The 57,671-nt window shown below is 40.3% G+C and carries 46 protein-coding genes, 1 tRNA gene, 1 rRNA gene and 1 other annotated feature (1 of these 49 running past the window's edge); of the genes, 24 read left to right on the top strand and 24 right to left on the bottom strand.

The window, feature by feature from the left end; genetic code table 11:
- Positions 1 to 223: 223 nt before the first annotated feature.
- The 9 genes from rrf (at position 224) to Q4574_RS08145 (ending at position 10,594) form a co-directional block, all read left to right on the top strand.
- A 5S ribosomal RNA gene (rrf, locus tag Q4574_RS08105) occupies positions 224 to 339 on the top strand.
- 1,294 nt (positions 340 to 1,633) lie between these two features.
- Positions 1,634 to 2,170 (top strand): adenine phosphoribosyltransferase, encoded by a 537-nt coding sequence (apt, locus tag Q4574_RS08110; protein WP_303473386.1) that lies wholly within the window; start codon positions 1,634 to 1,636, stop codon positions 2,168 to 2,170.
- 6 nt (positions 2,171 to 2,176) lie between these two features.
- Positions 2,177 to 4,819, top strand: coding sequence for a DNA polymerase III subunit gamma/tau (gene dnaX, locus Q4574_RS08115; protein WP_303473388.1), 2,643 nt, complete (start codon positions 2,177 to 2,179; stop codon positions 4,817 to 4,819).
- A gap of 28 nt (positions 4,820 to 4,847) precedes the next feature.
- Positions 4,848 to 5,174, top strand: coding sequence for a YbaB/EbfC family nucleoid-associated protein (locus Q4574_RS08120; RefSeq protein ID WP_303473391.1), 327 nt, complete (start codon positions 4,848 to 4,850; stop codon positions 5,172 to 5,174).
- Positions 5,175 to 5,184: 10 nt separating this feature from the next.
- Complete coding sequence (gene recR, locus Q4574_RS08125; protein ID WP_303473393.1) at positions 5,185 to 5,784, top strand: recombination mediator RecR; 600 nt, start codon at positions 5,185 to 5,187, stop codon at positions 5,782 to 5,784.
- 199 nt (positions 5,785 to 5,983) lie between these two features.
- Positions 5,984 to 7,906 (top strand): molecular chaperone HtpG, encoded by a 1,923-nt coding sequence (gene htpG, locus Q4574_RS08130; RefSeq protein WP_303473395.1) that lies wholly within the window; start codon positions 5,984 to 5,986, stop codon positions 7,904 to 7,906.
- Positions 7,907 to 8,156: 250 nt separating this feature from the next.
- On the top strand, positions 8,157 to 9,317 hold the full coding sequence (locus Q4574_RS08135; protein ID WP_303473397.1) for an AI-2E family transporter: 1,161 nt from the start codon (positions 8,157 to 8,159) through the stop codon (positions 9,315 to 9,317).
- Positions 9,318 to 9,483: 166 nt separating this feature from the next.
- On the top strand, positions 9,484 to 10,128 hold the full coding sequence (gene adk, locus Q4574_RS08140; RefSeq protein ID WP_303473399.1) for an adenylate kinase: 645 nt from the start codon (positions 9,484 to 9,486) through the stop codon (positions 10,126 to 10,128).
- A 79-nt stretch (positions 10,129 to 10,207) separates the two neighbouring features.
- Positions 10,208 to 10,594, top strand: a complete 387-nt coding sequence (locus tag Q4574_RS08145) for an MAPEG family protein (RefSeq protein ID WP_303473401.1) — start codon at positions 10,208 to 10,210, stop codon at positions 10,592 to 10,594.
- Positions 10,595 to 10,679: 85 nt separating this feature from the next.
- On the opposite strand, the gene Q4574_RS08150 is transcribed toward Q4574_RS08145, so the two are convergent.
- From Q4574_RS08150 to hisG, 12 genes are all read right to left on the bottom strand, one after another.
- A complete protein-coding gene (locus Q4574_RS08150; RefSeq protein ID WP_303473404.1) occupies positions 10,680 to 11,132 on the bottom strand; it encodes an Hsp20 family protein in 453 nt (150 codons plus the stop codon).
- A gap of 178 nt (positions 11,133 to 11,310) precedes the next feature.
- On the bottom strand, positions 11,311 to 11,955 hold the full coding sequence (gene lepB, locus Q4574_RS08155; RefSeq protein WP_303473406.1) for a signal peptidase I: 645 nt from the start codon (positions 11,953 to 11,955) through the stop codon (positions 11,311 to 11,313).
- A gap of 101 nt (positions 11,956 to 12,056) precedes the next feature.
- A complete protein-coding gene (locus Q4574_RS08160) occupies positions 12,057 to 12,764 on the bottom strand; it encodes an aspartate/glutamate racemase family protein (protein ID WP_303473408.1) in 708 nt (235 codons plus the stop codon).
- A gap of 9 nt (positions 12,765 to 12,773) precedes the next feature.
- Positions 12,774 to 13,487: an SIMPL domain-containing protein gene (locus tag Q4574_RS08165; protein WP_303473410.1), complete on the bottom strand. Its 714-nt coding sequence runs from the start codon at positions 13,485 to 13,487 to the stop codon at positions 12,774 to 12,776.
- Positions 13,488 to 13,678: 191 nt separating this feature from the next.
- Positions 13,679 to 14,302 carry a bifunctional phosphoribosyl-AMP cyclohydrolase/phosphoribosyl-ATP diphosphatase HisIE gene (hisIE, locus tag Q4574_RS08170; protein WP_303473412.1) on the bottom strand — a complete coding sequence of 208 codons (624 nt, stop codon included), beginning with the start codon at positions 14,300 to 14,302 and terminating at the stop codon, positions 13,679 to 13,681.
- Positions 14,303 to 14,330: 28 nt separating this feature from the next.
- Positions 14,331 to 15,125, bottom strand: coding sequence for an imidazole glycerol phosphate synthase subunit HisF (gene hisF / locus Q4574_RS08175; protein WP_303473414.1), 795 nt, complete (start codon positions 15,123 to 15,125; stop codon positions 14,331 to 14,333).
- Positions 15,107 to 15,844: a 1-(5-phosphoribosyl)-5-[(5-phosphoribosylamino)methylideneamino]imidazole-4-carboxamide isomerase gene (hisA, locus tag Q4574_RS08180; RefSeq protein WP_303473416.1), complete on the bottom strand. Its 738-nt coding sequence runs from the start codon at positions 15,842 to 15,844 to the stop codon at positions 15,107 to 15,109. The genes hisF and hisA overlap by 19 nt, the downstream gene beginning before the upstream one ends.
- The gene (gene hisH, locus Q4574_RS08185) at positions 15,841 to 16,470 is read right to left on the bottom strand and encodes an imidazole glycerol phosphate synthase subunit HisH (protein ID WP_303473418.1); all 630 of its coding nucleotides are present in this window, start codon (positions 16,468 to 16,470) and stop codon (positions 15,841 to 15,843) included. The genes hisA and hisH overlap by 4 nt, the downstream gene beginning before the upstream one ends.
- 2 nt (positions 16,471 to 16,472) lie before the next feature.
- Positions 16,473 to 17,543, bottom strand: a complete 1,071-nt coding sequence (gene hisB / locus Q4574_RS08190; RefSeq protein WP_303473420.1) for a bifunctional histidinol-phosphatase/imidazoleglycerol-phosphate dehydratase HisB — start codon at positions 17,541 to 17,543, stop codon at positions 16,473 to 16,475.
- Complete coding sequence (hisC, locus tag Q4574_RS08195) at positions 17,540 to 18,640, bottom strand: histidinol-phosphate transaminase (protein ID WP_303473422.1); 1,101 nt, start codon at positions 18,638 to 18,640, stop codon at positions 17,540 to 17,542. Before hisC ends, hisB begins: the two co-directional genes overlap by 4 nt.
- Positions 18,637 to 19,932, bottom strand: coding sequence for a histidinol dehydrogenase (gene hisD, locus Q4574_RS08200; RefSeq protein ID WP_303473792.1), 1,296 nt, complete (start codon positions 19,930 to 19,932; stop codon positions 18,637 to 18,639). The genes hisC and hisD overlap by 4 nt, the downstream gene beginning before the upstream one ends.
- A 16-nt stretch (positions 19,933 to 19,948) precedes the next feature.
- The gene (gene hisG / locus Q4574_RS08205) at positions 19,949 to 20,848 is read right to left on the bottom strand and encodes an ATP phosphoribosyltransferase (RefSeq protein WP_303473424.1); all 900 of its coding nucleotides are present in this window, start codon (positions 20,846 to 20,848) and stop codon (positions 19,949 to 19,951) included.
- Positions 20,849 to 20,896: 48 nt separating this feature from the next.
- Positions 20,897 to 21,010, bottom strand: a sequence feature (His leader region).
- Positions 21,011 to 21,325: 315 nt separating this feature from the next.
- Between hisG and Q4574_RS08210 the strand changes: the two genes are divergently transcribed.
- Complete coding sequence (locus Q4574_RS08210) at positions 21,326 to 21,649, top strand: hypothetical protein (protein WP_303473426.1); 324 nt, start codon at positions 21,326 to 21,328, stop codon at positions 21,647 to 21,649.
- Positions 21,650 to 21,679: 30 nt separating this feature from the next.
- On the opposite strand, the gene Q4574_RS08215 is transcribed toward Q4574_RS08210, so the two are convergent.
- Entirely contained in the window at positions 21,680 to 21,994 is a 315-nt protein-coding gene (locus Q4574_RS08215; protein ID WP_303473428.1) for a hypothetical protein, read from the bottom strand.
- Between the two features lie 127 nt (positions 21,995 to 22,121).
- Between Q4574_RS08215 and Q4574_RS08220 the strand changes: the two genes are divergently transcribed.
- The 3 genes from Q4574_RS08220 (at position 22,122) to Q4574_RS08230 (ending at position 25,333) form a co-directional block, all read left to right on the top strand.
- Positions 22,122 to 23,036 carry a LysR substrate-binding domain-containing protein gene (locus Q4574_RS08220; protein WP_303473429.1) on the top strand — a complete coding sequence of 305 codons (915 nt, stop codon included), beginning with the start codon at positions 22,122 to 22,124 and terminating at the stop codon, positions 23,034 to 23,036.
- 137 nt (positions 23,037 to 23,173) lie between these two features.
- Entirely contained in the window at positions 23,174 to 24,274 is a 1,101-nt protein-coding gene (locus Q4574_RS08225; RefSeq protein WP_303473431.1) for a DUF2855 family protein, read from the top strand.
- Positions 24,275 to 24,526: 252 nt separating this feature from the next.
- Positions 24,527 to 25,333: a hypothetical protein gene (locus Q4574_RS08230; RefSeq protein ID WP_303473793.1), complete on the top strand. Its 807-nt coding sequence runs from the start codon at positions 24,527 to 24,529 to the stop codon at positions 25,331 to 25,333.
- An 82-nt stretch (positions 25,334 to 25,415) separates the two neighbouring features.
- Here Q4574_RS08230 and Q4574_RS08235 read toward each other — a convergent pair whose 3' ends face one another.
- The 6 genes from Q4574_RS08235 to Q4574_RS08260 all read right to left on the bottom strand — a co-directional run bounded on the left by Q4574_RS08235 (position 25,416) and on the right by Q4574_RS08260 (position 29,227).
- Positions 25,416 to 26,249, bottom strand: a complete 834-nt coding sequence (locus tag Q4574_RS08235; protein WP_303473433.1) for a formyltransferase family protein — start codon at positions 26,247 to 26,249, stop codon at positions 25,416 to 25,418.
- Between the two features lie 15 nt (positions 26,250 to 26,264).
- Complete coding sequence (locus tag Q4574_RS08240; protein WP_303473435.1) at positions 26,265 to 26,456, bottom strand: DUF2897 family protein; 192 nt, start codon at positions 26,454 to 26,456, stop codon at positions 26,265 to 26,267.
- The gene (locus Q4574_RS08245) at positions 26,453 to 27,142 is read right to left on the bottom strand and encodes a M15 family metallopeptidase (protein WP_303473437.1); all 690 of its coding nucleotides are present in this window, start codon (positions 27,140 to 27,142) and stop codon (positions 26,453 to 26,455) included. Before Q4574_RS08245 ends, Q4574_RS08240 begins: the two co-directional genes overlap by 4 nt.
- The gene (dapE, locus tag Q4574_RS08250; RefSeq protein ID WP_303473440.1) at positions 27,142 to 28,269 is read right to left on the bottom strand and encodes a succinyl-diaminopimelate desuccinylase; all 1,128 of its coding nucleotides are present in this window, start codon (positions 28,267 to 28,269) and stop codon (positions 27,142 to 27,144) included. The genes Q4574_RS08245 and dapE overlap by 1 nt, the downstream gene beginning before the upstream one ends.
- Positions 28,269 to 28,613 (bottom strand): ArsC family reductase, encoded by a 345-nt coding sequence (locus Q4574_RS08255; protein WP_303473442.1) that lies wholly within the window; start codon positions 28,611 to 28,613, stop codon positions 28,269 to 28,271. The genes dapE and Q4574_RS08255 overlap by 1 nt, the downstream gene beginning before the upstream one ends.
- A gap of 107 nt (positions 28,614 to 28,720) precedes the next feature.
- Positions 28,721 to 29,227 carry a PTS glucose transporter subunit IIA gene (locus tag Q4574_RS08260; protein WP_303473444.1) on the bottom strand — a complete coding sequence of 169 codons (507 nt, stop codon included), beginning with the start codon at positions 29,225 to 29,227 and terminating at the stop codon, positions 28,721 to 28,723.
- Positions 29,228 to 29,730: 503 nt separating this feature from the next.
- Between Q4574_RS08260 and Q4574_RS08265 the strand changes: the two genes are divergently transcribed.
- The 3 genes from Q4574_RS08265 to Q4574_RS08275 all read left to right on the top strand — a co-directional run bounded on the left by Q4574_RS08265 (position 29,731) and on the right by Q4574_RS08275 (position 31,485).
- Positions 29,731 to 30,114 (top strand): VOC family protein, encoded by a 384-nt coding sequence (locus Q4574_RS08265; protein ID WP_303473446.1) that lies wholly within the window; start codon positions 29,731 to 29,733, stop codon positions 30,112 to 30,114.
- A 106-nt stretch (positions 30,115 to 30,220) separates the two neighbouring features.
- The gene (locus tag Q4574_RS08270; protein ID WP_303473448.1) at positions 30,221 to 31,285 is read left to right on the top strand and encodes a patatin-like phospholipase family protein; all 1,065 of its coding nucleotides are present in this window, start codon (positions 30,221 to 30,223) and stop codon (positions 31,283 to 31,285) included.
- Positions 31,286 to 31,408: 123 nt separating this feature from the next.
- Positions 31,409 to 31,485, top strand: a tRNA-Val gene (locus tag Q4574_RS08275).
- Between the two features lie 344 nt (positions 31,486 to 31,829).
- Here the strand turns inward: Q4574_RS08275 and Q4574_RS08280 are convergent.
- Positions 31,830 to 33,623, bottom strand: coding sequence for a glycoside hydrolase 43 family protein (locus tag Q4574_RS08280; RefSeq protein ID WP_303473451.1), 1,794 nt, complete (start codon positions 33,621 to 33,623; stop codon positions 31,830 to 31,832).
- Between the two features lie 703 nt (positions 33,624 to 34,326).
- Between Q4574_RS08280 and Q4574_RS08285 the strand changes: the two genes are divergently transcribed.
- The 6 genes from Q4574_RS08285 to Q4574_RS08310 all read left to right on the top strand — a co-directional run bounded on the left by Q4574_RS08285 (position 34,327) and on the right by Q4574_RS08310 (position 43,863).
- Complete coding sequence (locus tag Q4574_RS08285) at positions 34,327 to 35,727, top strand: sugar porter family MFS transporter (RefSeq protein WP_303473453.1); 1,401 nt, start codon at positions 34,327 to 34,329, stop codon at positions 35,725 to 35,727.
- 77 nt (positions 35,728 to 35,804) lie between these two features.
- Positions 35,805 to 37,220: a glucuronate isomerase gene (gene uxaC, locus Q4574_RS08290; RefSeq protein ID WP_303473455.1), complete on the top strand. Its 1,416-nt coding sequence runs from the start codon at positions 35,805 to 35,807 to the stop codon at positions 37,218 to 37,220.
- Positions 37,221 to 37,705: 485 nt separating this feature from the next.
- Positions 37,706 to 39,898: a bifunctional rhamnulose-1-phosphate aldolase/short-chain dehydrogenase gene (locus Q4574_RS08295; protein WP_303473458.1), complete on the top strand. Its 2,193-nt coding sequence runs from the start codon at positions 37,706 to 37,708 to the stop codon at positions 39,896 to 39,898.
- Positions 39,899 to 39,922: 24 nt separating this feature from the next.
- A complete protein-coding gene (rhaI, locus tag Q4574_RS08300) occupies positions 39,923 to 41,215 on the top strand; it encodes an L-rhamnose catabolism isomerase (RefSeq protein ID WP_303473460.1) in 1,293 nt (430 codons plus the stop codon).
- Between the two features lie 134 nt (positions 41,216 to 41,349).
- The gene (locus tag Q4574_RS08305; RefSeq protein WP_303473462.1) at positions 41,350 to 43,005 is read left to right on the top strand and encodes a nucleoside transporter; all 1,656 of its coding nucleotides are present in this window, start codon (positions 41,350 to 41,352) and stop codon (positions 43,003 to 43,005) included.
- Between the two features lie 162 nt (positions 43,006 to 43,167).
- The gene (locus Q4574_RS08310) at positions 43,168 to 43,863 is read left to right on the top strand and encodes a DUF1080 domain-containing protein (protein ID WP_303473463.1); all 696 of its coding nucleotides are present in this window, start codon (positions 43,168 to 43,170) and stop codon (positions 43,861 to 43,863) included.
- A gap of 14 nt (positions 43,864 to 43,877) precedes the next feature.
- Here the strand turns inward: Q4574_RS08310 and Q4574_RS08315 are convergent, their stop codons facing one another.
- Entirely contained in the window at positions 43,878 to 45,299 is a 1,422-nt protein-coding gene (locus Q4574_RS08315; RefSeq protein ID WP_303473465.1) for an SEL1-like repeat protein, read from the bottom strand.
- Between the two features lie 598 nt (positions 45,300 to 45,897).
- Between Q4574_RS08315 and Q4574_RS08320 the strand changes: the two genes are divergently transcribed.
- Positions 45,898 to 47,316 (top strand): sulfatase-like hydrolase/transferase, encoded by a 1,419-nt coding sequence (locus tag Q4574_RS08320; protein ID WP_303473467.1) that lies wholly within the window; start codon positions 45,898 to 45,900, stop codon positions 47,314 to 47,316.
- A gap of 59 nt (positions 47,317 to 47,375) precedes the next feature.
- Complete coding sequence (locus Q4574_RS08325) at positions 47,376 to 48,590, top strand: glycoside hydrolase family 88 protein (protein WP_303473469.1); 1,215 nt, start codon at positions 47,376 to 47,378, stop codon at positions 48,588 to 48,590.
- 834 nt (positions 48,591 to 49,424) lie between these two features.
- Here the strand turns inward: Q4574_RS08325 and Q4574_RS08330 are convergent.
- The 3 genes from Q4574_RS08330 to Q4574_RS08340 all read right to left on the bottom strand — a co-directional run.
- Positions 49,425 to 52,571, bottom strand: a complete 3,147-nt coding sequence (locus Q4574_RS08330) for a TonB-dependent receptor (protein WP_303473471.1) — start codon at positions 52,569 to 52,571, stop codon at positions 49,425 to 49,427.
- A 426-nt stretch (positions 52,572 to 52,997) separates the two neighbouring features.
- On the bottom strand, positions 52,998 to 56,288 hold the full coding sequence (locus Q4574_RS08335) for a glycosyl hydrolase (protein WP_303473473.1): 3,291 nt from the start codon (positions 56,286 to 56,288) through the stop codon (positions 52,998 to 53,000).
- 68 nt (positions 56,289 to 56,356) lie between these two features.
- Positions 56,357 to 57,671, bottom strand: the 3' portion of a protein-coding gene (locus Q4574_RS08340) for an alpha-L-rhamnosidase N-terminal domain-containing protein (protein ID WP_303473475.1). The gene runs 1,055 nt beyond the window's last position; only the last 1,315 of its 2,370 coding nucleotides appear in the window; its start codon lies off the right edge, out of view; it ends in the stop codon at positions 56,357 to 56,359.

Below are 57,671 nucleotides of genomic sequence, written 5' to 3' on the forward strand. Positions count from 1 at the left end.
GTGGAAGCGTTGTGAGGCGTTAAGCTAACCTGTACTAATTGCCCGTGAGGCTTAACCATACAACACCCAAATGTCTTCGAAAGAAGCATGGTGTTGTAAGTGTGACAAGACAACATAAAATAGGCTCTGAATAAGAGCAAGAGTACGCAACTCGATTTGATTATGATATCGCTTTTCCGAATTTGTTAATGTTTTGCCCAAACGGCGAAACAACCAGTTAATGTCTGGCGACCTTAGCGACACGGTACCACCTGATCCCATCTCGAACTCAGAAGTGAAACGTGTTAGCGGCGATGGTAGTGTGGGGTTTCCCCATGTGAGAGTAGCACATCGCCAGACTCCCATTTAGAGAAAGGGCTATCCGAAAGGGTAGCCCTTTTTTGCATGTGTACACTTTAAAACTTAAGCGGATATCTCAATCACAGTTGGATAGCCCTTACTCTAAGCGCTGCCGCGCAACAACACCCCAAGAGAAACCATACCCATCAAGTGTTATGCAATACCTGACGATGTAATAAAACGCTAGGTGTTAACCGTCCCTGGTGCTTCGTCCAGCCTCGCATCCATGCGAGTCGTTCAGTCGGCTAACGTTGCTGCGCAACTAAGAACAGCCTCCTTCACCCCCATGCGAGAGTAAAGAAACGCGCAAAGCTGGGCGGAACGGGACTCCCATTTAGAGAAAGGGCTATCCGAAAGGGTAGCCCTTTTTTGCATGTGTACACTTTAAAACTTAAGCGGATATCTCAATCACAGTTGGATAGCCCTTACTCTAAGCGCTGCCGCGCAAGAACTATCCCGCAGAGAAACCTAACCCAGCGAGTGTTATGTAATAGCTGTTCATGTAATAGGCATCTAGGTGTCACACCTCCATGTGGCTACCTCCAGTGCAGCATCCCTGCTGCCCGTTCCGTCGCTTAACGCTTCTGCGAAGCTAAAAACAACCGACTCCACCCCCATGTGAGAGCACATATAATGGTGTAGCTCGGGCTTTAGCCCGTGGAATGGTATATGTCTTCGCGGTTTACCCTTATGAATATTGATATAGGTAGCCTTCCTTCTAAGCGCTGCCGCGCAAGTGCCATCAATCGGGGAACCTAACCCATCTGTGTGTTATGCAATACCTGTCCACGTAATAAGCCGCTAGGTGTCAACCTTCCCTGGTGCTACCTCCAGCCCGACATCCATGTCGGTCGTGCGCTCGGGCGGAACTGCGTTCCTAAAACATCCTCGCTTACCCCCATGTGAGAGCATATATAATGAATGTAGCTCGGGCTTCAGACCGTGGAAAACATAACGGAGATAATATAGTAATATACAAAGACGGTACTTCTAAAAACTACAGAGGGAGAGGGTTATCAATTAAGCGTTTGATTATGATTCAACAATTGCCGCTCTAAGTCGATTAGCCCTATTAATTTAGGCTAGTTTGCATTACTATTTAGCGCTTCTAAATTAGGATTAATTGGAGTTTATAAATGCAAGATCAAAGTTTTGAGAAAGACCCCTTTAGTTGGACATATTTATTGGTGGCGCTTGTTGTCCTACTGGCACTTCCTCTTTTACCTGCGATTGCTGGTTGGCTTACGTTTTACTTATAAATCCAAGAACTAAGCGAGCCACTAAGAGGAAGTTTGTGTCAGCTGAATATATAAAATCAATCGTAAAAACCGTCCCTGATTATCCTAAACCGGGGATATTATTTCGTGACGTAACATCAGTATTAGAAGATCACACTGCATTTTCCAGCAGTATTGCTTTGTTACTTGAAAAGTTCGCACCACTTAAGTTTGATAAAATTGCAGGAACTGAAGCCCGTGGTTTTTTGTTTGGAGCGCCACTAGCCATTGAAATGGGAATAGGTTTTATCCCTGTCCGCAAACCAAATAAATTACCGCGTGAAACTATTTCAGAATCATACGAATTGGAATATGGAATGGACATGCTTGAGATTCATTCTGATGCAATTAAACCAGGTGAAAAAGTTTTGATGATAGATGATCTGCTTGCTACTGGCGGTACCATGGTTGCAACAGCGAATTTGATTCGTAAACTCGGTGGAATCGTTGAACATGCCGGTTTTATTATTTCTCTTCCTGATTTGGGAGGCGAAGAAAAACTAAATGCCCATGGCGTTCAATGTCATTCTTTGTGTGATTTTGATGGTGAATAACGTCTAATGGCTTATCAAGTTCTTGCGCGTAAATGGCGACCTAATCGTTTTTCGGAATTAGTCGGACAAGAACATGTTGTCACAGCAATATCGAATGCCTTAGATAATAATAGACTCCATCACGCATATCTTTTTACCGGGACTCGTGGGGTCGGTAAAACCACAATAGCACGCATATTTTCTAAAAGTCTGAATTGTGAAACGGGATTAAGCGCTAACCCGTGCGGGGAATGCCATACTTGTTTGGACATTGAAAGTGGTCGTTACGTTGATTTGTTGGAAATCGACGCTGCATCTAGAACAAAAGTAGAAGATACGCGAGAGTTACTCGATAATGTTCAATATAAACCAACACGTGGGCAGTTTAAGGTATATTTAATCGATGAAGTGCATATGTTGTCTAAACATAGTTTCAATGCACTTTTAAAAACCCTAGAAGAGCCGCCTCCACACGTAAAGTTTTTACTCGCAACAACAGATCCGCAAAAGCTACCTGTAACTATACTGTCCCGCTGTTTACAATTTAATCTGAAAGCGTTATCTCGGGAGCAAATTACTCAACAGCTAAGTTATATACTTTCTGAAGAAGATATTGTTAGTGAACCACAAGCATTATCGCAATTGGCGCGAGCAGCACAAGGGAGCATGCGTGATGCGTTGAGTTTGACTGACCAAGCCATAGCGCAAGGAGATGGTAAGGTAACAAATACCATAGTGACTGATATGCTAGGTCTAATGGACAAGGGCCAGATTGTTAAACTTCTACATACGGTTTTTAACAATGAGCCAGCTCAAGTCATGGCGCAAGTCGAATCAATGTCACAGCAATCTGTTAATTATGAACAAGTGCTAGCAGAGTTAATGAGTTTGTTGCATCAAGTTGCGCTAACTCAGTTTGTGCCAGAGGCCTGTAAACTGGAAACGGTATCAGCGCGAGCAGTTTATCAGTTGGCAAAAATGTTACCTCCAGAACAGGTTCAACTAGCTTATCAAATTGCGTTGCAAGGAAAGAAAGATATTATACATGCAGCAGATGCGCGCATTGGTTTGGAAATGACTCTGTTACGGATGTTAGCATTTAATCCTGCACCAATTTCATTATCGATTGGAGAGACTAACAACCTAGCTACCCAGGAAAATTTAACATCTTTACCCGTGAATAGCGGCCTAGATGAAAAAAAAACGGTTGAAAATGCCGACTCTAACAATAAAGAGGTAGTGGAGGGGCTTTCAGCTCAACAAGTTGATATCATTCGCCAAGCTAATAGTTTAGGCGCACCGCAACCAGAGCATACAAAATGCCCAGATAGCGAGCATAGCAAACCAATAGGATCACCCCAGCAAGATTCTACCACTAGAGTAGTTGCAGAAGAGGCTATCAAGCAAAGAAGTAATACTGACCTAGAACATGACGACAAAGCTATAGATCCCGATACCCAATCAAGCCAATACCCCTATGAAAATTCAGATGTCTATCATCAAGAGTTTTTACAAGAACAAAGCAATTTAGCTGATTTTCATGAAGACAACAGCGCCCAACGTTTGTATGAAGGTGAGGTTAATAGTGTAGTCAATGCTGACACTGGTGCTTTGCAATCTGAAGCGCAAAACTCTAATGTTCCTTTATCTACCAATTCCTTATCAGCGACGGAAAACCTTATCGCCTTAAAGCAAAAGCTTTCTAAGTTAGAAGTGGCTTCACAGGAAGAGGAAAAAAAAGAAAATAAGTCGACAGAAGATTTTATACCCTCGCGGTTTAAACCTCAAACCAGCGAAACCGGCGCTGAAGCTCAAATTACCGATAAAAAACAAGAGACTTCTACACCGCAAGTCACAGAATTAAAGCAACCGAATAACCAGGTTTCAGATGCACCAAATCCTAATGTACAAGCAGGTGCTCAGGTCGAAACTGAGTCAATGGCAGGCAATACATATAAAACCCCTGATACATTTGAGCCTAAATCTAGTAGCGACATACAAGACCCTAACAACGTAGATGCTGCTAGCAATGCTCCGGATAACAGTAATGATAAAACTAAAGTGGAAAGTGTTTCTAATGAAGTACAATTTCAAGATTCTCCACCTTGGGAACACGAAAACTCCGACTTTGTACAATCTAATAATAGCAGTGAACAAAACCTACAAAGCCAGCAAACTGACCTAGAGCCCGAAGATGAGTTCGATCCCATGGCACACCTTAATGAGCCCATAGAAGTGAATGTTGACTTTGACGTTCCTGCATTTCTTGAAAATGGGGAAAAGGTGACACATTCCAAGCAACTGGATACATGGAGTCAACTCATTGAACAAATGCAGGTTACTGCGTTAACTAAACAACTAGCGTTACATTCTTCTTATGAAAAAAATGATAACCGTGTGACCTTGAAGTTGTTAGATTCGAAACCACATCTAGATACTGAAACTGCTAGAAGTCAGTTACAACTGGCTTTAAGTAATCTTTTTCAACAACAGATTGAGCTACACATTGAGCATAGTCAGCCAATAAGTACGCCATTTGCGGTGCAACAAACCATTAATCAGGTAAGAATGCAGCACGCGAAAAATGTTGCGGAAACCAACCCTGAGATAAATAGGTTAAAAAATACATTTTCTGCGCAGGTGATAGAATCTAGTATCAAACCTCGCTAATTTAATTTACTAATGAGAGAGAATATTTATGTTTAAAGGTGGTATGGGAAATATCATGAAGCAAGCGCAACAAATGCAAGAGCGCATGCAAAAATCACAAGAAGAATTAGCTTCAATTGAAGTCACTGGTGAGTCTGGCGCAGGTTTGGTTAAAGTTACTATGACCTGTAATCACAACGTTAGACGTGTCGATATCGATCCATCCTTAATGGAAGATGATAAAGAAATGATCGAAGATCTTGTCGCGGCTGCCATTAATGATGCTGTTCGTCGTGTGCAGGAAACCACAAAAGAAAAAATGGGTGATGTAACAGGTGGAATGCCTTTACCGCCTGGCTTTAAGATGCCGTTTTAAGAAAAAATAGATGCAATACAGCCCACTAATAACTGAACTAATCGCGGCTTTGACTCATCTTCCTGGCGTGGGCAAAAAAAGTGCTCAACGGATGGCGTTTCATTTGTTAGAGCGCAATCGAGAAGGCGCCTTAGAGCTTAGTAACGTGCTTCATAATGCAATGGAGCATGTTCAGCATTGTCAGTCGTGTCGTACTTTTACTGAGGCCAGTTTATGCGACATTTGTAGTAACCCAATTCGTGAAGAAGTTGGGCAATTGTGTATTGTCGAGTCACCGCAAGATGTGATTGCGGTTGAACAAACCTCCGAGTTTAAAGGGCGTTATTTTGTTTTGATGGGGCATTTGTCGCCAATAGACGGAATAGGCCCGAATGAAATTGGCTTGAACGAATTAGAAGTGTTGCTTAACTCTGGAAAGTTTAAAGAAGTTATCCTAGCGACAAACCCCACCGTTGAGGGGGAAGCTACTGCTCATTTTATTGCTCAAATGTGTAAGACTAACGGTATTTCTGCTACTCGTTTGGCTCATGGTATGCCCGTGGGGGGGGAGCTTGAGTATGTCGATGGAAATACCTTGATGCACGCATTTACGGGTAGGCGAGTTATTTAAGCTATTGTTATTAATCTGACTCAAATTAGATTGTTTTACTTACTCGCGTCTTTCATCCCTCTAGAAATGCCCACTTTTAAATATTCTGCGACATTTTACAAATTTCTTGATAATAAATTGTATTGTTTGCTTGAAAAGAAAGTAAACGACCTTATCTCCTAAGCCTAGAAGCAAAACGGTTTATAGGAGAAATTTGTTTATGGCTGAAACAGCTCACCAAGAAACTCATGGTTTTCAAACTGAAGTAAAGCAATTACTTCAATTGATGATTCATTCACTTTATTCCAACAAAGAAATATTCCTTCGTGAATTAGTTTCAAACGCTGCTGATGCTGCAGATAAATTGAGATTTAAAGTCCTTTCAGATTCGTCACTTTACGAAAATGACAGTGATCTTTGCGTTAAACTCAGTGCAGATAAAGAAGCGGGTACTATCACAATTTCAGATAATGGAATTGGTATGAATAAAGAAGATGTGATTGAACATCTAGGTACCATCGCTAAATCGGGCACCAAAGAATTCTTTAATAATTTGTCCGGTGACCAGTCAAAAGATTCACAGTTAATTGGTCAATTCGGTGTTGGGTTCTATTCAGCTTTTATTGTAGCTGATAACGTTGTTGTACGTAGCCGAGCTGCTGGTGACAGCGCAGACAAAGGTGTTGAATGGCAATCTGCAGGTGAAGGTGAATTCACCGTTAAAGACATCGAAAAGGCCGACCGTGGAACCGAAATCATTCTGCATTTACGTGATGAAGAAAAAGAATTCGCAGATGACTGGCGACTTCGCTCAATTGTCACTAAGTACTCAGAACACATTGGTATTCCTGTAAAAATGTGGAAAGAAGACGTTGCTGAGTCAGAAGGTCCCGATGGTGAAAAAATTCCTGCTCAACCTGGTGAGTGGGAAGCCGTAAACAAGGCTAGTGCGCTTTGGACACGAGATAAGTCAGAAATAAGTGACGAAGAATACAATGAGTTTTATAAGCACGTTTCTCATGACTTCACAGATCCTTTGTTGCATTCTCATAACAAAGTTGAAGGTAAAACAGAATACACTAGTTTGCTTTATATTCCGTCAAAAGCGCCTTTTGATATGTGGAATCGTGATCAAAACCATGGTTTGAAACTCTATGTTCAGCGCGTCTTTATTATGGATGATGCAGAGCAATTTATGCCTGTTTACCTGCGTTTTGTGAAAGGTTTACTAGATTCAAACGATTTACCATTGAATGTATCTCGTGAAATTCTTCAAGACAACAAAATAACTCAGGCTATTCGTCAGGGTTGTACTAAACGTGTTCTGCAAATGTTAGAGCGTTTAGCGAAAAATGATGCAGACAAGTATCAGTTATTCTGGAAAGAATTTGGCGGTGTGCTAAAAGAAGGCCCTGCAGAAGATCATGCTAATAAAGAGAAAATTGCTGGTTTATTGCGTTTTGCATCGACTCATAACGACAGTGATGCGCAAACAGTTTCTTTAGAAGATTATATTGGCCGAATGAAAGAAGGTCAGGATAAAATTTACTTTATTACAGCAGATAGCTATCAAGCGGCCAAATCTAGTCCGCACTTGGAAATCTTCCGTAAAAAAGGTATTGAAGTCTTGTTAATGGGCGACCGTATTGATGAATGGTTGATGTCGCACTTAACCGAATTTAATGAAAAATCCTTCCAATCTGTCGCCCGCGGTGCGCTAGATTTGGGTGATTTGGAAGATGAAGAGAGTAAAAAAGAGCAAGAACAAGCTGAAAAAGAAGTTGAAGGCGTATTAGAACGTGTGAAGACTGCCTTAGGCGACAAAGTGGTTGATGTTAAATTTACTCATCGACTCACTGATTCACCAGCTTGTATCGTGACTGATGAACAGGGAATGTCTACTCAAATGATTAAGCTAATGCAGGCAGCAGGTCAGCCGGTACCTGAAGCGAAGTATCATTTTGAGTTGAACCCTGAACATCAATTAGTGAAGTTACTCGCTGATTTGCAAGATGAAGGTCAATTTGAACAATGGGTTGAGGTGTTATATGACCAAGCTGCGTTGTCAGAGCAGGGCAGTCTAAAAGATCCAGCAAGCTTTGTTCAAAACTTGAATAAGTTATTGATTGATCTAGCTAAGTAATATTTAAGTTTAGTGCAAGCTGACGTCTAAGCTTGCACTATTCTACAGATTATTACGCTTTAAAGAATCCGGTGAGTCTTTCTCACCGGATTTTTTGATGTTTACAAGATGCAAAGGGAATTAATACTAAATAGCTAGCCTTGAGGATTTGATGGTACAATTTTATTTTCTGCACCTAAGTAAACGCGGTCAAAATTGCTGACGGCGAGTAAACACGCTAAGTGTAAATTAACACAATTAAGGTTGCTCTGTGACAGATACTTCTGATAATCAACAAGTGTTAGATGGAGGCGCTAATCTAAAAACTCCAACGGCGATGAAATCATTGCAGTGGTTGTTAATTCTAGCGGTCTTTTACACTTTATATTTTGCCCAATCTTTACTAATCCCCATTGTCTTTACAGTGCTTACGGCTTTGCTACTGAGCCCTTTGGTAAACTTTTTTAAAAAACTACATATTCCTCGTCCTATTTCTGCAATTGTATTATTAGTGATGTTAGTGGCACCTTTTAGCTTCCTAGGTTCACAACTAGCTGAACCTGCGCAAAGGTGGGCTCAGCTAGTACCAAAACTCTCAGTTCAGTTAAGCGAACAGATAGACAGTATGAATGAAGCATTTTCTAAACATGAAACCCTGGCTAAAAAGCAGGCGGATGAAAGTAAGGAAGGTAGCGGTTTTAGCTTTTTTGACTGGTTTAAAAGTGAGACACCTAAACCTACAACAGACCTTGAGCAAAGTGTTGTAAAAGAACATATAAAACAAGGCGGTATCGAGATGCTGTTGTCTGTTTTGGGAGCAACGCCTACATTTATAGGTCAATTATTGGCAAGCCTAATATTGATTTTGTTTTTACTTATTTTTGGTCCGTCTTTATTTTCTGTTTTCATCAATGATTTCCCTATCGTCAAAAACAAAAAACGAACCGTATATTTGGTTACAAAAATTCAGCAAACTTTGTCTCAATATATTGTGACTATTAGTATTATCAATTCGGCATTAGGCCTGTCTACTGCAGCTATTCTATATTTTTTAGGGGTACAAGACGCGTTATTGTGGGGGGCTTTAGTCGCGCTGCTTAACTTTGTACCTTACGTGGGCTCTGTTATTAGTTTAGTTATTTTATGTTTGGCAGGTACAGTTCAATATGGTTTTGAATTGGTTGCGTTAATGCCAAGTGGGGTCTTCCTCACTCTAAATATTATTGAATCGCAATTCATTACCCCAGCGGTTCTTGGACGTAATATGCAAGTAAACCCTCTGGTGATTATATTATGGCTACTCACGCTGGGATGGTTATGGGGAATATTAGGTGTGTTATTAGCAGTCCCCATTTTGGTGTGCATTAAACTGACAATTGCACAAATCGGAATTTTGCCCCACTGGTTAAAATTAATAGAGGCAAAAGGTTAAAATTCAACCGTTTATCCCCTAGTAAGTTGTTCAAGCAAAAAACTTACATACTTATTTCTAATTTTTATAAGACTTTAGGGGGAGTCTGCTTTGATATTCTTGTATACCAGCAAATGAATGTGTAGAGTTGCGGTTGGATTGAATTTTAACTATGAGAGGACACGGCATGCGCATTATTCTTCTAGGCGCGCCTGGTGCTGGTAAAGGCACACAAGCCCAATTTTTGATGGGTAAGTATGGGATTCCACAAATCTCAACAGGCGATATGCTCAGAGCAGCTATAAAAGCAGGAACCGAGCTAGGTCTCGCTGCAAAGAAAGTTATGGACGAAGGTAAATTAGTTTCTGATGAACTGATTATAGGGTTAGTGAAAGAGCGCATTACCCAACCTGATTGCGAACGCGGTTTTTTATTAGACGGTTTCCCTCGCACTATTCCACAAGCTGATGCTATGAAACAGGCTGGTATTAAAGTCGATTTTTGCATAGAGTTTGATGTAGCTGATGATGTAATCGTAGAAAGAATGGCTGGGAGACGAGTTCATCCTGGTTCAGGTCGTGTGTATCACGTCTCATATAATCCTCCTAAAACTGAAGGTAAAGATGATGTTACGGGTGAGGATCTAGTCATTAGACCTGACGATGAAGAACAAACGGTACGTAAACGTTTGACTGTTTATCATGAGCAAACCAAGCCATTGGTTGATTATTATTCCGCTGAAGCTCAGTCAGGAAACTGTGAATACATCAAAATCGATGGTACGCAAGCTGTTGAAGCCGTGCGTGAACAGCTGGCTGCAAAGCTAGGGTAATCCCGCACTGGAAACTGTAGTAAAATAGTTTAGACTTAAAGCCCACAATATTGTGGGCTTTTTTAATTTAGGAAAGGATATGAGTACACCAATTACCGCGTTTTATGCTGGTCTATTAGGGATCACATTTTTTTATCTTTCTATTTTGGTTATTCAACAACGTCGCGGTCGTAAGGTGAGTTTAGGGGATGGTGGTGACAGTCATTTTTTAGGTATTATCAGAGCACATGGCAATTTCGCTGAATATGTTCCATTAATACTTATTTTGCTCTTAGTCGCTGAGCTTAACCAGGCCCATCATCTTATATTGCACAGTATCGGAACCTTGTTGTTGTTAGGGCGAATCATCCATGCTTATGGCCTACGACATCACGTGGGTGTGAGCTGGCAACGATTGTGGGGAATGCTAATGACTTTTGCAGCGCTTGTTGGTGCATCTGTATTGAATATTTTAACCTTGTATTAGTCGATTTTAAATTATTTAAACGTAGTATAGCTCATAAAAAACGGCGTCCAAAGACGCCGTTTTAATTTTTTCAATTGAAAACTAACTATTCAGATTTATTTTCGATATAGCTGTTTTCTTTACTGCCTATTTCAATTTTTCTAGGCTTTTTCGCTTCCGGAATTACGCGTTCAAGCTCGATATGCAACAGACCATTTTGCATATCCGCGGATAGTACTTTCACATGATCTCCAAGCTGGAATTTTCTTTCAAAGTTTCGCTCTGAAATACCCTTGTGAAGGAACTTACGATCGCTTTCTTTTCCTGGAAGTGTACCTGAGACTTTTAAGGTATTTTCCTGAGTCTCAATGGTAATATTTTCTTGGGAAAATCCTGCCACTGCCATAGTAATTCGATACTTGTCTTCTTCTAACAACTCGATATTGTATGGCGGATAGGTTGTTTGTTTTTCACTTTGTGAAGCAGCATCAATCATAGATGCTAAGTGATCAAAACCGATAAAAGAACGATAAAGTGGTGATAAGTCGATGTTACGCATAGTCATATCCTCGCTATTAAGCAATATGTTAAATTTTAAATTGTGCCCCGAATCTTCGGCGGCGGTATTAGTTGTCGACCCTTTCGGCGCCGACAACTTAAATATGTGGTGGAGCAATAGATTTTCAATAGGAAAAATTTAAAAAAATTAAAAATAATTTATAACTATCTGATTTTTATCAATTTAAATCTATAAGATTTCTATTGGCTTTCGGTAGGTAATAGTTGTCTTTATCCAAAGAAGCGATCACCTTTGTCGCTTTCCCTTGTAATTCTTGAGCACTTACGAAACCAAAATAGCGAGAATCACGACTGTTATTTCGATTGTCACCCATTACAAAATAGTAGCCTTGCGGAATTTCCATATTAGCAAAACTGTCTTTACTGTGCGGAACAGATTCAAATTGCACTAAATGATTAACGCCTAATAAATCCTCAGTGTAGAAGTGACTTTGTCGTGCCTTTGCATATTGAATTCGTTGCCCGTTAATTATTAATTGATTGTTGAGCATTGAAATTTGATCACCCGGCAATCCAACAATGCGTTTAACCAATCTTTCTTGGGCTGCAATCGAGTTAATGGTAACGATATCTCCTCGTTCGGGAGAACCTGTTTGTACCAAAGGGATATCGGTAAAAGGTAACTCTATGCGATAGGCCATCTTATTGACTAAAATGCGATCACCGACTTCTATTGTGGGTAACATTGATCCAGAAGGAACATGATACCAGTCAGCTAAACTACTTCTTGATGCGAACATTAAGCAAATAAACAAAATAAAGCCCCAGTTCTCTTTGCATAGGTTAATTATTGTTTGTTTCATCACAACGCTCCTAATTTAACTATCGTTATTAAGGTTTTAGGTTAGTTATTTGATACCTGAAGCAAGCAAGATTCAAACTTAGATTGTAATGATTTGTGTCATTAGCTCTGTAAGCTATTTTTCAAGGCAAAATCTACCGCGGCTAATGCATGAATGTCCGTGGTGTTATACAGCGGAATATTTGTATCCATTTGACTAATTAACAGTGCAATTTCAGTACAGCCAAGAATCACTGCTTGAGCACCTCGTTGATGTAAGTTAGCCATAATGTTTAAATAGTGATTTCGTGATGAAGTTTTGATTTTCCCTAAGCACAACTCCTCATAAATCACTCGGTGCACTATTTCTCTTTCTGATTGTTCAGGAATTAAAACTTCGATTGCGAATTTGTCCTCTAATCTTTGCCGGTAAAACTCTTGTTCCATGGTGAAGCGGGTGCCAAGTAACCCAACTTTTTGAATCTCATCTGCTACTAAGGATTTTGCCGTTGCATCAGCAATATGGAGTAAGGGGATAGATGTTGCTTGTTGCACTATATCGGCGACTTTATGCATGGTATTGGTACAAATCACCACACATTCAGCACCTGCTTTTTCTAAACCTTGGGCAGCCTCAGCTAAAATTTCAGCTAATTCTGGCCATCTATGTTGATGCTGCAATTGTTCAATTTGTGCAAAATCGACGCTGTGTAAAATGATTTTAGCGGAATGTAATCCACCTAAACGCTGTTTAATTTGTCGGTTGATACTTTGATAATAACTGACGGTAGATTCCCAACTCATACCGCCTATTAAGCCGATTGTGCGCATTAATATTTCCTAGTCAATTAAGTAATATTCTATGGTGGATACCACTCTAACTTGTTTGATATAGGGAGTGTTGCTGTCTCTATCCGAAATACTAAATTGTCCTTGTCGAGCTTGTTTTATTTTACCTAATTGACTGTTGCTATCGGCGGCAAATTTTTCAGCGACTTCACGGGCTTTTTGGGTGGCATCTTCAATCATTTGAGGTTTTATTTGATTTAAACCCGAATATAAAAACTGGGTTCGATTCTCATAACTGTTACCATTGAGTACTAAGCCTCGTTTGCCTAACTCCAATAATTTGGTTTGAGCTTGCAATACTGAATCGATTTTTTCACTATAAACAGTGAAAGTTTGAGTGGCAGTAAAACGAATGTCATTTGCATTGTAATTTCCGTAATTTTGCGCTTTTTTATCATTAATTGTCGGAGTTGAAGCGCTTATTTCATCTTCGGAAAAATCATTTTCTAACAAAAACTGCTCGACGACTTGTTGTTGACTTTCCAGTTGCTGATACAAACCAGCAAGATCATCGCTTATCACACTGTATTGAATGGGCCAGATGGCTGTATCGGCAGGCACTTCATGTTCGGATAGGCCTTTTACCGTAATTGTTCGTTCAAATGCGCGAAAACGTTCTACGGACTGCTGTAGAAAGTATCCTAGGACAGCAGTGCTAATGATTAAGGCTGCGCCAATGATTAAACTGAAACGAGAAGATTGCATAGTGTAAGCGTCCTTTCATTTTAACAAGTTTTTTAGGAATGAAGTGATTAGTCTAGCAAGAAGTAAGTAAAATAACCTGACCTTTAGGACGGTTCTTTATTGAAAGAAACACAGGATTGAAAGAAATACAGGTTGTTGTGATATTAAATCAGTTTGGCTTGGCATTCACAACGCCAAGCCAAATCATTTATTTATTTTTTATTATGACGAGATTTTAGTACATCCACCACATCGCTTAGGGAAAGATCTGAAGCCTGCAATAAAACAATTAGATGGTAGAGTAGGTCTGCAGATTCATTTTTCAACTCTTCCAAGTCTTTAACGGTGGCAGCTAGGGCTGTTTCAACCCCTTCTTCACCCACTTTTTGCGCAATGCGTTTAATACCTTTGCTATACAAACTTGCGGTATAACTAGAATCAGGATCTGCTGTTTTTCTCGCAGCTAAAATAGTTTCAAGTTCGGCGATAAAGGTAAAATCAGCGTCTGTACTGGATGCCCAACAGGATTCAGTGCCTAAATGACAAGTAGGTCCATTTGGTTTTACTAAGGCTAAGATTGAGTCTTTGTCACAATCGGCCGTTAGTTCAACTAAATCAAGGGTATGACCGGAGGTTTCACCTTTGGTCCACAAACGCTGTTTAGAACGACTATAAAAAGTGACGTGACCACTATCTAAGGTTGTCATAATTGCCGCTTGATCCATATAGCCTTGCATTAACACTTTACCACTTATGGCGTTTTGCACGATACAAGGGATTAATCCCTGCATTTTATCCCAACCTAGTTGGTCTATTGTTTGTCGATTGATAATCATGGAATTCTCTGTTTTATCCGTTTTACTCTTAGGATGTTGTGGGCACAAAGTCTTCGCGAATTACCACGCCTTGTGCTCGTAAAAAATCTTTCAACTCCGGAATGGGAATTATCCCCTTATGGAATACTGATGCAGCCAGTGCGCCATCCACATCGGCTTGTTTGAAAACATCGTAAAAATGGTGCTTTTCACCTGCACCACCAGATGCAATTAAAGGCACTGTGCAGGCATCACGAACAAGTCTTAGTTGAGCGATATCGTAACCTTGGCGGACACCGTCTTGGTTCATACAATTGAGAACAATTTCACCTGCGCCACGTTGCTGTACTTCTTTAACCCAATCAACGGTGAGTCGGCCAGTGTTTTGGGTCCGTTTTTCGTCACCAGTAAATTGATACACTTCGAATTGCTGGCTTTGCTTATTGAAATAACTATCAATGCCGATAACCACACATTGTTGTCCGTAGGTATCATGTAATCGGGTGATCAACTCTGGGTCGGCTAGGGCTGGAGAGTTAACCGATATTTTATCTGCTCCCATTTCTAAAATTCGGCCAGCATCTTCAACAGACTTAATGCCGCCAGCAACACAAAATGGGATATCTATGACTTGCGCTATTCGGCTTACCCAGCTTTTGTCGACTACCCGTTGATCGCTAGAAGCAGTGATATCGTAAAATACCAACTCGTCAGCGCCTTGCTGGGCATATTGTTCGGCTAAAGGAACGATGTCACCGATGATTTCGTGATTGCGAAACTTAACCCCTTTGACAACCTTGCCATCTCGAACATCCAAACAGGGAATTATTCTCCTTGCCAACATTGGATAGCCTCCTCAAGGGTAAACTTACCTTCTAATAGAGCGCGTCCTAAAATGACCCCATCTACATGGCTGGGTTTTAATGCTTCAATATCTGCCAGGGAACCGATACCACCGGATGCCTGCCAAACGACATTTGGAAAACGCTGTTTCATTTCTGTATAAAGCTGATGGTTAGCGCCTTGTAAGGTGCCATCTCTACTGATGTCAGTACATAACACGTGTTTAGCGCCGACACTTAAAAAATCATCAAGCAATCCTTCAAGGGCTACTCCAGAGCTTTCCTGCCAACCATGGGTAGCAATATATTTGTTGCCGTTTTCGTCAATATTCACATCCAAGGCTAGGACAATGGATTCAGATCCGTATTTAGTCACCCATTGTTTTACGGTCTGCGGCTGTTTGACGGCTAATGAGCCAATCACAATACGTTTAACACCGATTTCCAAAAGCTGCGCTACATCTGCTTCAGAGCGAATTCCGCCACCGGCTTGAAACTGCATACGTTGGGTATCTACCATACGTTTAATCAATTCAAGTTGACGTTTGTTGGTATCTTTAGCTCCGGTTAAATCTACAATATGCAACCATTTAGCGCCTTGATCCGCGTAGTTATGTACTACTTCCACTGGGTCAAGTTTATATTGGGTTTTTTGGTCATAATCGCCTTGATATAAACGTACAACCGCACCGTCAATTAAATCTATTGCTGGAATAATCATAAGTTTAAAAAGTTCTCCAGTAGGGTTGCTCCGGCATCTCCAGAACGTTCAGGGTGAAATTGCACACCATAAAAATTGTCTCTGTGAATGGCTGCAGAAAAAGGCATGTCATATTGGCTGGACGCCAACGTATGGGAATACACTTCGACCGCAAAACTATGTACAAAATAGAAATAGGTTCCTTGTGGGATCCCTTTAAATAACGAAGTTTGTTCAACGGCTTCAACCGTATTCCACCCCATGTGTGGTAAACGTAAATCACCTACTTGCATACGCTTCACTTGACCGGGTATTAAATTCAAACAGGGGGTATTGCCAAGATCACTTTGATGGGCTTTTTCTTGGGAGTCGGTCACCATTAATTGCATGCCCAAACATACCCCTAACACAGGTTGAGCTAAAGATTGAATACAACTGGCTAGCTGCTTTTTTTCAATACTTTCCATTGCTGAATTAGCACTGCCTACGCCTGGTAAAATTAGTTTGTCAGCGGCACAAATAACCTTTGGATCATCAGATACGGTTACATTTTGCGTCAACCTTTGCAGAGCAAATTTCACCGACGAAATATTTGCGCAACCAGTATTAATAATCACCGTGTGTTGAGAAGAACTTAGCACAGACATGCTTATAGTGCTCCTTTACTGCTGGGTAAGGTATCCCCTTGTTTGGTAATCGCTTGACGTAACGCTCGCCCGAAGACTTTAAACAGGCTTTCTACCTGATGATGGGCATTACCTTCAGTGGTTGACAAGTGTAGGGATAATCCCATTGCCTGGGCTATGGAATAGAAAAAGTGCGGTACCATTTCTGTTGCCATTTCACCAACAGAGTCGCGGCTAAATTCGGCCTCAAACTTTAAGTGAGGTCGGTTAGAAATATCCATGATACATTCTGCACGGCATTCGTCCATAGGCAAAGCAAACCCGAAACGACCGATGCCACGCTTGTCTCCTAGCGCTTTTTTAATCGCTTCACCCAGAGCTAGTGCAGTGTCTTCAACACTGTGGTGATCATCAATGTGCAAATCACCATTAACAGATAAACGCAGCTCAAAACCACCGTGAGTCGATATTTGGTCTAGCATATGGTCAAAAAAGCCGATACCTGTTTCGATAGTAGATTTAGCGCTACTGTCTAAATCAACAAACACGTTAATTTGAGTCTCGGACGTATTACGGGTTACCGTTGCTGTTCTGCTTGAACTAAGTATGGCTTTTTGGATTGCCAGCCAATCATTGGTTTCACGGTTATACAGCTGAGATTTTAACCCCATGTTATCTGCTAACCCGATGTCGGTTTGACGATCGCCAATCACCAAAGAACGCGTAAAGTCGACTTTTCCTTGCTGAAGATACTCTTTTACCAACCCCAACTTGGGCTTGCGGCAACTGCATTGCTGTTCTTCGAAGTGAGGACAAATTAACACATCATCAAATTTCACCCCTTGTGAGGAAAAAATATCCATCATCATATTATGTGGGGCATCGAAATCGGCTTGGGGAAATGAATCTGTCCCTAAACCATCTTGATTCGACACCATTACTAAATGGTAACCTGCATGCTGCAGTTTCAATAGTACGGGAATGACATTGGGTTCAAATACTAATTTGTCTAAACGATCGAGTTGCTTATCAATAGGTGGCTCTTCTACTAAGGTGCCGTCTCTATCTATAAATAAAATCGGTAAGGCGCTCATTGGGCCGATTCCTGTTGTTTAAAAAATGAAAAGATTAAATCCATTAGCTGTTGATTTTGTTCAGCAGTCCCTACTGTTATACGCAGGCAGTTTTGCAGATTTATTTGCTTAGATTGATCGCGAATCAAAATATGATTATCCACTAAATACTGCATCAGTTGCTGTTTTTGTTTACACCGAAACAAAATAAAATTGGCTTTATCATCACCAACTAATTCAACATCTGAGATGGTAGTTAATTGTTGTTTTAATATGCTTCTTTGGGCGTTTAACTCAGTGACCTGATATTGCATCCTATCGATACCTGAAGCCTTAAGCGCTTGGCTAGCGATTTGCGCAACGGGCTCTGGAATCGGGTAGGGGGCAATTACTTTTAACAAAGCTTGTATCACTGCCGGAGCAGCCAAGGTAAAACCGCATCGTATTCCAGCTAAGGCAAAGGCTTTAGAAAGCGTGCGTAAAATAACTAAATTTGGGTAAGTTGCTAACTGATCCGCCCAACTGCTCTGCCAATCAAACTCGATGTAAGCTTCATCAACAACCACTAAAGCTGAATCAGCAAAATGCTCAACAACCTGTTGCAATTGACTTGAATCAACAGTGGTTCCAGTGGGGTTGTTTGGTGAACAGATGAACACCAATTTCACTTTGTCTTTGTATGCACAAATACTTGGCACATCTAGACTAAAGTCATGGTTTAGCGGAGCTTTATGTACACCTACATTAAATGTCTCTGCACTGATTGCATACATTCCATATGTTGGAGGACAAATCAAAATAGCGTCTTTTGCTGGCGTACAAAATGCTCTAATCAGCAATTCAATACCTTCGTCAGCTCCTCGACTAACTAAGGTGTTTTCTGGGGCAACTCCGGAGTAGGCTGCATAAGAATTGATTACTGCGGTAGGTTGGCAGTCTGGATAGCGATTAAAACGCTCACTTTCGATGTCATATTCATTAGCATAGGGAGATTCGTTAGCATTTAACCAAGTTTGTTGAGTTTCACCCGTACCAGCAGCAAAGAGTCGGCGAGCGGATTCATAAGGTTTTAAGCTTTTTACGTTATCGCATAATAGCTTTTCCACTAAATTGCTCATGCTTCATCTCCTTGCAATCGAATTGAAACTGCTCGTTTATGGGCATCTAAACCTTCGGCATCAGCAAGATCCATAATTGCATTACCTATATTGGAAAGTCCTTGGTAAGTCAGTTCTTGAACTGTGAAGCGGCGCATAAAATCTGCCAAGCCTAAACTGGAATAGTTTCTAGAATATCCGTATGTGGGTAACACGTGATTGGTTCCACTGGCGTAATCCCCAGCAGATTCTGGCGACCACTTACCGACAAATATTGAACCCGCATACTTAAGTTGTGGCAGCAAATCTCGCGCATTTTTAACCTGTACAATGAGGTGTTCAGGAGCATATTGATTGCTGACTAAAATAGACTGGTTAACATCAGTAGTTAAAATATATCGCCCATGTTGCATGGCTTTTTCGGCAATATCTTTGCGCGATAGTTGTTGCAATTGTTGCTCTACCGCTAGTTGAACGGCTTCTATTAGCGTTTGGCTGCTACTCACTAAAACGGCTTGGGAGTCTGCACCGTGCTCTGCTTGAGACAGTAAATCAGAGGCAACAAAACTCGGCTCGGCGGATTCATCAGCAATCACTAAAACTTCTGAAGGGCCGGCTGGCATATCAATAGCCGCTCCGTTTGCTTGAGTACTAACTTGTTGTTTAGCTTCGGTAACGAAACTATTGCCGGGACCAAATATTTTATCTACTTTTGCTATTGAAGCGGTACCGTAAGCCATGGCTGCAATCGCCTGGGCACCACCAATCAGATAGATCTCATCGATACCACAGAGACTTGCTGCATAGCGGATCTCTGCTGCTATGTTGCCATTTGCATCAGGAGGTGTGCATAAAATTTTGCGTTCACAACCGGCCACTTGAGCCGTCGCTCCAAGCATCAGTACCGTGGATGGTAACGGCGCGCTGCCACCAGGAATATATAAACCAACAGAATCAATGGCAGAATGCTTGAGCTCACATAGCACGCCGGGTTGGGTTTCTATTTTTACGTCCGAAGGATACTGAGCCTGATGAAAGGCTTTAATATTTGCATAGGCCAAATCGATAGCGCTTCGCACTTTATCAGTGATTTCCGTCGCTGCGTTGTTTAGGCTTTCGCTGTCTAAACGTAATGTTGCCAATCGAATACCGTCAAACTGTTCGGTTAACTCCCTAACCGCATCATCACCGTGCTTTTTTACTCGTTGTAAAATATCAGCAACAATATTACGCAATTTTTCGTTGTCTGCCTGTGCTGGGCGACTCAAAATCTGTTGTTTTTGAGTGTCTGACAACTTTGCCCAGTCTTGAATTTGCGTAGTCATCTTATTAGCCCATCATTTTTTCGATTGGCATAACTAATATAGAGCTACAACCCAGAGATTTCAGCTTTTCCATGGTTTCCCAGAACAATGTTTCTGAGCTAACTACATGGATAGCCACAGTTTCATCATTATTTGCGAGGGGCAAAACAGTTGGGTTTTCAGCACCGGGTAATAAGCTTTTTACTTGTTCTAAATAAGCTTTTGGGGCGTGCAACATTATGTATTTGCTTTCTTTAGCCTGCATCACACCGTCTACGCGTGGCAATAGGCGATTAATCAAGGCTTGTTTGTCATCGCTTAATTCGCCAGCACGTTGAATTAAAACGGCCTTAGATTTGAAAATGACGGCTTCTTCTCGTAAACCGTTTGCTTCCAGGGTTGCTCCTGTGGATACTAGGTCACAAATGGCATCTGCAACACCTGCGCGTGGGGCAACTTCCACCGAGCCAGTTAACATAACGGACTGAGCATCAATATTATTATTTTTAAAGAATCGTTCCAATAGGAACGGATAGGTCGTTGCTACTTTTAAACCGTTTATAGATTCTAACCCTTGATAATCAAACTCAGTAGGGACAGCAATGGATAATTGGCAACCGCCGTAATCTAGACGACGCAGAGTTTTAAATTCGTGGGGTTTTCCTGATTGCTGGCGTTCTAGCATCTTTTCTTCAAGTTCATTTTCGCCAATAAAGCCCATGTCGACCACACCATCCATAACCAAGCCTGGAATATCGTCATCACGCACCAACAATAGATCAATGGGTTGGTTGGTGGAATGAGCAATTAAAAGGCGATCACGAATTTGTAATTTAATGCCGATAGCTTTGAGTAAGCTAATGCTATCATCACTCAATCGCCCTTTCTTTTGTACCGCTATGCGTAATCGTTTACTCTCGCTCATGTTGTTGCCTCAATATAAAGTTAAATTTCAAATCGTTGCCATTACAACGAAAAACCCCCAGAAGTTTCCTTCCGGGGGTTTAGAAAAATTCTGTACCACTGGAAGGACAATTAACCTTCCAGCACGAACCTGAAAGGTTATGCTATATGATGATGCCAGTTTAGGTCGCTTTTATTGGTGAAAAAAATCATATGCTTTTCTTGTTCGTTTTGGTTTATCGTGTTGATGCGCAGAACATTATCCAAACCACAAAGAGAATGCAAGTACAAACACCTAAAAGTAATGATTTAAGATTGTATTAGTTAAAACTAAAAGGCATTAGCACAAAGGAATTCCACACTGTCGCTCAAAAAATGAACGAAAAGTGTTAAAGTAAGTCAAAATCAATACGATAGCTAATTAATGATGGAAATGGATAGCTTGTCCATAAGTTGGGCGCAATTCATTTTCCAAATAAAACAAAAGTGAGTCAATCCTATGAGCAGTGATTTAATATTTTCAGTTTTACCCCGTGAAGGTAAAGTTGCCATTGAAAAAGATGAGCTCAAAGTTAAACAAGTTGAAAAAGAGGCAAAACTTCGTGAATTAAACGACGAAGAAAAAGCCCTAAATACAGAAGAAAGGGATGCACGGGAAAAGTACCATAACAAGTCTTCTGAGGAAGAAAAGGACAAAGACGCAGAAAAGGAAACAGACAAAAAACAAACCGCTGAAAAACAACAAAATGACAAAGAGCCAGTAGATCCTGAACTTCCATCCGTGGATGAACAGGGTAGAAAGCACTTAGACATTTATATTTAGCTAATTTGTTCTCTTTATTCCATCTAAGCATTATTCAAACGTATCTTTCAGCCAAGCTTTCGCTGTATGTCTAGGTAAACAGCTGGCAAGCGGTTCATTATCAAAGTCTGCTTTTTCGACCTCTAAATAAGCCGTTTTACGCACAGACTCTCCATGATTAAATTCCACTGCACAGTTAATCGTTGCTTTTTTCTCGGTAAATAAAATCTTTATTGAGTCGGATCGGTCAATGAGTATTTTGTACGGATATCCTTGATAAGAATACTTAGTTTCAAATTTGTCATTGGTTGTGGCGTTTAGAGTAAAGCTCAATAAAAATATAGTTAAAGCAGTAATGTATTGCATGTTTATTCCTTGTTTGTTGAAAGTTCAACTTTAGATTAGTGTTGAAATACAACTTGAACAAACGATTAAAATTTAACTACACTTTAGAAAATCTTAATTGAAGAGATTCAGAAAAGTAGGAAAGAAAATGGAGCAACCACTACCTCCTCTTAAATCTCTGCGGTTCTTTATGGTGGCCGCTGAGTTGTCGAGTTTTAAATTAGCCGCTGAAAAACTATTTGTCACCCAAGCTGCAGTGAGTCAGCAAATAAAACTACTTGAAGACTTTTTAGAGCAAAAATTGTTTGAACGTTCTAATCGACAAACTCAGTTAACCCTTTCTGGTGAATTATTGCTTCCATACATCCAACAGGGATTCACGCAATTTCAATCGGGCTTGAGAGCTATATCTGGTGACGCAAATCCAAATATATTGAGAATATCGACTATTCATTCATTTACTTCACTTTGGCTAATGCCTCGACTACCACAGTTTCAAAAGTTGCATCCGGAACTCATGATTCAGTTAGCACCCAGTAATGATTTAGTGGATTTTAATCGAGGTGACATCGATTTGGCGATTCGTATGGGAGCTGGTGGATATAAAGGATTGGCGGAAAAGAAACTGGTTAGTGACCAACTTATTTTAGTGGCTAGCCCAGATATTATTAGCAGACAGCAAACAAATAACCCATCGATGGTATTTACGTTACCTTGGATTGAAGATACCAGTGCGGATATCGTCCCAGTTTTTGAAAACCTGTGTAAAACCTACGCAGTGAATGTACAAGAGTTAACCCCGTCAATTCGTGCAAGTAATTCAGTCTTGCTAATTGAAAATGCACTCGCTGGGCGGGGGTTTACATTGGTGAACAAGAGTTTAGTTGCAGATCATTTACATAATGGATCTTTACTAACCTTATTAGAGTTTAGTAGTCCTAGTCCATATTCATTATATTTGGTCGCGCCTGAGCAGAATTTTGAGTGGCAAAAAGTGAAGTTATTTGAAAGTTGGTTTATTCCATTATTGCATCAATCTTTTGACGATCTAAAAGCTTGGTAATAAAAGATCCTGCAAACTTTAAGTATTTTGACCTGTTATTTTTGTCTATTCAAAAGGATGATGAATTAAGCACCTCGCTAGCGTTACTATAACTTGAATTAACATTAATTTAACTTTAAACGCTAAGGGAATTGTCAATGCCGGTGCTCACTCGTCAACAAATTCAAACCAATAAATCCAATCTCAGCAAACTCGCAGTTGTTAAAGGTTCAATTAATACCGATTTCTTAGCTAAGGACGAAGTCGTCCTTAAAATCGACTCATTTGGTTTTTCAGCGAATAATATTACCTATGCGTTATTTGGGGAAAAAATGGGGTATTGGGGCTTTTTTCCCGCTCAAGAGGGATTTGGTATTATGCCTATTTGGGGCTTTGCTACCATTGAATACTCTAATAATCCGGATCTTGTAGTCGGTGAAAAGGTATTTGGTTACTTGCCATTTGCTACTCATCTGGTGATTACGGCAGGTAAAATAACGGCCAATGATTTTTACGATGTTAGTCCTGTGCGTAAAAGTATTTCCAGCGTCTACGATCAGTATGTTCGTTGTAATGCCGACCCCGCCTACGATCCCAAAAAAGAGGACTGGCAACTCAATTTTCGACCATTGTTTATGACCTCTTTTGTGTTAGACGATTTTATTGGTGAAATTGCAACGCCAGACACAACCAATATAGTGTTAACTAGTGCTTCTAGTAAGACTGCCTATGGTGCAGCGTACCTGTTGAAAAAGCATTGTAAGAGTCGAGGGCTGAATTATAACGTTGTTGGCCTGACATCTAAGCACAACAAGGCTTTTACCCAGAAGACTGCCTGTTATGATCAGGTATTAGACTACCAAGCATTTTCTACATTAGATAAAAGTGATAAGACAATCGTATTGGATTTCTCTGGCAATAAACCCTTATTACTGGATCTTCAGGCACATTTAAGTGCGAGTTTACAAAAGATGATCTATATCGGCGTAACGGATGTTGAATCTCAAGCAAAATCATACGCTGGCGAATTGCAAGGAGAGTTCTTTTTTGCTCCCACTCAAGTTAACAAACGCATGCAAGAGTGGGGAGGTAAGGGGTTTATGCAGCGCTACGCCGTTGCATGGGGCGGATTTTCCCAGCATATGGAATCACTATTAGGCACCACTAATATTAAAGGTATTGATGCCATTCAAAGGATATATTTAGATGGTCTAAGTGGTCAGTTCGATACTAGCCAAATGTATGTTTTGCAATTTTAACGACTTTTTGAACGATTTAGCATGGCCTGGATTGTAGCTATACCTGTTTTCAATCATGCTATCGAATTTGATTGAAACGATTGTTTTTATTGCTATATGCTTATGCGATGAATTCAGTCGATTGACATCTAACCTGTGAGGGTCGAAATGGTTCAAAGTAACAGTAAATCTGAAATTGATAATATCGTTAGTTGGGCCAAAATAGCAGGGGGCTTGTGGCGCAAAAAGCGGTTCGTTTTAATCAGTTTTGTGATGATTTTTCACGTGCCTACGAGCCTTGCAAGCGGTGCCGCCGATTGGATATTAATAGATAACTTTGAAGCAGCCAACAGTTTAGATAAGTGGACAAAGGCAGATACTAAAAACGACACATCTCCAAAGGTTCACAATCCACAAATTAGTGAGCGCAGAAAAGAAGTCTTAGGGCATTCTGAGAATGTTTATTTAATTAAAAAGCCTGCAGCAGAGGGGGTGGTAGGAAATCGCAAAGCATTAACTTATGCAGCTCTTCCCACAAGTGTCGACGTTGGGGAAATATACACATTTTATACCCGGATCAATGTGGAGTCTTTCCCTAATAATCATGCTTTTGGTATTAGCAATATGAGCCCAAAGGATATTGAGTTAAACGACTACAATGCGTTTGAAGCGACTTTGAGAGTAACCGATAAAACAGAGTCAAATGGCCTTAAAAATACTGGTGTGTTAATGGTTAAGACTAAAGATGGCTACGCTAACATCCAAAATAATCAAACAGGACAAGATGCACAGCCTCTTGTACCTGGTCAGTGGTACGAAATATGGTATGTGGTGGATAACCGCAAAACCAACCATGGTGGTCAAACGTACGATGTGTATGTGAAGGGGGGAAGTGAGTTCCCTGAACAACAAAAAGTCTATTCCCATGCCACTTTTAGAATGCAACGGGAACAGCCTCTCACGCATTTTTTAATGAATTGCAATACTGGGCCTAAAAAGCAACCTTATGGAAATGGAGGTCTGAAATACGATGATTTGTATATGAGTGAAGGGCTAAATCTAAAATCACCGCTGAAGTAATTCATTCTGGGCTTTTTCACCGAAGATGTTTTTTTGGGGGAAAGTCAATAAAATAGGTCTATTCAGTGCTTTGTTTATCATTCTAAGGTAAGCGGTATTTGGCAACCCACTCCGTAATTTCATCATAGTCGTAAAGCCGTTTTCCTTGTCTAGTAAACTGATTCAGGGTTATTTCATCTGGAAAACTAAAGTACTGCCCCCTCGACAAATCCATACTTCGCGTTTTCAAGGCTTCACCTCGGATTAATTGGTTGACGGCACAGACTATGGTATCTACACCTTGTGGGTATAGGCTCAATACGTTGTAAAGATAAGAGTGCTGGTAATCCACATCTTGCTGAGAGTTAGCGATGACTTTTCCGGCATCAATCTTACTTGAGTCGATAAAATGTAAGGTGGTGCCAATTTTCTTTTGATTGTTTAACATCGCCCAAAATGTCGCCATCACCCCTCTAAAATTCGGTAATTCACCAGAATGAAGGTTTATTACGCCTAGTTTAGGCATACGAATAATAGGCTCTTGCAGAATTTGACCAAATCGAATTGAGATGATCAACTCGGGTTCTTGTTTAACGATGTCTTGATATCCACAGGAGCTATTAATGTTTTGAATATCTTTAACCGCTATTCCTTGAGCTGCTATTTGCTGAAAGCTTTTAAAATGTAACCCGGAGAGTGCTGGTGGATTGGCAAAATTGGCTACTTCTTGATGAGTATCAATAAGTGGAAAAACTATTTGATTAAATAACGTTTGCTCTATAAACCCCAAAGTTTTCAAGGGTTCTGGTAAATTCTCTGATTTACCTACTTTTGCAGATAGAAAAATAACAAAGTCGTGTTCTGGCATCTGTTGAAGTAACAAATTAATTGCCATATTGCTGGCTAAATCACGATTAGCAAGAATAGTTATCCGCACTTTTAACAACTCCAGCTAAGGTTTATTGGTATTTTCTCGCACCGTTGATGAGCGTTTTTTTTCATTTGAATGAGATGGATGAACCTCATCTTCAGGTTTTGCTTCGGTTTTTTCGAATGTCATTTTAGCACTCATTTTCAATAATAAAATATTTCCCACTACCAAACCCAATGCAATCAACAAGGTTACAATTAGCCAGATATTCATTGCACAATTCCATTTAATGTATAACGCTCAAAAAGCTCATTCAGATGGGTTAATATTGTTTGTTTTCCACCGATATTTACACTGGCTAATTGCTTGCTGAGTTCACTCAAGTGAAGTTGTTTTATAATTGATTTTGAGATAGGGGAATAACTCAAATGCCAAGCTTCAGGAGCAACTCCACCATTATAAAATTTGTACGGACGATAAAAGCCGAACTTGTCGGCATTATCTTCTAACCAGCAATGCAATGGATAACAAGGGCCTGATTTTTCATATTCAGCACTTATCAATTGCAAAGACTGTCCGCTGGCCTCAACCGCTTTTTTATCAAATACGTCTAAGTCGGTGCCCCAGTGGTGACGACTTGCACCAGGCAGGGCAGACCAGGTCATAATGGCATGAATTTTTTCTAATTCAGTCAACTCTGAGGTATCTAACGGTTGGCTATGGATATCATTGATGGGTAATACCCCTGACCATTTTTTTTGCCAAATAGCTAATTGACGATCGAAACTACGGAAACTGCTAGCCAATTGAATATCTATATTGTCTTGTTGAGCAGCTAACTGCATAGCTTCAAACGCGGTTTTGGCCGCTGCTACTAAACCGTGGTGTTGATTAAATGGCTGGATGTGGCAATCATTTAGACCCATCCAGCAAGATGCAGGCATTTTCGTTGTCGACATTAGAGCAGCAGTCGACACAATATATCGTGATATATATCGGTGAGTATTTCTAAATCAGCAGACTTCACTTTTTCATCTATTTTATGAATAGTTGCGTTTACTGGTCCCAGTTCTATCACCTGAGCTCCTGTTGGCGCAATAAACCGACCATCTGAGGTACCTCCGGCAGTGGATAACTCAGTTTCCTTTCCTGTTACTGATTTAATTGCTTGTTGTGTTGCCTCAACTAATGGTCCTTCATCTGTTAAGAAAGGTTGTCCGTTAAATGTCCATTTAATATCATAATCCAAACCATGACGGTCAAGAACTTCATAAACTCTTTCGATTAACTGTTTGTCAGTGACTTCGGTTGAAAATCGAAAATTGAAACAGACATGAAGCTCACCAGGTATTACATTTCCAGCTCCTGTGCCTCCATTAATATTGGATACTTGGAAGCTGGTGGGAGGGAAATATCGGTTGCCATCGTCCCAGTGAGTTTTGGCTAATTCAGCCAGAGCTGGTGAAGCAACATGAATAGGGTTTTTGGCTAAGTGCGGGTAGGCCACATGGCCTTGAATCCCTTTCACAATTAAATCGCCGGTAAGTGATCCTCGTCTACCATTTTTTACCACATCGCCTACCACTTCAGTGCTAGAAGGTTCACCCACTAAACACCAGTCAATTTTCTCATTGCGAGCTTCTAAGGTATCAATCACCTTAGTTGTACCATTAATAAATGGTCCTTCCTCGTCACTGGTGATCAGAAATGCAATGTCACCTTTGTGGTTAGGGTGGGCAGTAACAAACCTGTGGGTTGCCACTAACATGGCTGCCAAGCTTCCTTTCATATCCGCAGCGCCACGACCGTGCAGGTACTCGCCAACGTGGGTGGCTTCAAAAGGCGGGGTTTGCCATTTTTCAGCGGGGCCAGATGGGACAACATCTGTGTGCCCGGCGAAACAAAATAGTGGACCTTGCTTGCCTTTCCTTGCCCACATATTCGTCGTGTCTTCAAATACCATTGATTCTATATCGAACCCTAAGGGGGCTAAAATATCAGCCATTAACTGCTGACAACCGGCATCTTCAGGGGTAACAGATTGACGGTTGATCAGTTCTTTAGTCAGAGCAATTGAGTCCATCATTAGTTAAAAACCACCTCATAATCTGCCGGTTTAAAACCTAAAATATAGTTGTCGTTATGAATTAAAACAGGACGTTTTATCATCGCAGGAGATGCCAGCATTAACTCAATGGCTTTTTCACTGTTTAAATCTTGTTTTTGTTCATCTGGTAATTGACGAAAAGTGGTTCCACGCTGATTTAACAATTTTTGCCAACCTAACTGAGATTCTGTTTTCTCTAGCCACTCACGGTCTAATCCGTCAACACGATAATCGTGGAAGGTGTATTCTATTTGGTTTTCTTCTAGCCATTTTTTAGCTTTTTTAATGGTATCGCAATTTTTGATGCCGAACATTTGAGTCATAAAAAGAGTTCTTGTTTGTTAATTTTTAAATGAAAAATAAATGCATATTATTAATAAGGTAAATAATATCATTGCTGCATAAATGATGTTTTACCAACCCTGAAAGTTTAGATCAACACAGAAAATATATGATCTTCACATGCAGTCACCTTTCGAGGATTAATCAGTAGTCCTTTTACTTTATCACTATTGAGAAGGGTTATGTAAAATGCGTTGTCGTTTAAAGCTAGTTTCAACTTTCTAGCGTCGAAATCTAATATAGGTTGCCCCAATGCCAGTTTTTGACCCACTGTCACTTTACGTTTAAAGCCATCCCCATTTAGCTTTTGCGCCTCCCAACCGCAGTGGATTTGCAGTTTTAATCCATGCCTGTCTTTTATACGGATACGATGTGCCGTTTCACTGATGTCTAAAACAATCCCATCAAAAGGCGCTAAGATTTGAAAACCGATAGGGTTTATAACAGCACCTTCACCAAATAATCGTTGTTTAAAAATAAGGGGGTTGGCAGTATCAAGCATATTCATATTGCCACTTACGGGGCTCAAAATATCAATTTTATGTTTAAATTCTGGAAGGTTTTTAGCGTCTAATAACTGATTGAAAAGGCGCATTATAATACTAGTTCGCCGTAGTTTTTCATGGATCCAAGAGGCGCATTTTCGCTAGCTTGATACTTGAAAAGAAAATAATCTGATTTAAAACCAGAAACAGCCAATATTCTAATGTTCACTTTGACCAATATAGTATTAATTTGCACTTCTATAGCCGCTATCATCTTATACATAAGCATTTTAAATTCTCGATTTCAAACCTGCGTGTTTGGCGAAAGGTTAAGGATGGTAAAAGTGTCAGGCTGAGCTACTAATGTCTGATTAACCATTTTTTTCCTTTAAAAGCGCTTTTTTATTGTGCTTTAGCTATGCTGTAAGTCAAGTGTTACTAACAAAGTATCTTATTAAAATGTTATCCACTGTTTCTGTGGATAACCTTGTTGAGGAAACTTTATATGTCACTTAACTAGTTGAAATGTAAGGTGTATATTTGGTTGTCCAGAAATCCACCAAGAACTGATTTTGGCTAAAATTAAAGCGTTTTATTATTAGAGGACTAAATTATGTCAACAGCACCAATTGGCTCGGTTGTTTGGACGGACCTTACTGTTAAAAATGCAGACGATGTGAAAGCGTTTTATGCACAAGTCATAGGCTGGCAAGCAAACCCAGTTAGCATGGGGGATTATGATGATTATAGTATGCAGTTGCCCAGCAATAACCAGGATGTTGTAGGTATTTGCCATGCAAAGGGAGATAACGCGGGGTTGCCTGCGCAGTGGTTGTTGTATTTTAAAGTGGCAAACTTAGACGAATCAATTGCTCAAACCGAGGCGGGAGGTGGAAAGTTATTATCTAAAATTAAGCATTATGGTTCACAAAGCCGCTATATCATTATTCAAGATCCCGCTGGGGCGGTGTGTGCCTTGTTTGAAGAAAACACCTAATTGACGGGGTTGTTGATAACTATTAAAAACTAAAATACTTCAGATACTTGCAAATAGCCCCTTGATTGTTACATTAAACTTATCCTATTCAACCGGTTAAAAGTTAGTGCAAGTACTTGATTTATATGCAGGTCCAACTGCTTTGAAGGAAATTCAGCAGCATGGATTGAAACAACAGATGTTCGATTACATGCTGGGGGCTTCTGGGGGCCCAAAGTGGTTCGTGTTAGCAGGCTTAGATAGATATGTCTTCTCTACTTTTTTTGCTAAGCGTACAACGCCATTGCAGATTATAGGTTCATCAGCTGGGGCTTTTCGCTTTGCGTGTTTTGCCCAAAAAGACCCTTTAGCTGCGATCAATCGCTTAGCTGAACGCTATTCACGCACAGAGTACAGCGACAAACCCAGCGCGAAAGAGATCACACTATCTGGTTTAGAATTATTAGATTATGTATTAGGGGACAATGGTGTTGAGGAAATTATCCAAAATCCCATTATTAAAGCGCATTTCATTGTTGCGCGTTGCAAAGGGCTGACTCAATTCGAAGCCAAACCCTTGCAATTGACCGGTCTGTTGGCGAGTGCCGGCGCTAACGCGGTGCAAAGGCGGTTTTTACAACGATTTTATGAGCGTTATGTTTTTGCTTCACCCACGAGTGAATTACAAATATCGGATCCGAATAAGATGCCAACTCGTTATGTCCCTTTGTCAAAGCACAATTTGGCTCAGGCACTGATGGCCTCAGGTTCAATTCCCCTAGTGATCGAGGGCGTACAGAATATAAATGGTGCACCGAAAGGGATGTATCGAGATGGTGGTATAATTGATTACCATTTTGATCTAAATCTGGGACCCCATGATGGATTGATATTTTATCCACATTTTTACTCAAAGCCGATCCCTGGCTGGTTTGATAAATCATTAAAGCGTCGACTACCCCACAAAAGTAGCTATGACAAAGTGGTAATGGCTGTCCCATCTGATGAGTTTATCGCTTCATTGCCTTATCAGAAAATACCAGACAGAAAAGACTTTGAAACAATGCCAGCGCAACAACGCATAGGATATTGGCAAACGGTGATTGAGCAAAGTGATAGGTTAGGGGAGGCGTTTGCCAATCTTACTCAAGATAATGATGTGGCAAATAGGATCAAACCCTTTGCGTTTTGACTACTTATGGCGAAAAATCACGCATACGAGCAAACAAAGCTGAAAAACTCCTTGAAGATAACAATAAGCATCGTTATTATACGCGCCGCTTGAGACATTCGTGTTAAGCCTCAAATATACAGTGCGTCCGTAGCTCAGTTGGTTAGAGCACTACCTTGACATGGTAGGGGTCGGTAGTTCGAGTCTACTCGGACGCACCATTTTCTTAGATTATCCTGAAAGTACATCTTTATCTACATAGTATATATTTTGCTAGAAAGTCTGTGAAACTGCTGGAAACGTACTCTGGGGTGACATTCTACTAATTCCCAGTGGTATAACTGCAAAGGATGATTGTCATTTTAGATCCCCAATACTTACTTATAAGCACGCTCTACATATTGTTGCCTAAGTAAACATTATCGCGTTGTTAAAAAATACAGAGGGGGTGAGCAATTTATAAATCTAGGAAGAGGTACCCACTCGCTGTTTTGAATGATTGTTTGAAAAATCAGTTTCGACGAATGGGATGCCCCTATTAATGCAGAAAAGTTTATACTGTTGTTTATCTAACTCCCGCCGCTTTCGGACCGTCGTACTCGTATGTAAACCAGTCTACGTCAATATAGCCTGCGTCTTCTTTCTCGTTCCATGAGAAAAAGCCTAGCCTGTCTCCTGTCCACTTACCGAATGCAATGGTAAAAGTTGGTCCAAATGAGGTGAAACTTTCACCATCAAAGCTATATTCGTAAGTTGCCTTGTTAATTGTGTTTGATGTCCTAACATACAAATCGTGACTATTTATTTCGGGCCCAAGTGTTTTTTCGCCCATGGGGTTCATATAAAATAAATGTTTCTTGCCATCAGAATTCATCTCTACACCTAATAAGTTGAACACGCCACCGTAACGCACAAATCCAGCTAACTGATGGGGTGCCATACCTGAAAGATCTAGCTTAGCAACAGCCGTTCCTGTGGTAATACCCATTATGCGTTGACTTAACGTGTTAGATGCTCGCCAAAAATCTGAATCTGAGCCGTCATTATTGGTCCATTCATTTATGTTTGGACCGAAGCCTTTTTGATTGGGCAATACTTGACTTGCTTTTAAACGTAACCAGCCCGGTCTTTCTGAGAGAGACCAATGGGAATTTCTAGGATTATGGTTCCATTCCCACTGCAGCCCCAGTGTTGTTGAAGAGAAATCATCACTAGAATTTGGCGCACTTATTGGGTAGCCATTGATTGGCTTTTTATAACGTTTTACTGGTTCACCTATTCCATCATTGTCTTCATCTATTCCAATAATTGGCCATCCGTCAACCCATGTCACCGGTTCTAAATTTTGAGGACGACCTTGAAAAGGAATGTCATCGTTTTGGATTAACTGATGCATGTACCACCAAGACTCATCGGGTGCTTGCATTAACGCGCCCTGACTCGCGCTTCTATCACCAAATGCAGTACCTTTCTCGAGAACAGTACGCACCTCGTAAGGACCATATATACTTTCTTTAGAACGCAGAACAATCTGTTTTCTATCATTTTTAGGGTTTTTAACACCAGGTTTGGTGGATTTATCTCCCATGGTCCATTGCGCTAAAAATATATACCAAGTACCGTCAATCTTATAAATTTTAGCTGCTTCTGCGCCCATTCCTGTATAAACCAATTTACCTTCGTCTAGTATTTTGGTGCCATCCCAACTCATTTCATAAATACGGTTTTCATTCCCTTCGATTTTATTTTCAGGGCTTTTTTGCTTACCGCCCGTATTGACAATGACATACGCCTTATGGGTTTCTTTGTCCCAAAAAACGGCTGGGTCGTCCAATACTTCAGACTTAGGAAGCATCATGATCGGCTCACTCCATGGACCTTTAATATCTTTTGCCGTTGTCACCATTAAGCCGTGTTGATAATCAATTTGATAAATGTACCAAGTGCCTTCGTGATAGGCTATATCACCCGCCCAAACTCCAAATGAATAGCCATTCATTCTGTCCCAGTTATATTCTGGAGCCCAAGATAAGCTAGCAAAACCATGACTAACATTGCTCCAATTTACCATATCTTTTGATTCTAAAATTGGCATGCCTGGTGACATGTGTTGTTTCGATGTGATCATGTAGTAGGTGTCACCTACCTGCTCTATATCTGAGTCGGGATAATCTGCATTAAGTATAGGGTTGATATAAGTCCCATCGCCTTGGTCTCCCCAACTCCCCGTTTTGGCAGGTTCTATTTGCGTTAATTTGTCTTCTGATTGGGTGGGGGATTGGGTACTACAACTTACAATTGCAAAGAGTAAACTACCCAACCCAATTTGTTTTGACTTATCTAACGTTGAAATCATCATTTCTCATTTTCCAAAATTTAAAATCTTATCAAAATCACATTTGTTCACATCTGATTGGTAGCGCAATGCTAAAAGCTCAATTTGGAGTAGACAGTCATAATTAAATAGAAGCTCTAGCCAGCTTTAAACCATGCGAATGTGTGTTTCAAATCGACAGTTTTGTTGAATAACATCTTCGAATACTTTAAATCACTGTTATATAAATGTAAACATAATAAGTCATTTATGGTCATTTAATGACTAATGTTTTTTATATGGATGATTTTAGATGTGGGTTCATGAACTAAATGCAGCCATTTTGTATGGCCACCAATATATTTATACACCTTTAACCTAATTAATATTCTCTATTATTGATTAGTAACAAGCCTATACTAGTTTATAAAAATGATAGGTTCAGATGATGGTTGTTTTTAATATTTTGTTTAAAAACAACTTGTTATTAATTTTTTGTGTTTTTGCATCAAAGAGAGAACTGCGAAATGAGATTTCTCTGGTGGGGAGTGTGGTAAGGAGCTTTACAAATAGTTAACACTCTTGATCTAACTGTTAATAAACTATAAACTGCTCAGTCATATTAGGTCAAAATATGTCTATTTGTTGCTTTTGAAGTCAATGTTACTAACAGAGTCGATTGAATAGTCATTTCCCTTAAAAAGCAGGTTTGACATTTAAAATCCATGGGTTAAAAGAGGAATATTAGGTGACACAAAATAATGAAAACATACTGCTAATAATATTGATTAGTTGTGTTGCTACCATTGGCGGTTTTCTTTTTGGATTTGATAGTGGCGTAATAAATGGCACTGTTGATGGTCTACAAGATGCGTTTAATTCTAACAGTGCAGGAACTGGTTTTAACGTATCAAGTATGTTGATCGGCTGTGCTATTGGTGCTTTTTCCGCCGGTAGATTGGCTGACAAGTTTGGACGACGCCCGTTGTTAATTACCGCAGCTATATTTTTTATCATTAGTGCCTGGGGATCAGGCATTTCCAATGCCTCTTTTGAGTTTGTGATTTACCGTGTTTTAGGAGGTTTGGCAGTCGGTGCTGCCTCGGTGTTAGCTCCTGCCTACATAAGTGAAATAGCACCAGCCAGGTTCCGTGGAGCCCTAACTACCGTGCAACAATTTTCGATTCTATTTGGTTTGTTTTCCGCATTTGTGAGCAACTATTATCTAGCAGATTTTGCTGGCGCATCAACAGCAGAGTTCTGGTTAGGGCATCAAGCGTGGCGCTGGATGTTTTGGATGGAGTTAATTCCAGCAAGTCTTTTTTTGGGCGCATTAATGTTCATACCTGAAAGCCCTCGTTATCTGGTCATCAGCAACAACAACGAGCGTGCCGCTAAGGTTATAGGCAATTTGTATGGTGCGCAAAGTGTAAATGGAAAAGTGAAAGAAATTGAAGAGTCTTTGGTTGGTGATCACCATAAACCTAAATTATCCGATGTGGTGGATAAAAGTACAGGTAAAATTCGTCCCATTATTTGGGTTGGAATAGGCTTGGCAACGTTCCAACAATTGGTTGGTATTAATGTCGTTTTCTACTACGGAGCAGTGCTTTGGCAAGCCGCCGGTTTTTCGGAATCTGATGCATTGATGATTAATGTGATTAGTGGTGCCGTGAGTATTGCTGCGGTTATTATCACAATATATTTTATTGACCGAATTGGTCGCAAACCACTTTTACTAATAGGTTCATTTGGCATGGTCGTTACATTGGCCACCATGGTTTATGCCTTTGCTAACGCCGGTGTCGACGATCAAGGTACTTTTTCTTTAGGGGAACAAGGCATCATCGCATTAATTGCTGCAAATGCTTACGTGTTTTTCTTTAATCTATCTTGGGGACCTGTTATGTGGGTAATGTTAGGTGAAATGTTCCCTAATCAGATCCGTGGTTCAGGCTTAGCTATTGCAGGTTTTGCCCAATGGATTGCCAACTTTTTGATCACTTGGACCTTTCCAATCATCCTGAGTGGAATAGGACTGGCTGGTGCTTATGGATTCTATACGCTGGGTGCAATTTTTTCGGTCGTCTTTATTTATAAGTTTGTGAGTGAAACTAAAGGTAAAGAGTTGGAAGAGATGGAGATGTAGATGCACCAACGAGCAAATAATAATGAGGTCGTTAACTTAAATACAAGCATAGTTTATTCAAGTTGGAGTTTAGTTAAGTGAGCAGACCTTTGACTCTCCATCCTGACGTCTTTTTTTCAAGTAATACATTTGAACGCGACATAGCTAGACGTCTATATCGAAAAGTTTCTCATTTACCAATTATTAGTCCTCATGGACACACTGATCCTCGCTGGTTTGCGCAAAATAAGCCCTTTGCAAATCCCAGCGAATTGCTAATTCAACCCGATCACTATATATATCGGATGTTATATAGCCAAGGCATTAGTTTAGACGCTTTGGGAATTCCCAAAAATAAACAGTCAGGGAAAATGGCAGACCCAGAACAAGTGTGGAAAATATTTGCTGAAAATTTTCACCTGTTCAGAGGTACGCCGTCTTATTACTGGCTAAATTATGTATTTGTGAACACCTTTGGTATAGATATAAAACTAAATGGGAAAACGGCTGAACATTATTACCAGATAATCAACGATAAATTGACCACTGATGCATTTTTACCTCGTGCACTATTTGAAAAATACAATATTGAAGTGTTAGCTACCACTGAGTGCCCAACGGATAACTTACAATATCATCAACAAATTAAAGATTCGGGATGGTCAGGGAAAGTGATTACAGCATTTCGACCGGATGCGGTGATTGACGCTGAACATGAATCATTTCTACATAAACTAAACCGTCTGAGTGAAATCAGTGGATTGGATTGCTTACATTACCCAGATTACATTGAAGCACTTTCTCAGCGCCGGACTTTCTTTAAGAAAATGGGGGCAACGTCGACCGACCATGGACACCCAACCGCTAACACCGCGGATATAAGTGATACTCAAGCAAATAGGCTGTTTAATAGATTAACACATGGAACTGTTCAAGCCGACGACGCTGAATTGTTCCGTTCACATATGCTTTTTAAAATGGCTGAAATGTCCATCGATGATGGACTAGTGATGCAAATTCATCCAGGTTGTTATCGCAATCATAATAAACACGTTTTTAATTGTTTTGGCCGTGATAAAGGGGCAGATTTACCTAACGCAACTCACTACACAACGGGCTTGAAACCTTTGCTGGATAAATATGGAAACGATCCGCGGTTAAACCTAATTTTATTTACTCTAGATGAGACTAACTATAGCAGAGAGTTAGGGCCATTGGCTGGTCACTATCCTTGTTTAAAGCTCGGGCCACCTTGGTGGTTTCACGACAGTCCAGAAGGTATGAGTCGTTTCAGGCGCGCTACGACAGAAGTGGCTGGCTTCTACAACACTGTCGGTTTTAATGACGATACCCGTGCATTTTTGTCCATACCCGCACGTCATGATCTTTCTCGAAGAATGGATTGTGCGTACCTTGCTGAACTCGTAGCAAAACATCAAATTGATGAGTATGAAGCGCTGCAACTTGCAACCGATCTAAGTTACAACTTAATTAAATCGAGTTACAAATTATAGGTCTTCTAGCCTAAATTATCACCGCAAACTAGTAGACGCTAATTCTACTAAGCAAGCCGAGGGACAAGTTTAAATTGATACAACTTGTTATTAGTATGGATTTCGACAGATGCGGTCGTGAATTATGTGGTGTCTAATATTCGCGATGCTGAAAAACACCTAAAAAGTAATAATCAAGCGTTTGCAATCAAATTGTATCGTGAGTGGTCAACTTACCAAATCCAAAATTCATTTAGCTGTTTAATTTAATCCCTTAGTCTAGGATTTTAAGAAAGTTTGCACGGCTAAATAGTTGTTTTATTTCAAAATAATATAGTTAAATCAATGTCTTATTTTGGTGTATGTGAATGTTGTTTTAAATGATGCTTAATTGTTGAGTGAAAATGATTGAATTTGCTTGACTGTGTTTCACAAAGATGTAAAATTATATTAACAACTTTGACCTAAGTGCAATTAAAGCATCAATCACCGGAGTTAAACAAAAGATGGCAAGTAAAAAGAGTGAATTTAAACACGTTAATTATAGTTGGGACGACGAGGTCGCTGACAAATTATCGCCTATTGAGAACTTAGTATACCGTTCTAATATATTGGGAGCGGATCAACGCATTACTAACACTGGCGGCGGTAATACATCTGCAAAATTAATGGAAACAGACCCCTTAACTGGCGAGCAGGTTGAAGTCTTGTGGGTTAAAGGTTCTGGTGGTGATTTGAGAACTGCGAAAGTAGAGAATTTTTCTTCTTTATACCAAGGAAAATTGAATGCGCTGGACGCAACCTATCAAGCTCGTGAAGACAAAGGATATAAAAAGGCCGGTGAGGATGCCATGATTGGTATGTATAAGCATTGTAACTTTTGCTTAAACCCACGAGCATCGTCGATTGATACCCCTTTGCACTCAATGATTGCCGACAAGCACGTTGATCATTTACATCCAAATGCTGTGATCGCCATTGCTTCTTGTATAGATCAAGAAGCCCTAACTGAAAAAGTCTGGGGTGGTAAGATGGCTTATGTACCTTGGATGAGACCTGGTTGGGAAGCAGCTAAAGTATGTGAAGAAGCCTATGCCGCAAAGCCAGATAGTGTCGGTATTTTATTAGGCCAACATGGTCATACGAACTGGGAATCAGAAAGTAAAAGCTGTTACGAAACTTCGTTGTGGGTAATTGAAACAGCCGCACGTTATATCGAAGAGCACGACAAAGGAGAACAAACCTTTGGTGGTGCAAAAGTTGAAAGTTTATCGGAACAAGACCGTACAAAATTACTCGCTAAATTCTTACCCGTAGCACGTGGTGTTTTATCGAATAAAGTAAAATTTATTGCAACTGTGCAATCAGATGAGACCGCTTTACGATTTGTAAACAGTGTTGATGCGCCGCGTTTAGCAAAATTAGGAACCTCATGTCCTGACCATTTTCTACGGACAAAAATCCAGCCTCTTTATGTAGATTATAATCCTGAAACAGATGACTTTGATACGCTTGTTGAAAAGTTAAATGAAGGTATCGAACAATATCGTATTGACTACGCAGAATACTACAATAAATGTAAGCGCGAAGACTCTCCAGCCATGCGCGATCCTAGCCCGACGGTTATTTTGATTCCTGGTGTTGGTATTATCGGTTGGGGAAAAAACAAATCTGAGTCTCGTGTTACCACTGAGTTTTATAATTGCGCAATAGAAGTTATGCGCGGTGCAGAAGCAATTAGTGAATACACAGCATTACCACAACAAGAAGCATTCGATATTGAATATTGGGCTTTGGAAGAAGCAAAATTACAGCGTATGCCAAAAGAAGCACCTTTAGCGCGCAACGTTGTTGTAGTGATTGGTGCAGGCGATGGCATAGGTAAAGAAACTGCATTTAGAGTGGCTAAAGAAGGCGCTCACGTAGTATGTGCCGATTTACGCTTTGAAGCAGCCCAAAAAACCGCCGATGAACTTAGCGAAATTTATGGTCAGGGTATTGGTGTCGCCGGTACAGGAATTTCGGGTTGCGGTCCAGCTATTGCCCAAGAAGTCAACATCACAGATCGTGAAAGTGTTCAAAAAATGTTTGAACAAGTGACCTTAGCTTATGGCGGAATTGACAACGTTATTGTGACTGCAGGCGTATTTTTAGCGCCAGGGCAACCGGGCATGAGCAATGACCAAATGTTTGATGTAAGTTTTGCCGTAAATGTGAAAGGTGGTTACATAGTGGGTACAGAGGCCAATGCAATTTGGAAAGCCCAAGGGCTACCGGGTTCTTTGGTATTAACCACCAGCGTCAATGCTGCTGTTGCTAAGAAAGGGTCACTTGCTTACGACACGTCAAAAGCCGCTGCTAACCATTTAGTCCGCGAGCTGGCGGTAGAATTATCTCCTTTAGTGAACGTAAATGGTTTAGCACCGGCAACGGTAGTTAAGGGCAGTACCATGTTCCCACGTGACAGGGTTCTTGCTTCACTAAGCAAATATAATGTTGAATTTTCTGAGACCGATTCAGACGATGAACTTCGCGATAAATTAGCGAATTTCTATGCGCAACGCACCTTAACTAAACAGCCAATTACGCCAGCTGATCAAGCAGAAGCGGCTTATCTTTTAATTTCAGGACAGCTTAGTAAAACAACTGGCCAAATAATTAGTGTAGACGGTGGTTTACACGAAGCGTTCTTACGCTAAGTTAGAGACGAATTAGGAATTATTATGACTCAACGTATCGATAAAGGGCTTATTGCAGAAGAAAATGCAAAACTAGAAGCTAATTTACAAGAAGACTATCAGGCGCTAGAAAATAAATTAGCTCGTGATGGTATCAATATTGAAGACATTACAAACAAAGCACAAAAGTTTCAAATTGCCGTTCCCTCTTGGGGAACGGGTACCGGTGGAACTCGTTTTGCACGTTTTCCTGGTGAAGGCGAGCCACGTAATATTTGGGAAAAATTAGAAGATAGTGCTGTTATCAATGATTTGTCTCAGTGCACTGAACGTGTATCTCCCCATTTCCCTTGGGATAAAGTCGATGATTTTTCTGAGCTTAAGCAAAGATCTGACGAATTAGGCTTAAAGTGGGATTCCATCAATTCAAATACTTTTCAAGACCAAGCAGGTCAAGAGCATAGCTTTAAGTATGGTAGCTTAAGCAATACCAGCGAAGCGTCTCGTGATTTGGCCATTCAACACAACCTTGATTGTATTGAATGGGGTAAGGCTTTGGGGTCAAAAACATTGACAGTATGGGTCGGGGACGGCTCTAATCATCCGGGCCAACAACATTTTCAACATGCCTTTGAACGCTATTTAGAAAGCATGAAGAAAATTTATGCAGGATTGCCGTCAGACTGGGAATTACACATTGAACACAAAATGTTTGAGCCAGCATTTTACTCAACTATTATTCAAGATTGGGGGAGTAATATTTTGGCTGCTATGGAGTTGGGGCCTCAGGCTAAGTCTTTAGTAGACTTGGGCCACCATGCACCAAACGTCAATATTGAAATGATAGTGTCACGCTTAATTCAATTTAAAAAATTAGGTGGATTCCATTTCAATGATTCTAAATACGGAGATGACGATTTAGATAGCGGCAGTTTACACCCTTATCAGCAATTCTTGATTTTTAATGAGCTGGTGGATGCTGAATACCGTAACCAAGATGGTTTCGGACCTAACTACATGCTAGATCAGTCTCACAACGTAACAGATCCCATTGAAAGTCTTATGAATTCAGCGGCAAGTGTACAACGCTCTTATGTTGCAGCATTGATAGTGGATCGCGAGAAATTGACAGAATATCAAACTAGTAACGATGCAATCATGTGTAGCAATACACTTAAAAAAGCATTTACTACAGACGTTTCACCTATTTTAGAAATGGCACGTTTACGTAATGGGGGAGCAATCGATCCTATTAGCGTTTACCGTAAATCAGGTTACCGTCAACAAGCTGGCGTTGAACGTCCAAATAGCGGTGGCAGTGGTTCAGGTATCGTTTAAATAATTAGTTTAGGCTAGAAGTTAAGCAGCAATGAAACCCCAGTTTCTTTGCTGCTTTTAATTATAAGAATAAGAAATAGTAATATCGATTATTTTGTTCTGTGATGACAAATTGTCGATATATCGGAGGCAAGATGTCGACAGCAGAAGAATTTGAATCAAAACCGGTAACGCCCAAACAATTACAGGGCCCTAAGACCTTTGCAGCAAGCTATGCTGGAGAGCATGTCGCGGGAACTGAGTTTGTAATTGGTGCTTTATTTGTTGCATGGGGGGTTGGAGCGGCCGATGTATTGGTTGGTTTGTTATTTGGTAATTTATTGGCGGTATTAACATGGGGTTTAATCACTGCGCCAATTGCCACTGACACTCGATTGACTCTATACGCTTACTTAGAAAAGATCGCAGGACCAGGAACCATTAAATTATACAGTGTGGTAAATGGGATCCTCTTCTGTGTGCTCGCCGGGGCCATGATCACTGTTTCCGCTTCAGCAGTGAGAATATTATTTGGAATTGACGACCAAGTAGGCTATTTTCCGTCCGATATGCGTTTTGTGCTAGTGGTGTTAGGCGTTGGTGCTGTGGTTGTTTATATGGCCGTTAAGGGCTTTAAAAAATTAGCTGCATTCGCCGAAGTTTGTGCACCATGGATGATACTCATGTTTTTTGTTGGTGCTCTTGTGATGATGCCGACAACAATAGCCGCTACAGCAGGAGTGGATAGTATTAATAGCTTCGGTGATTTTTTAAAGGTTGCCAGTGAATCTATTTGGCAAGACACCGAAGGTGAAATTGGAATTTTGCATGTAATAGCATTTGCGTGGGTGGCTAATCTAGCCATGCACGGAAGTTTAGGTGATATGACATTGCTACGTTTTGCAAAGAGCCCTAAGTATGGCTATTTCTCTGCACTAGGTATGTTTATCGGTCATTATATGGCATGGGTTTGTGCCGGTATTATGGGCGCGGGTGCGGCCATCATACTTAAAACGAGTATTACGGCCATTGATCCAGGTTCGGTCGCTTATACTGCATTAGGCGCATCGGGAATATTAGCGGTGATTATTGCCGGTTGGACGACTTCTAACCCAACTATCTACCGTGCTGGATTAGCGTTTAGTTCGTTAAATCACACCTGGGGACGGAGCAAGGTGACTATTGTTGTGGGTATCATTACGACTATTATTGCATGCTCACCTTTTGTATTTTCTGGTTTGTTAGGCTTTGTTGGCTATATGGGGTTACTGTTAGCGCCGGTTGGAGCGATTATTGTAACCGAACACTGGATATTTCCTAAAATTGGTCTTACTCGCTATTGGTCTTCCTATAAAGGTAATACGACAAATGTCGCTGCATTTTCAACATGGATTGTTTCTATGATTGTTGGTATTGCTATAGAGCAAGCTGGTTTACTACATTTATTCTTCATTTTAGTGCCCTTATGGATATTCTCTACCGTGATGTATATCGTACTTGCATCTTCAATGGGGGCAAAAGAAAGTTATGAAGAAGCAGAAATTGCCGAAAAAGCTGAATTAGAACGTAAAGCTGCAGAAGTAGCCTATTTAGCCTCTGAAACGCGTAAGGTCGATACATTAGAGAATACGTCCATTGTCATTAAGTTAGCTAAATATATTTCTTGGGCAGCGCTTGTAGCTTGCTTGTACATGGGAATTATGTCTTACATTAATCAAGATATAGAAACTGTAACTAACTGGCTAATTGTACCGACTTTAATTTATTTTGTGACGGCAACTTATGCTTATTTAGCAAAAGATAGCCAATAAAAATCAATAGATTTTAGACCATCAAAATTTGATGCATGTATTAGCGTAAAATGACGCTTGGCAATATCTTGGCTAAGCGTTTTTTTACGGTAACAGCGGAATGCTCTTTTAGGATCCCATGGGTACTTGGTGACTGGAGCCTACATATTTGAGGAATAAAAAATGAAATCGTTGTTCACTATTGGATTGGGACTGATTCTACTAGCAAGTTGCGCAAGCACTAGCCAACCCAAGACTGAAAATTTATTGGATCCTGAATTGTCTAAATTTACCAATATATACGATTATGGCAGTGCCCGCATGGTTGATGAAATGTTAGAGTTGTCGTCTACGGCTAATTGGTTTTACGTGACGAAAAAAACATACAAAGACTTTATTCTCGAAGGCGAAATTTTAATGCCTGACGTAAAAGAATACAGTAATTCTGGTTTTATGTTCCGCGGTCAAGCTAAGCCAAAAGGAAGTGGATTTGAAGCGGAAGGTTTGCAGGCTGAAGTCGATCCAAGTAAACGCAAGTGGAGCGGGGGAATTTTTCATCAAGCAGGTCGAAAGTGGCTACATCCCGTGCATCCAACTCGTTCTGAACTTGACGACGATTTTAAACACAACTATTTATCAGAATGGACCGAAGAAATGGCAAATGCCTATAAACATTTGCAATGGAATAAGTATCGAATAGAAGCCATTGGCAGCGATATTAAAGTGTTCGTAAATGGCGTAATGACAGCGCATATTAGTGATACTAAACATTCAGAAGGGTTCATAGGGTTGCAGCATCATGGCAGTAAGAAACTGGTCGAAAGTGGAGACACTGACAACCTTGTGTATTTTCGCAATCTTATGATTACAGAGCTGTAAGCAAGGACCCTTGATTAATCGTCATCAACTATATAAACCTTACCTTGGGTCAACTTGACGAGTAAATCTTGCCATTCAGATACATCCCAATTGCGATTTGAAGCCATAAAAATGGCTTTCTCTAAATTACTTATTACTTGAGTATAATCGCGATTTTCGCGGTCTTTATGAGACAATGCCAATAGATAGAAATATTCTGGGTTAGTATGCTGGTTGGCTGCAATTTTGGTTAATAAATCTATTGCGCCCTCAACATCATGAAGGGATTCATCGTTAGCCGTTAATTTTAACTCAGCGGCTTTTAAGGCAGCTGGCACATGATTTTTTTCAACCGCAGACTCAAACCAAAATAAAGCTTTTTTTTCGTCGTATTCAACCCAAGGGCTGGTTGTAAGTAGTTTACCAAGTCTATATTCTGCACGCGCTAGGCCATAGCTGCTAGCAATACCAATCCACTTAATTGCCTCTTGTAAATCCTTTTGTTCTCGCAATAACATATAGCCATATTCAAACATGGCGCCAGGGTGACCTTGTTTAGCTAAGGATAACAGGCGGCTCGAGACTTCACCTTGTTGTTGCTCAAGCCACGGAAAGTTCTGAAGGGTCATAGCGAACAAGTATTGGTCATTTAAGCTTGTTGCCTTTTTTAGTTTTTTATAATTACGATATATACTGGCATATAAGGCTTTATCTTGTTCTATTAACGTAAATTTATTGTATACCGCGGCCCCCATGTATACACGATGCACAAACTCGACTGGTTGGGATTGAAATGACGGTTTTAATGTGGGGAATAGTGTATATTCACTTAGCAATGCTTGCGACGTTCCCACTCTTTGAACTTCAGTAATATTGCGTTTAGAACCGTCAATGGCAATATCATGATCAACAATTAAATAAGGTGTCTTGGGCTTGGATATGAGAGTGTAAAAATCATCTGATTCGTCTTCTCCAAATTCATCAGTAAATTGGCCTGCGACATTTTCTTCAAATATTTCTTCATAAGCGTCTGCAAAGTATTGGCTATCTAATCGAATTTCTCCCTCAAAGGTAATTTTATTGGCTACCTTTTCTTGTTGAATAATGGGAAAGTACGTTTGCAAGATAAGCGCTTTTCGTTTTGCTGTAGAATTGTTGTTTAGTACTTTTTCAATTGTTTGTCTTTGCTCATCATTTAATTTAGCCAACATATTAGCCAAGGTGATTTTTCCTGCTTCCGAACCAAAATCTGCTGCCATTGAAATGTATATAAGAGCATTGAGTGGGTCTTTTTTAACGCCTAAACCTTTTTGGTACATATTGCCTAGTTGATAAAAGGCATGTGGGTTACCAACTTTAGTGGCCTCAATATAACCTTGTTTGGCGAGTTGATATTCTGCGTTAGTGTAATGTTTATCAGCTTTGAATATATCCGCAGCCATAATCGTTGACGACATTAGAAGGTATGAAACCGAGATGGACAAAAACTGTTTATTAAAATTCTTCATAACTAGTTAGATGTGAATTAATGTGATTTGATATGATTATATGTGAACATGAGTTAGATGGGTATAATTTACTTTTTATTTACATAAGTTATGTTTTTCAATGAAGAATTAAAGGCTATTTCAACTGATTTAAAGATATTGAACGATCAATTAGTCGTTTTTCGTTTTTAAAAGTAGTCGTTGCCGGTATTACAGGCTTTTTAAATCAAAGTACGTTGGATCGAAGTTTGTTTTTGCCCATTTCTGGTGAATGGTAGTTGTTCTTTTATTTTGGCGTAAACAGGTGAACTCACCAACACCTCTCTTTTACCTTACTTAATCCAGTGTATTGAGTATTAATTAGCATACTTCCTGCCTTTGTAATAACCCTAAGCATATGAAAATATTATTTTCATATGTAGTCAAAAAAAATCATAATAAGTCTTTTGGTGCTGGGTGTATTCAGGTACTATAAGGCAAAATTGTTATCAACTTGTACGCTAATTGTACTTTATTGTTACGAGTGATAGCTGTCATGATTATTACTGGACTAAGATTGGGAATAAAAATGAGAATGAAAAGTACAGGTCGTAAAGTGATGGGAGCGCTAGCCAGCGTATTGCTGAGTGTTAGCGCGGCGGCAACGAGTTATGCAGCAGAAAAGCCAAATATTATTTTTATTCTGACTGATGATCTGGGATTTAACCAAATTGGCGCTTATGGTAATACGCCAATTAAAACGCCTAATTTAGATAAAATGGCCAGCAACGGTATTCGTTTTGACCAAGCGTACGCAGGTAATACAGTTTGTTCTCCTTCTCGTGTTTCTCTATTTACTGGTCGTGACGGGCGCTTCATGAGTAACAATTCTAATACCGTAGAGTTGACGCACATGGATATCACACTTGCCCATGTCTTAAAATATGCTGATTATGATACTGCTTTATTTGGTAAATATTCCATAGGCCAGCAAATGGGAGTCACTGATCCTTTAGCAATGGGCTTTGATACTTGGTATGGCTTGTATTCAATATTAGAGGGACACAGACAGTATCCCCAAATAATGTGGCGTGACGGTAGAAAAATTCGCATCACCGAAAATGAAGGTGGTCGTAAAGGAGCTTACGCGCAAGAATTATTTACAGAAGAAGCTATCAATTACATTAAACAAGATCGCGAAAACCCGTTCTTTGTGATGCTAACGTTTTCGTCTCCTCATGCAGAATTAGCCGTCCCAGAAAAATACAGTAAACAGTATGATCTTACGGAAAAACCCTATAGCGGTATGAAGGGTGGGGTACCAGCAGACAAGTATGCAGCCTACTATCCAGAACCTGTTGATAAACCTAATGCAACTTTAGCAGGTATGGTTACGGCACTAGATGATTACGTGGGTCAAATAATGGCCGTATTAAAAGAGGAAGGGCAATTAGATAATACCTTAATTATTTTCACTTCTGATAATGGCCCCCACGATGAAGGCGGTGCTGATCCTGAATATTTTAAAGCAGCGGCGCCCTATAAAGGACAAAAACGTGATTTATACGATGGTGGCATTCACGTACCCATGTTGATTCAATGGCCTGACAAAATTAAAAAAAGCAGAGTTGACCAAACTCCTTGGTTGTTTGCTGATGTGTTACCTACCTTAGCGGATATTGCTGATGTGAATTTGAATATTGTTCCTCGCGTACGTACCAATGGCGTATCAATCGCTGGGTTATTAAATGATGCCCCTGAAAAGATGGACGAGCGTATTTTGTATTGGGAGTTTGCTAAGCAGGTTGGTGATCCAAATTCAGGGATAATCGGTGATACCTTTCAAGCTGCTCGGAAGGGTAATTGGAAAGCTGTACGCTATACCGTAGAAGGGGATATGCAATTATTTGACATCATAAAAGACCCGGATGAATCGAATAATTTAGCCACGCAGCATCCCAAAATAACCAAAGAATTTTATGATCTATTTGAAAAGTACAAAGGTTAATTTTCAGTAGTGTGCTGGCAACATTGTGTTATCGCAAAATATTTTTAAAAGGTTTCTTTATGTCAACTCGATTAAATAGCATATTCGTATCAGTATCGGCTGCACTTACTATTTCTGTGTCAGCTATGAACGACTTAAACGCGAAAGAGAATACTTGGCCACAAGACAATGTGGCATTCTGTTCAGCTGCTTTAGATAAAGCGGAAGAACAGTTAGATGATTTTCGCAAGGCGTATACAAACCCTCGAAAAATCCCCACATCTTACAGCGAAAATGAGGTCAAATTCACCAATCCTATGGGCTGGACGAGTGGCTTTGTAGCCGGCAGTTTTTGGTATATATATGAACATAATAAAGACGCTAGCTGGCTAGAAACAGCTAATAAATGGACCGATGCCTTAGAAAAAATGCAGTTCAACCGTAAGACCCATGATATTGGGTTTATCATGAACAATAGTTTTGGCAATGGATTGCGTTTAATAGGGGATAAATCTTTCGAACCTATCTTAATGAATTCAGCTAAAACCCTGATGGAACGGTATAACCCTAAAATTGGTGCCACTTACTCATGGAGTTGGGGGACGTGGGAGTTTCCAGTGATCATAGACAATATGATGAACTTGGAATTATTATTTAATGCTTCTTTAATCAGCGGCGATAAAACTTATTATGATGCCGCTGTTAGCCACGCTACAGTAACTATGAAGCATCATTTTAGGCCAGATCATAGTTCTTATCATTTAGTGAATTACAGTCGTGATACCGGCTTACCAATTGGCAAACAAACTTTTCAAGGTATTGCGGATGACTCGTCATGGTCTAGAGGACAAGCTTGGGGCGCTTATGGTTATACCACGGTCTATCGTTACACTAAGGATGAGAAGTTCTTAACCCATGCTAAGAATATCGTCAATTATGTGTTAAACCATAAAAATATGCCTGAGGATTTAGTGCCGTATTTTGATTACGACGCGCCTGATGATCCCTCTATCACTAACTATCGAGACTCTTCAGCAGCCTCTCTATTAGCCAGTGCGTTATTAGAATTATCAGGTTATGTGGATAAAAATGAAGCTTCACGCTATCAAGAGGCGGCAATGAAGATGTTACGCAGTTTGGCTTCACCAGCATACTTAGCTGATAAAGACGAAAATGGTCACTTTTTGTTGAAACAAGCAACGGGTAATTTTCCGAAAGATTTGGATTTAAACGCCTCTCTCAATTATGGCGATTACTACTATTTAGAGGCGCTAAATCGCTGTAAGACTCTTTAATTAATCGATATCGACATAACTTTAGACATTAAATCGCCCCGCGCTCTCGCTAACATTATAGCGAAGCGCGGGGTTTTTAGTTTTCGTTTATCCATAAGCTCGCAAATAATTTTGGTAGCACAGTCTATACGCTATAGTTGCCTATTACGCATTCTAACTTGTTTTAACTCGATGGATGCGGGCCCAAAGTAATCCAAGTGCTAACGTGCTTCATTCTCTCATATAAACGTTTGAGTGCTAACAGTAGTGCGCTTGCTCGTTAGCGGAGGCTTGTTACAGATATAGCATCTGGGCAATTTAGTATTGGGCTTGGCAACGAGCTATTTTAAAACACAGAAGTGTCAGGGGAGGCGTTCCGCAGGCATTCGAGTAACCCACAGGTTTGTAACTTAAATCTCTAAAATATTGGTCTGCGCTTATACATACTTCGATATTTCTAATTGATAGCTAGAATCAAAAGTCTCATTCCGTGGTTCGTCAGGTTAAAACGGTTCCATGTTACTTAAAAATCTCTTACCAATTAATTGAAGCACTGTCTGCTTGAGTAAAGTAGGCAATATGCTTTTAAATACATCAATGTACGAAATCCTAGCAAAACCAAAACCAAAACCAAAACCAAAACCAAAACCAAAACCAAAACCAAAACCAAAACCAAAACCAAAACCAAAATTTCGCACGCTTGCGTAAAGGTTAAAACAATCGAATCAAAATAGTCATTATCACAAACGAAAAAGCTTAATCACAACAAAGGTCATGATTAAGCTTTATATCGTCGCTACTTGCCGCTTTACCTAGGTAGCTTTTGCAGAAGACTCTGGGTATTAAGTATTGCTATTAAAATGCATAATTTAAGCTTACTTCGTATATACGACCAGTGTAATCTAACCGTGCTATCGCTTTTTCGTCATCACCAAAGTACTCGTAGGTTTGCTCATTGGTTAGGTTATAGGCTTTAAAGTGAAGTCTTAAGTCTTTGTTTACTTTATAGCTCGATGCTAGATCTAATCGACCGCTTGCTTTAACCGTACGATCCTCGGTGCCGTAATAGGAACCGCCTGGATATTGAATATCAAATTTGTCACGCCAGTTGTATGCTAAACGAATGCTAATGCCATCATTTTCCCAATATCCAATCAGGTTATACGAACTAGGTGATACTTTATAAAGTTTACTATCCCCTTCCAGTGTCGCGTCTTGGTCAATGTATGTGTAGTTAAATACACCGCCAAAACCATTCCAAGGGTAAGGTAAGAAGTCTAGTTTTTGTTGGACTGCAAATTCAGCACCGGTTAATTTAATTTCGTTATCCGCATTGAAAGTCCGGTTTACTGTCACTGTACGATTTATTTCTTCACCTGTATCAGGATTAATAAATGCAGTAGATTGGATGCAGTTTCCGGGTAATTCTGAATCTTCACCAACAAATTCTCCATACACTTCATCTAGGAAGGGGTATTCACCTAAGCTAGGGCAATCCTTGGAGGTATCAAACAACCCAGTAATGTTTTTTCTAAACAAGCCTATAGAAATAGCGCTACCTTCACGATTGTACCATTCAAATGATAAATCATAGTTATCAGCCGTATAGGGTTTAACTTCCGCTTTAGGTAACGTAATGTTAATAGATGAATTGTTTTCACTTACACTAAGCGCCGGGTTTTGATTTCTTAAGTTAGGTCTAACTAATGATTGATAATATGACGCTCGAAAAACAAAGTCTTCATGCAAATTAAATGCTAAATTTATAGTTGGTAAAGTATTGCTGTAATCTGTACTGAAAGTGAACTCACTAGGCACACTGACGCCATCTACTTGAGTTACAGAACGTCCATCAAAATCATTTGCAGTTCTTTCGTATCGTAGTCCAGCGTTACCACTGTACATAATGTCGCCAATTTCACCTTCAAAGCTCGCCATAACGTACGCAGCAGTAATCCCTTGTTCAGTGGCAAAATTATTTGTATAAAATTGTGGTAGTTGAGTACCAGAGTTTAAGCGGTCATAAAAACCACTTGGATCTGCAAACGCAAGGGCTACTGGGTTATCCTCTGTTACCTGGGTTAAATCAGCCATACCGTCTTGTAATTGACTGGTCACATAAGGCGTATCTAGTGTTAACCAACCATTAGACACATCAAAAGTTCCAGGCAGTTTCCCATCAAAAAATGAGGTCTGTTGCTCAGTTAAGAGATTATCACTGAAGAACATTGCATTTATATTTGCTACATTGACGCCAGGAGCCCCAATTTTTTGATCACGATTTTGCAAATCTTCGATACTATGACGGACACCAAATTTAATGGAGTTAACATTTATCACATCACCAAATTCGAACTCGGTATAACGTTCTGCATTAAACTCAGCGGCTTTCATGGTGCGCGTTGGGTTATCAACACGACCATCAATATAATGACCAATTCGAACACCACCATTTGAGGGATCCATCGAAGTAACACTTGCTCCGGAAGTCGAAGGTGCAGACCAATTTAAGTTATCATAATTAAAGTTTTCCCAACCCGTTGCAGCCACTGCCATTTGGCTCATTGCGCCTTGACCAGTATTTAAAGTACCATCTATGCCAGTACCAACTGAATTAATGGTTACTCTAGAATCAGCACCTGCTGCTAAATGGTTAACCGAAGCGTTGTGATGTTCTATATGACGGAAATCTAAGCCGATGTTCATAAACTCGTTCTCAGCTTCAGAATAACTAACAACACTATCAAAAACCCAATCATCTTTTACATAATCGCCATACAACATTAAGCCCTTAGAAGTTTCTAAGAAAGTTGTTTTTCGGTTAGTAACTAGCCACGAGCCGTCGGTAAAGTTGGATTGACTAACCACGTAAATAGGGTTGCCATCTTCGTCATGCTTGTAGATGAACGGGGCGGTTTCCATGTCAGGCTCAAAGCCTGCGTGGCGCTGATGTCTGTCGCTTCTGGTTGGGTTTAATCCAGCGGTAAACGCGGTATCTTCTTTGGTGCCTTCACCTAAGTCACGTTTTGTATACAATAAATGAGCGCCTAATTTTAAATCGTCAGTGGCTCTCCACTCAATGTTACCTGTAAATGAATTACGATCACCTTCACTGTATTCACTTACATTACGCCCACTTGCTACACCTAGAACGTTTGCATCGGCCGCTAAACCATATTTCTCTTTATATGCAGCGATGCTTTCAGAAACAACTCGTCCGTCATTTGTAGTTTCTTCAAACGAAGAATATTGACTAAATTGGATTAAATCACGGCGAAAGGTTTGATCTGAACCTGCAAACTTAAAGGCGACTGCTAACTCATCCTTGATTAAGTGCTTAGACGCCGAAAACTTGATTGATTTATCCCAATTACCGGTAAGTTCTTCATAACGCCCCCCTAAGCTAACATTGTACTTGCCGTCTTTTTTCGATAATGCTTGTTGTAATTGTTTATCAACAATACCTGCCATACCACCGGCCTGCATATCAGCTGTGGGAGATTTAACAAGGGTTACTCCGTCAAATACACCAGCTTCAAACGCTGCGAATGGGTTGGTACCGCCTGTTGGTCCTGCACTTCTACTTGGTGTTGCAAAACTTTGTCCAAATGCCGTTGTTTTCACGAAACCACCAGATAAGCCCCGCAAACTAATTTCTGAAGTACGACCCTCATTTGAACGGTCTAATTGTACACCAGGCAAAGCTTGAAGTGCCTCACCAAAATCCAGTGCGGGCAAGGCGTCAATATCGGTAGCAGAAATTGCGTCTACAATCGACGGAGCTTCACGCTTAACATTGAGTGCGTTTTCCAAAGAAGAGCGTACACCCGACACTTCAATCACCTCTAAATTTTCTTCTTGCCCACTTTTGTTTAAAGCGTCATTAACTTGCTGGGCAATAACTGTAGGTGAACTAACTGCCATCAATAGGGCAGTAGAACTAGCTAATATGATTTGATTTTTAAAACGTCGTGCATTGGTTTGTGTGTTGATGTGTCGCATGTATTTTTCCTCAACATCGGAATTAGTATTAGTTAATGGCCGTTAGTACCGAGAATTCGAATTAAAACGTAAATTAATTGTTAATTAGAATAACAGAATAAAAAATACGAATAAAGCACTTTAAGTCATTTTAAATCTTATTATTTCTGGTGTTTTATGGTGTGCTCGCCTAATTTATTGAAATATAATGATAAAAAAAGTTATAAATAAATCAAATTTTATTAATATCTTTCATTTTTGTTGTTTTTTTAGCCTTAAAAAACCCCGAAATTTGGTGTAAATAAGGTTAATTATGTTAATTGTGATTGAAAATGTTTGATTGGGAATGATTGGTATTTGTCGGCTCTTATCAAAAATAAGAGACGACAAAAACGCTAGTTTTGATGTATGACAACATTCAGTTGATTAAGGTGTAAATGACAACTGTTACAAATTTTTTATTAAACGAACTGGACCTAACAAGCCTGAAGTTTGCAGGATTTTCGATTTGTCTTTTGCAAAAAAATTATAACCTGTGAATGTTACGCGCTCGCTTTTTGGTGGTGGCTGATTATTGTTAAGCCACGAAACAGTATCCCCTGTCATGCTATATCCACTAGTATCAGTCAATACTTCATCACCTATTAAGCGATTTACCCATGTATTGGTAATTGCGATTTCTATTTGGTTAGTACCTTCTTGGACAGCGGTGCTAATGTCCAAGGCAAAAGGGGGTTTCCACAAAGTCGCTAATTTTTGGCCGTTTATGCTTACTTCAGCGATTTGTTGTACATCACCTAAATCAAGATAAAGTGGTTTATTGGGATTTATATCTCCAATTGATAGGTTAAAGGTTTTGGAGTATGTCGCAGTGCCAGAGTAGTGTTTGATACCTGTGTCGCTGTGCGATGTCCAATCGATGAGCCTATTCAACGTGACGACTTTTGGACCACCCCAATTCGGATCAAACTCAAGTTGCCATGGCCCCGTGAGCTCGGTTCCTTCATATTGATAAACATCTGTCACTAATTGTGAATGCTGTCCGGTGTATTTGGGTTTGCTGTTATCACGACGAATAAGAATAAAGCGCCCGGCATAGGGTTCTAGCGCTAATTCGGTGATTAAACGTTTATTGTCACGACGATAATTATCAATTTTCTCAACACTGCCATCATCGATGTTCCATATTTCGGGGTGGCCATCACCGTCTCGAAGGTTAACAATAAGGTGTTGAAACTCAGGCTGATCATTGTAAAAATAATATAGGTCGTTGTCACCAATTCTGCGCTTAGCGAAGAACTTGACTGCTTTGCCATTTATCTTGATATCAGGCTGGTAACCCAAGTGCGCAATGCTGTCGTCTAATGACCAACTGCTCACTTGTCCCCGTTTGTATCTGCGAATAGTCGGCTTTCCATCTCCCCAAAGTTGAGTTGCTATCTGTTCAAACTCAGCTTGTTGTGACCACTCGCTAAAACCAATTACATGTTTTGGTTTGTCTCCAATAACTGTCGCGCCCGCAGCGACTAGTTCTTGCACACGCTTTAAGGTGTTAAAATGTAAGTAGTCTGTGCGGTGCAATTGTAATGCACGGTAACGCGTGCCTTCTGGTAACACCAACCAGCCATCTTTAACACTTACGCGGTTCAACAAAACGTCGGTGTTGGTGTAATCATAGCCAAAACCGTCAGGCACACCTGTGTTATTGGCATTGCCTACACGAAGCGGGGCAACATCACCAAGGTGAATTAAAAAATCGGCGTCAGGTACACCTTGTTGCAATAAATAAGAGCCTCGGGCTAAGTAGTTAAACCATGCTACACCACCGTTATTCCACCACGTTTGGGTGCGGTCGATGTGAGAGCCAATGCTATCCATGGTCATGCCGGGTTTAATATAATTGTTAGGTTGATGGGCAAAGCGGTGGAACATGGTTTCGTTAATACCTCGAGCCCACATTTTGTCGCCATAGTGTTTGTAAAAGTAAGGGTGGCCGTACCAATTAATCGTGTTAATCGACGTAAATGACTCAGCAGAAATTATTTTTTTCCCATAGATATGACCAGACGATATTGCTGCCGACACGCGCCCATTATATTCAGTATCTCGAACCCAAAACTCACCCATTAAGCGGTCGGCTTTTCCACCAGAGGCTAATTCATCAAAAGGGCCCCAGCCGTAGGGCTCAATATAAGATTCTAGGCCATACTGTTTGCTGAGTTCCGCAAATTCCCCAAAGTAGTTTTCAACCATTAGGTCCGATTGATGTTGGCGAAATTCTTGTAATATAGCTCCTGTATGCTCAGGTGATTCAATGACTCGGCCGGTCAATGTCGGCAGCCAATTGATAAAATCGTAACCGAATTTTTCTTTGAACGATTGGTCAATGCCTTGGGTCCAGTTTTGCCCGCCTACTTCATAACTGTCAATTTCGGTGGTTTTAAGTGATTGAATACCTTTGGCTCGTACTTTCTTAACTAATTTTCCGACGTATTGATCGAAGTGAAACTGCAAAGCTTTTGGATCAAATTTATCAACTTCTAACCCTTCTCCTTCAACCGTTGCTGGAACATTGAATGCCCCCGTACTGGTATATCCAAAACGCAATACCCGCCAATTACCTTTGGGTAACTGAATCCCCGTTTTTGGCATTTCGCCTCGGTTCAAGACTAAAACATCTTCGGCTTTAGTAATGGCATCAGTACTTACCTTAGGCGTCAGACTAAGCCGACCGCGTTCCATAGAATTCATTGATAACCAGTGATCGAAGCGTGGAACCGACCACAAATCAAAGCGTTTTAGAATAATAGGTTTAGCAAACACAAAACGGAAATATTTCGCGGTGTATCCATCTTGTTTATCGTTCACTAATTGCGGACTAAATGCCCACATCCTTGCGCCTGTTCTGGGTCGTCTTAGTTTTTCAATAACGGTAGTAAAATTAATTCCGTCATCTGATATTTGTAAGGCTCCCTCGCCATGACGCGTGGGCGTCTCAATTTGCATGCTTCGCAAGGTGGTGGGTTCTTGTACTTCAACTTGCACCCAATATTCGTCAGCGGCATTTGGTGTAAACTTAAGCTCAGTATCCCAATCATTGTCAGCTAAAACACTGGCATCTTGCGTAGAATCCGAAGATGTAAACTTGGCATTAACAAAAGCGTTATGTTGATTGTATTTATTTTCAGGCAAAGCAATCACTGCCACATCATGGTATAAACCTTCGGCATAGCCAGGCTGTGGTGGCAATATGGTCTGCTCATCTTGAGTTATTTGCACGGCTTGTTCAGACCAAGTGATGCGTTTCATCGACATTTCAGGTGTAACCCAAGGACCACCACTTGATGTCCATCCGTCTGCATTATGAATACCGAATTCAATGTCGTTTTTATCTGCCTGAGCCGCTGCATGTACTAAGGTATCGTAAAATTCCTCACTGCCAAAGCGCACTGGGCCTTTAGAAGAGTAGGGCCAGTTACGTCTATGTACATGAAAAAAAATTGCGCCGCCAATACCGGCATCTTGCATGGCTTTAAAATCTTCAGTAAAACCCGGTTTACTCAAGTTGCCATTCATGGCGTGCATCCAAGTTTTGGGCAAATAATTTTTTGCTGGGTTTTGGAATTCTTTTAGCGTTAGGTTATCTGACTGCGTATTATTCGCATAACTAGCTTGGTGTAAAAGCATTAGCGAGATGGTCGCAACAAATGTCTTTTTTAATGTTTTTTGAATCAACATTTTTTTTTCCTAGCGTATTTAAAATAAAATGAGCTTGTTTAAGATTTAACCATTTTTAATGGTATCGATTAATTACTAGCATTAATTGACCAGGTACCCGCTGCTAGCTTAAATTTAAGATATTTATTATCTTCTCCAAGCCACGCCACTCCGGATAATTGGCCATTTGCTTTGCCATTGCTAAATACCGGTTCATTATTAATATGCACTGAATTAATAGTAAAATATTGTTTCGGAATACCCACAACGGCGTTGGTATTGTCTGGTGATGTTAACGAGATCTTGATGTCTGATTGGGTTCGCTCAATTTCTGCGTCTATTGTTCCTTGAACGCTAGGTACAATTTGCTTCAGCCGCGTCATATGCGCCATGTTCGGTAAAAATTGATAAGTTTCCCAAGCAACTGAAGTGGGAGATATTCCCGCAACGTATTTGCTTAAAACTGTACTAGGTGCATTCCAGGCATGGTTATCACTTCCGCCCGTGGGTAAGTACTCAGACAATGTCGAGCGTGTTGGGTTGTCAACTTGTTTGCTATATCGGCTTTTCATTCGCGAAAGCGCATCTTTATAACGGCCCGCTTCAGCCATGGCGTTGTATACCATCCACTCAAAATGAGGACTGGCAAAATGATTGTTAACTAAAACATTTTCTACAACTTGCTCATATTGTTCAGGGTTCACTAAACCCACTAAAATCGCTAAGGCGTTTGCTCGATCATCTTTAAATTTAGCTGCGTCACTACTAATGAATCCATCCTGCCAATAGTTATCTTGGTAGGCTTGTTTAAGTGCTAATATTCGACTGTTGTAAAAGCTCATATGACTTCTATCACCCAGTGCTTTGGCCATCTTTCGGGCCGATGTTAAGGCACTGTAATAAAGCGCATTCTGAATCGCTTCATAATCAATTGTGTCTTGAGGCCCCCAATCAGTCCAACGCCAATCGCCATTTCTAAACTCAACTAGGCCGTTCTCTTTGATTTGCCATAAAGTTAAATATTTATGCACAAATGGATAAGCATAAGCCAAGGTTTCTTTGTCGCCAGTATTAAAATAGTAGTGCCAAATACCTTGCTCAATAAACTGTAGACTTTGCGCTGGTAACTCTCTAAAACGACCCGGTCCCAAACCAGCAAAAATACCGGAATCGGGATCACTAAATGCTAAGGTGACTTTAATGGCTTTTTTCATTAAGTCGCGACCCGGTTTATCCATAGAATAAAACAAATAACTTGCTTGGTCGGCAACATCACCTATCCATAATCCGCGCTCTCTGTCTGGTGTGTCCATAAAGTTGTCACGGGCACAAATATATAAAGTGTTTTCAGCCATTTGCCAAATTCGCTGAAACCAAGGATCACTTGCTTCGAAGGTACCGGGC

Source organism: Aliiglaciecola sp. 3_MG-2023, assembly GCF_030548205.1.
Lineage (GTDB): Bacteria > Pseudomonadota > Gammaproteobacteria > Enterobacterales > Alteromonadaceae > Aliiglaciecola.

Excerpts from the sequence above, each read along its gene's own strand:
- dnaX (WP_303473388.1), top strand. The coding sequence starts at position 2,177 with ATGGCTTATCAAGTTCTTGCGCGTAAATGGCGACCTAATCGTTTTTCG.
- Q4574_RS08120 (WP_303473391.1), top strand. The coding sequence starts at position 4,848 with ATGTTTAAAGGTGGTATGGGAAATATCATGAAGCAAGCGCAACAAATG.
- recR (WP_303473393.1), top strand. The coding sequence starts at position 5,185 with ATGCAATACAGCCCACTAATAACTGAACTAATCGCGGCTTTGACTCAT.
- htpG (WP_303473395.1), top strand. The coding sequence starts at position 5,984 with ATGGCTGAAACAGCTCACCAAGAAACTCATGGTTTTCAAACTGAAGTA.
- adk (WP_303473399.1), top strand. The coding sequence starts at position 9,484 with ATGCGCATTATTCTTCTAGGCGCGCCTGGTGCTGGTAAAGGCACACAA.
- Q4574_RS08145 (WP_303473401.1), top strand. The coding sequence starts at position 10,208 with ATGAGTACACCAATTACCGCGTTTTATGCTGGTCTATTAGGGATCACA.
- Q4574_RS08150 (WP_303473404.1), bottom strand. The coding sequence starts at position 11,132 with ATGCGTAACATCGACTTATCACCACTTTATCGTTCTTTTATCGGTTTT.
- lepB (WP_303473406.1), bottom strand. The coding sequence starts at position 11,955 with ATGAAACAAACAATAATTAACCTATGCAAAGAGAACTGGGGCTTTATT.
- Q4574_RS08160 (WP_303473408.1), bottom strand. The coding sequence starts at position 12,764 with ATGCGCACAATCGGCTTAATAGGCGGTATGAGTTGGGAATCTACCGTC.
- Q4574_RS08165 (WP_303473410.1), bottom strand. The coding sequence starts at position 13,487 with ATGCAATCTTCTCGTTTCAGTTTAATCATTGGCGCAGCCTTAATCATT.
- hisIE (WP_303473412.1), bottom strand. The coding sequence starts at position 14,302 with ATGATTATCAATCGACAAACAATAGACCAACTAGGTTGGGATAAAATG.
- hisF (WP_303473414.1), bottom strand. The coding sequence starts at position 15,125 with ATGTTGGCAAGGAGAATAATTCCCTGTTTGGATGTTCGAGATGGCAAG.
- hisA (WP_303473416.1), bottom strand. The coding sequence starts at position 15,844 with ATGATTATTCCAGCAATAGATTTAATTGACGGTGCGGTTGTACGTTTA.
- hisH (WP_303473418.1), bottom strand. The coding sequence starts at position 16,470 with ATGTCTGTGCTAAGTTCTTCTCAACACACGGTGATTATTAATACTGGT.
- hisB (WP_303473420.1), bottom strand. The coding sequence starts at position 17,543 with ATGAGCGCCTTACCGATTTTATTTATAGATAGAGACGGCACCTTAGTA.
- hisC (WP_303473422.1), bottom strand. The coding sequence starts at position 18,640 with ATGAGCAATTTAGTGGAAAAGCTATTATGCGATAACGTAAAAAGCTTA.
- hisG (WP_303473424.1), bottom strand. The coding sequence starts at position 20,848 with ATGAGCGAGAGTAAACGATTACGCATAGCGGTACAAAAGAAAGGGCGA.
- Q4574_RS08210 (WP_303473426.1), top strand. The coding sequence starts at position 21,326 with ATGAGCAGTGATTTAATATTTTCAGTTTTACCCCGTGAAGGTAAAGTT.
- Q4574_RS08215 (WP_303473428.1), bottom strand. The coding sequence starts at position 21,994 with ATGCAATACATTACTGCTTTAACTATATTTTTATTGAGCTTTACTCTA.
- Q4574_RS08220 (WP_303473429.1), top strand. The coding sequence starts at position 22,122 with ATGGAGCAACCACTACCTCCTCTTAAATCTCTGCGGTTCTTTATGGTG.
- Q4574_RS08225 (WP_303473431.1), top strand. The coding sequence starts at position 23,174 with ATGCCGGTGCTCACTCGTCAACAAATTCAAACCAATAAATCCAATCTC.
- Q4574_RS08230 (WP_303473793.1), top strand. The coding sequence starts at position 24,527 with ATGATTTTTCACGTGCCTACGAGCCTTGCAAGCGGTGCCGCCGATTGG.
- Q4574_RS08240 (WP_303473435.1), bottom strand. The coding sequence starts at position 26,456 with ATGAATATCTGGCTAATTGTAACCTTGTTGATTGCATTGGGTTTGGTA.
- Q4574_RS08245 (WP_303473437.1), bottom strand. The coding sequence starts at position 27,142 with ATGTCGACAACGAAAATGCCTGCATCTTGCTGGATGGGTCTAAATGAT.
- dapE (WP_303473440.1), bottom strand. The coding sequence starts at position 28,269 with ATGATGGACTCAATTGCTCTGACTAAAGAACTGATCAACCGTCAATCT.
- Q4574_RS08255 (WP_303473442.1), bottom strand. The coding sequence starts at position 28,613 with ATGACTCAAATGTTCGGCATCAAAAATTGCGATACCATTAAAAAAGCT.
- Q4574_RS08260 (WP_303473444.1), bottom strand. The coding sequence starts at position 29,227 with ATGCGCCTTTTCAATCAGTTATTAGACGCTAAAAACCTTCCAGAATTT.
- Q4574_RS08265 (WP_303473446.1), top strand. The coding sequence starts at position 29,731 with ATGTCAACAGCACCAATTGGCTCGGTTGTTTGGACGGACCTTACTGTT.
- Q4574_RS08280 (WP_303473451.1), bottom strand. The coding sequence starts at position 33,623 with ATGATGATTTCAACGTTAGATAAGTCAAAACAAATTGGGTTGGGTAGT.
- Q4574_RS08295 (WP_303473458.1), top strand. The coding sequence starts at position 37,706 with ATGGCAAGTAAAAAGAGTGAATTTAAACACGTTAATTATAGTTGGGAC.
- rhaI (WP_303473460.1), top strand. The coding sequence starts at position 39,923 with ATGACTCAACGTATCGATAAAGGGCTTATTGCAGAAGAAAATGCAAAA.
- Q4574_RS08305 (WP_303473462.1), top strand. The coding sequence starts at position 41,350 with ATGTCGACAGCAGAAGAATTTGAATCAAAACCGGTAACGCCCAAACAA.
- Q4574_RS08310 (WP_303473463.1), top strand. The coding sequence starts at position 43,168 with ATGAAATCGTTGTTCACTATTGGATTGGGACTGATTCTACTAGCAAGT.
- Q4574_RS08315 (WP_303473465.1), bottom strand. The coding sequence starts at position 45,299 with ATGTCGTCAACGATTATGGCTGCGGATATATTCAAAGCTGATAAACAT.
- Q4574_RS08320 (WP_303473467.1), top strand. The coding sequence starts at position 45,898 with ATGAGAATGAAAAGTACAGGTCGTAAAGTGATGGGAGCGCTAGCCAGC.
- Q4574_RS08325 (WP_303473469.1), top strand. The coding sequence starts at position 47,376 with ATGTCAACTCGATTAAATAGCATATTCGTATCAGTATCGGCTGCACTT.
- Q4574_RS08330 (WP_303473471.1), bottom strand. The coding sequence starts at position 52,571 with ATGCGACACATCAACACACAAACCAATGCACGACGTTTTAAAAATCAA.
- Q4574_RS08335 (WP_303473473.1), bottom strand. The coding sequence starts at position 56,288 with ATGTTGATTCAAAAAACATTAAAAAAGACATTTGTTGCGACCATCTCG.